General features: G+C 69.7%; 48 protein-coding genes and 1 pseudogene (1 of these 49 running past the window's edge). 17 read left to right on the top strand and 32 right to left on the bottom strand.

Annotation, left to right across the window (positions count from 1 at the left end; all coding sequences use genetic code 11):
- Positions 1–898 (top strand): annotated as a pseudogene (locus FL344_RS10350) (hypothetical protein); the annotation flags it as partial.
- Positions 899–949: 51 nt separating this feature from the next.
- Here the strand turns inward: FL344_RS10350 and FL344_RS10355 are convergent.
- From FL344_RS10355 to FL344_RS10380, 6 genes are all read right to left on the bottom strand, one after another.
- Positions 950–2,083: a hypothetical protein gene (locus FL344_RS10355; RefSeq protein WP_141618403.1), complete on the bottom strand. Its 1,134-nt coding sequence runs from the start codon at positions 2,081–2,083 to the stop codon at positions 950–952.
- Positions 2,080–2,850 (bottom strand): type III pantothenate kinase, encoded by a 771-nt coding sequence (locus FL344_RS10360; protein ID WP_140863524.1) that lies wholly within the window; start codon positions 2,848–2,850, stop codon positions 2,080–2,082. The genes FL344_RS10355 and FL344_RS10360 overlap by 4 nt, the downstream gene beginning before the upstream one ends.
- 13 nt (positions 2,851–2,863) lie before the next feature.
- A complete protein-coding gene (locus tag FL344_RS10365) occupies positions 2,864–3,868 on the bottom strand; it encodes a biotin--[acetyl-CoA-carboxylase] ligase (RefSeq protein ID WP_141618404.1) in 1,005 nt (334 codons plus the stop codon).
- 36 nt (positions 3,869–3,904) lie between these two features.
- Positions 3,905–4,540 (bottom strand): hypothetical protein, encoded by a 636-nt coding sequence (locus FL344_RS10370; RefSeq protein WP_141618405.1) that lies wholly within the window; start codon positions 4,538–4,540, stop codon positions 3,905–3,907.
- The gene (locus tag FL344_RS10375) at positions 4,518–5,435 is read right to left on the bottom strand and encodes a HEAT repeat domain-containing protein (RefSeq protein ID WP_141618406.1); all 918 of its coding nucleotides are present in this window, start codon (positions 5,433–5,435) and stop codon (positions 4,518–4,520) included. Before FL344_RS10375 ends, FL344_RS10370 begins: the two co-directional genes overlap by 23 nt.
- A gap of 66 nt (positions 5,436–5,501) precedes the next feature.
- Complete coding sequence (locus FL344_RS10380) at positions 5,502–7,961, bottom strand: HTH domain-containing protein (RefSeq protein WP_141618407.1); 2,460 nt, start codon at positions 7,959–7,961, stop codon at positions 5,502–5,504.
- A 98-nt stretch (positions 7,962–8,059) separates the two neighbouring features.
- On the opposite strand from FL344_RS10380, the gene FL344_RS10385 reads away from it, so the two are divergent.
- Complete coding sequence (locus FL344_RS10385; protein ID WP_194858365.1) at positions 8,060–10,258, top strand: PQQ-binding-like beta-propeller repeat protein; 2,199 nt, start codon at positions 8,060–8,062, stop codon at positions 10,256–10,258.
- A gap of 13 nt (positions 10,259–10,271) precedes the next feature.
- Here the strand turns inward: FL344_RS10385 and FL344_RS10390 are convergent, their stop codons facing one another.
- Positions 10,272–11,186, bottom strand: a complete 915-nt coding sequence (locus FL344_RS10390) for a hypothetical protein (RefSeq protein WP_194858364.1) — start codon at positions 11,184–11,186, stop codon at positions 10,272–10,274.
- 51 nt (positions 11,187–11,237) lie between these two features.
- Between FL344_RS10390 and FL344_RS10395 the strand changes: the two genes are divergently transcribed.
- A complete protein-coding gene (locus tag FL344_RS10395; protein ID WP_141590059.1) occupies positions 11,238–12,269 on the top strand; it encodes an alpha/beta fold hydrolase in 1,032 nt (343 codons plus the stop codon).
- Here FL344_RS10395 and udk read toward each other — a convergent pair whose 3' ends face one another.
- Together udk and FL344_RS10405 are read right to left on the bottom strand one after the other, a co-directional pair.
- Complete coding sequence (gene udk, locus FL344_RS10400; RefSeq protein ID WP_141590058.1) at positions 12,270–12,908, bottom strand: uridine kinase; 639 nt, start codon at positions 12,906–12,908, stop codon at positions 12,270–12,272.
- Positions 12,909–12,977: 69 nt separating this feature from the next.
- Positions 12,978–14,630, bottom strand: coding sequence for a DUF692 family multinuclear iron-containing protein (locus FL344_RS10405; protein ID WP_228557918.1), 1,653 nt, complete (start codon positions 14,628–14,630; stop codon positions 12,978–12,980).
- A 116-nt stretch (positions 14,631–14,746) separates the two neighbouring features.
- Here FL344_RS10405 and FL344_RS10410 point away from each other — a divergent pair, with 116 nt between their 5' ends.
- The 4 genes from FL344_RS10410 (at position 14,747) to FL344_RS10425 (ending at position 19,232) form a co-directional block, all read left to right on the top strand.
- Positions 14,747–15,562 carry a GNAT family N-acetyltransferase gene (locus FL344_RS10410; RefSeq protein ID WP_141590056.1) on the top strand — a complete coding sequence of 272 codons (816 nt, stop codon included), beginning with the start codon at positions 14,747–14,749 and terminating at the stop codon, positions 15,560–15,562.
- A gap of 231 nt (positions 15,563–15,793) precedes the next feature.
- The gene (locus FL344_RS10415; RefSeq protein WP_228557917.1) at positions 15,794–16,627 is read left to right on the top strand and encodes a hypothetical protein; all 834 of its coding nucleotides are present in this window, start codon (positions 15,794–15,796) and stop codon (positions 16,625–16,627) included.
- A gap of 297 nt (positions 16,628–16,924) precedes the next feature.
- A complete protein-coding gene (locus tag FL344_RS10420; RefSeq protein ID WP_141590054.1) occupies positions 16,925–17,623 on the top strand; it encodes a response regulator transcription factor in 699 nt (232 codons plus the stop codon).
- Positions 17,592–19,232 (top strand): HAMP domain-containing sensor histidine kinase, encoded by a 1,641-nt coding sequence (locus FL344_RS10425; RefSeq protein WP_141590053.1) that lies wholly within the window; start codon positions 17,592–17,594, stop codon positions 19,230–19,232. The genes FL344_RS10420 and FL344_RS10425 overlap by 32 nt, the downstream gene beginning before the upstream one ends.
- Here the strand turns inward: FL344_RS10425 and FL344_RS10430 are convergent.
- Together FL344_RS10430 and FL344_RS10435 are read right to left on the bottom strand one after the other, a co-directional pair.
- Positions 19,220–20,398: a hypothetical protein gene (locus FL344_RS10430; protein WP_141618408.1), complete on the bottom strand. Its 1,179-nt coding sequence runs from the start codon at positions 20,396–20,398 to the stop codon at positions 19,220–19,222. The two genes, FL344_RS10425 and FL344_RS10430, sit on opposite strands and share 13 nt — an antisense overlap.
- A gap of 7 nt (positions 20,399–20,405) precedes the next feature.
- Positions 20,406–21,731 carry a hypothetical protein gene (locus tag FL344_RS10435; protein ID WP_090490603.1) on the bottom strand — a complete coding sequence of 442 codons (1,326 nt, stop codon included), beginning with the start codon at positions 21,729–21,731 and terminating at the stop codon, positions 20,406–20,408.
- A gap of 176 nt (positions 21,732–21,907) precedes the next feature.
- On the opposite strand from FL344_RS10435, the gene FL344_RS10440 reads away from it, so the two are divergent.
- Both FL344_RS10440 and FL344_RS10445 read left to right on the top strand, forming a co-directional pair.
- Positions 21,908–22,429 carry a hypothetical protein gene (locus FL344_RS10440; RefSeq protein ID WP_141590051.1) on the top strand — a complete coding sequence of 174 codons (522 nt, stop codon included), beginning with the start codon at positions 21,908–21,910 and terminating at the stop codon, positions 22,427–22,429.
- A complete protein-coding gene (locus FL344_RS10445) occupies positions 22,426–22,995 on the top strand; it encodes a DUF4123 domain-containing protein (RefSeq protein ID WP_141618409.1) in 570 nt (189 codons plus the stop codon). The genes FL344_RS10440 and FL344_RS10445 overlap by 4 nt, the downstream gene beginning before the upstream one ends.
- Before the next feature lie 66 nt (positions 22,996–23,061).
- Here the strand turns inward: FL344_RS10445 and FL344_RS10450 are convergent, their stop codons facing one another.
- From FL344_RS10450 to FL344_RS10485, 8 genes are all read right to left on the bottom strand, one after another.
- Positions 23,062–24,837: a choice-of-anchor X domain-containing protein gene (locus FL344_RS10450; RefSeq protein WP_228564930.1), complete on the bottom strand. Its 1,776-nt coding sequence runs from the start codon at positions 24,835–24,837 to the stop codon at positions 23,062–23,064.
- 226 nt (positions 24,838–25,063) lie between these two features.
- Positions 25,064–26,056 (bottom strand): cysteine synthase A, encoded by a 993-nt coding sequence (locus FL344_RS10455; RefSeq protein ID WP_141618411.1) that lies wholly within the window; start codon positions 26,054–26,056, stop codon positions 25,064–25,066.
- 50 nt (positions 26,057–26,106) lie between these two features.
- Positions 26,107–27,339 (bottom strand): ABC transporter permease, encoded by a 1,233-nt coding sequence (locus FL344_RS10460; protein ID WP_011554175.1) that lies wholly within the window; start codon positions 27,337–27,339, stop codon positions 26,107–26,109.
- 4 nt (positions 27,340–27,343) lie between these two features.
- On the bottom strand, positions 27,344–28,582 hold the full coding sequence (locus FL344_RS10465; protein ID WP_141618412.1) for an ABC transporter permease: 1,239 nt from the start codon (positions 28,580–28,582) through the stop codon (positions 27,344–27,346).
- The gene (locus FL344_RS10470; protein WP_141590047.1) at positions 28,579–29,331 is read right to left on the bottom strand and encodes an ABC transporter ATP-binding protein; all 753 of its coding nucleotides are present in this window, start codon (positions 29,329–29,331) and stop codon (positions 28,579–28,581) included. The genes FL344_RS10465 and FL344_RS10470 overlap by 4 nt, the downstream gene beginning before the upstream one ends.
- On the bottom strand, positions 29,328–30,587 hold the full coding sequence (locus FL344_RS10475) for an efflux RND transporter periplasmic adaptor subunit (RefSeq protein ID WP_141618413.1): 1,260 nt from the start codon (positions 30,585–30,587) through the stop codon (positions 29,328–29,330). Before FL344_RS10475 ends, FL344_RS10470 begins: the two co-directional genes overlap by 4 nt.
- Positions 30,584–31,930, bottom strand: coding sequence for a TolC family protein (locus FL344_RS10480; RefSeq protein WP_141590045.1), 1,347 nt, complete (start codon positions 31,928–31,930; stop codon positions 30,584–30,586). The genes FL344_RS10475 and FL344_RS10480 overlap by 4 nt, the downstream gene beginning before the upstream one ends.
- Positions 31,927–32,631 (bottom strand): YIP1 family protein, encoded by a 705-nt coding sequence (locus FL344_RS10485; protein ID WP_194858363.1) that lies wholly within the window; start codon positions 32,629–32,631, stop codon positions 31,927–31,929. Before FL344_RS10485 ends, FL344_RS10480 begins: the two co-directional genes overlap by 4 nt.
- Before the next feature lie 220 nt (positions 32,632–32,851).
- Between FL344_RS10485 and FL344_RS10490 the strand changes: the two genes are divergently transcribed.
- Both FL344_RS10490 and FL344_RS10495 read left to right on the top strand, forming a co-directional pair.
- A complete protein-coding gene (locus FL344_RS10490) occupies positions 32,852–35,374 on the top strand; it encodes an AAA family ATPase (RefSeq protein ID WP_141618414.1) in 2,523 nt (840 codons plus the stop codon).
- Positions 35,371–36,240 (top strand): Rossmann-like and DUF2520 domain-containing protein, encoded by an 870-nt coding sequence (locus tag FL344_RS10495; protein ID WP_228564931.1) that lies wholly within the window; start codon positions 35,371–35,373, stop codon positions 36,238–36,240. The genes FL344_RS10490 and FL344_RS10495 overlap by 4 nt, the downstream gene beginning before the upstream one ends.
- Here the strand turns inward: FL344_RS10495 and FL344_RS10500 are convergent.
- Positions 36,224–37,549: a hypothetical protein gene (locus FL344_RS10500; protein ID WP_141618416.1), complete on the bottom strand. Its 1,326-nt coding sequence runs from the start codon at positions 37,547–37,549 to the stop codon at positions 36,224–36,226. The genes FL344_RS10495 and FL344_RS10500 overlap by 17 nt on opposite strands.
- 89 nt (positions 37,550–37,638) lie before the next feature.
- Here FL344_RS10500 and FL344_RS10505 point away from each other — a divergent pair, with 89 nt between their 5' ends.
- Positions 37,639–41,043: a hypothetical protein gene (locus FL344_RS10505; protein ID WP_228564932.1), complete on the top strand. Its 3,405-nt coding sequence runs from the start codon at positions 37,639–37,641 to the stop codon at positions 41,041–41,043.
- 62 nt (positions 41,044–41,105) lie between these two features.
- Here the strand turns inward: FL344_RS10505 and FL344_RS10510 are convergent, their stop codons facing one another.
- The 8 genes from FL344_RS10510 to FL344_RS10545 form a co-directional block, all read right to left on the bottom strand.
- On the bottom strand, positions 41,106–41,864 hold the full coding sequence (locus FL344_RS10510) for a hypothetical protein (protein WP_228564933.1): 759 nt from the start codon (positions 41,862–41,864) through the stop codon (positions 41,106–41,108).
- Entirely contained in the window at positions 41,864–42,631 is a 768-nt protein-coding gene (locus tag FL344_RS10515; RefSeq protein ID WP_228564934.1) for a hypothetical protein, read from the bottom strand. Before FL344_RS10515 ends, FL344_RS10510 begins: the two co-directional genes overlap by 1 nt.
- Positions 42,632–42,633: 2 nt before the next feature.
- Positions 42,634–43,110 carry a hypothetical protein gene (locus FL344_RS10520; RefSeq protein WP_141590039.1) on the bottom strand — a complete coding sequence of 159 codons (477 nt, stop codon included), beginning with the start codon at positions 43,108–43,110 and terminating at the stop codon, positions 42,634–42,636.
- 101 nt (positions 43,111–43,211) lie between these two features.
- On the bottom strand, positions 43,212–43,784 hold the full coding sequence (gene nadD / locus FL344_RS10525) for a nicotinate (nicotinamide) nucleotide adenylyltransferase (protein WP_011554188.1): 573 nt from the start codon (positions 43,782–43,784) through the stop codon (positions 43,212–43,214).
- Position 43,785: 1 nt separating this feature from the next.
- Positions 43,786–44,457, bottom strand: coding sequence for a hypothetical protein (locus tag FL344_RS10530; protein WP_141590037.1), 672 nt, complete (start codon positions 44,455–44,457; stop codon positions 43,786–43,788).
- Positions 44,458–44,460: 3 nt separating this feature from the next.
- The gene (locus FL344_RS10535; protein ID WP_141618418.1) at positions 44,461–45,681 is read right to left on the bottom strand and encodes an exo-beta-N-acetylmuramidase NamZ domain-containing protein; all 1,221 of its coding nucleotides are present in this window, start codon (positions 45,679–45,681) and stop codon (positions 44,461–44,463) included.
- Entirely contained in the window at positions 45,681–46,997 is a 1,317-nt protein-coding gene (locus FL344_RS10540; RefSeq protein WP_141618419.1) for an adenylate/guanylate cyclase domain-containing protein, read from the bottom strand. The genes FL344_RS10535 and FL344_RS10540 overlap by 1 nt, the downstream gene beginning before the upstream one ends.
- Positions 46,998–47,065: 68 nt before the next feature.
- Positions 47,066–47,794, bottom strand: a complete 729-nt coding sequence (locus FL344_RS10545) for a tetratricopeptide repeat protein (RefSeq protein WP_141618420.1) — start codon at positions 47,792–47,794, stop codon at positions 47,066–47,068.
- Positions 47,795–47,869: 75 nt separating this feature from the next.
- Between FL344_RS10545 and FL344_RS10550 the strand changes: the two genes are divergently transcribed.
- Positions 47,870–50,275: an endonuclease MutS2 gene (locus tag FL344_RS10550; protein ID WP_141618454.1), complete on the top strand. Its 2,406-nt coding sequence runs from the start codon at positions 47,870–47,872 to the stop codon at positions 50,273–50,275.
- A 19-nt stretch (positions 50,276–50,294) separates the two neighbouring features.
- On the top strand, positions 50,295–50,474 hold the full coding sequence (locus FL344_RS10555; RefSeq protein WP_141618421.1) for a hypothetical protein: 180 nt from the start codon (positions 50,295–50,297) through the stop codon (positions 50,472–50,474).
- On the opposite strand, the gene FL344_RS10560 is transcribed toward FL344_RS10555, so the two are convergent.
- Positions 50,471–51,271 (bottom strand): 4'-phosphopantetheinyl transferase superfamily protein, encoded by an 801-nt coding sequence (locus FL344_RS10560; protein ID WP_141618422.1) that lies wholly within the window; start codon positions 51,269–51,271, stop codon positions 50,471–50,473. The two genes, FL344_RS10555 and FL344_RS10560, sit on opposite strands and share 4 nt — an antisense overlap.
- A 158-nt stretch (positions 51,272–51,429) precedes the next feature.
- Between FL344_RS10560 and FL344_RS10565 the strand changes: the two genes are divergently transcribed.
- Entirely contained in the window at positions 51,430–52,197 is a 768-nt protein-coding gene (locus FL344_RS10565) for an ATP-grasp domain-containing protein (RefSeq protein ID WP_228564935.1), read from the top strand.
- A 34-nt stretch (positions 52,198–52,231) separates the two neighbouring features.
- On the opposite strand, the gene FL344_RS10570 is transcribed toward FL344_RS10565, so the two are convergent.
- The gene (locus tag FL344_RS10570) at positions 52,232–52,768 is read right to left on the bottom strand and encodes a M48 family metallopeptidase (RefSeq protein ID WP_141618424.1); all 537 of its coding nucleotides are present in this window, start codon (positions 52,766–52,768) and stop codon (positions 52,232–52,234) included.
- 32 nt (positions 52,769–52,800) lie between these two features.
- On the opposite strand from FL344_RS10570, the gene FL344_RS10575 reads away from it, so the two are divergent.
- Positions 52,801–53,394 carry a hypothetical protein gene (locus FL344_RS10575; protein WP_141618425.1) on the top strand — a complete coding sequence of 198 codons (594 nt, stop codon included), beginning with the start codon at positions 52,801–52,803 and terminating at the stop codon, positions 53,392–53,394.
- A 61-nt stretch (positions 53,395–53,455) separates the two neighbouring features.
- Here FL344_RS10575 and FL344_RS10580 read toward each other — a convergent pair whose 3' ends face one another.
- Positions 53,456–54,808, bottom strand: a complete 1,353-nt coding sequence (locus FL344_RS10580; protein WP_141618426.1) for a sigma-54 dependent transcriptional regulator — start codon at positions 54,806–54,808, stop codon at positions 53,456–53,458.
- A gap of 3 nt (positions 54,809–54,811) precedes the next feature.
- Positions 54,812–56,101 (bottom strand): sensor histidine kinase KdpD, encoded by a 1,290-nt coding sequence (locus tag FL344_RS10585; protein WP_228564936.1) that lies wholly within the window; start codon positions 56,099–56,101, stop codon positions 54,812–54,814.
- Positions 56,102–56,591: 490 nt separating this feature from the next.
- Between FL344_RS10585 and FL344_RS10590 the strand changes: the two genes are divergently transcribed.
- Positions 56,592–57,671 carry the 5' portion of a TolC family protein gene (locus FL344_RS10590; RefSeq protein ID WP_141590066.1) on the top strand. 216 nt of this gene lie beyond the right edge of the window, so 1,080 of the gene's 1,296 nt are visible here — the first part of the coding sequence; the start codon lies at positions 56,592–56,594; the stop codon falls past the right edge of the window.

Here is a 57,671-nt window from a genome sequence, read left to right on the forward strand (position 1 = left end):
GGCCCGCCCTGCCCCGCCGCCCGTCGCGGTGGCGCCCGCGGCCGACGCCGCGGAGCTGCGCAGCCTGCGCGCGAAGGTGGCCGAACTGCAGGCCGAGCTCGATGACTCGCGTGGCGCGGCGTCCCACGCCGAGGAGCGCGTGCGTGACCTGGAGGCGCAGCTGGAGAGCCAGGCCACGGAGCTGGAGGCGGCCCGGGCGTCCTCGGGGAAGAACGACAAAGACACCTTCGCCCTCCGCGACGCGGCCAACAAGAAGGACAAGGAGATCCTCCGCCTCAAGACGGAGCTGAATCAGAAGGACCAGGAGATCATCGAGCTCAAGGACCAGAGCCTGGAGCTGGAGCAGAAGGCCAGCACCGCCGAGTCCGAGCTCGCCCAGCGCGACGCCCAGCTCAAGACGCTGACCGCCCGGGCGGAGTCGCTCGCCGCGGACCGCAAGCGCGTGGACCAGCAGTTGGCCGCGGCCAAGGAAGAGGCCCGGGGCGCGTCCGCGCAGCTCACCGCGCTGCAGACGGAGCTGGACCAGCACCAGGCCCAGGCGCATGCCTACGCCGCGGAGCTGGAGGATCTGCGCGCTCGCGCGGGGCAGTTGGAGGCGGACGTCCAGGCCGCGCAGCATGAGGCCGAGGACCTGCGCGTCCAGTTGGGCCAGGCCCAGGTGGAGCTGTCCGAGCAGAGCAGCCGCGCCAGCGCGGAGGCCGACGAACTGCGCGGCCGCATCGCCGAGCTGGAGGCCGCCACGGCCCGCAACGAGGAGCGCGTGACGCGCCTCTACGCACGCATCAAGAACGAGGAGAAGCTGCGCGAAAAGACGAAGAAGGCGCTCGTCATCGCGCAGCAGCTCCTGGACGAACCCGCGTCCTCGGTGGCGGACGACGCTAGCGAAGCCGCGGCCTAGTCGCGCGGGGCGCGCTCCCCGGGCATCCCGTGCCCGGGGAACTGCCAGCCCCTACCCCTGCTTCTTCGGGGTCGTCTTCTTCTCGTGCAGCTTCTTCGCGAAGCCCTGCACGGCCGCGGGCACGTTCTTGTCGCGGCTGAGGTCCTTCAGCTCGGCGTCGCGGAACGAGTTGAGGAACTTCATGGTAACGGTGAGCGGAACCTTGGGGTTCTTCACCAGCGCCATCTTCACCTTGTGGTTCTTCGTCCACTCGCGGTTGTTGTAGATGACGCGCAGCACGTCATCCATCATCGCGCGGTTGGCGGCGCACGAAAGCACCTCACCGTCGGTGATGCGCGGGCTGCGGATGACGGCCACCGCCACCAGCTTGTTCGTCTCGCGGATGAGCGCGGTGCGGGCTTCCTTGTTTCCCAGCGTGGCCAGCTTGATCTTCTCCGCGATGGACATGCGCATGACGCGCTGGGCCAGCGTCAGGCGCTTGCCCTCCTCCATGGGCGCGGCCGATTCGTCCGCGGCCTCCTGGAACTCCTGGAGCACCTCCTCCGCGGTAGGACCCTGCGGCGGGGGCGCCTCAGCGGCCTCGGGGCCGAAGACGCGCACGCGCGCGGCCTTCATCTGCGGCACGTCCATCAACGTCAGCCCGCTGCGCACCGCGAAGTCGCAGACGTTGTCGATGAGCGACACCGGCGCGCTCGCGTTGGCGCAGAGGTTCCGGAGGATGTCCTCGTGGCGCAGCAGGCGGAGCTGGTTCTGCCCGATGATCTCCGCGAGCTTCGGGCTGCAGTCCTTCGCCACGTCCGCCACCGCGTCGTCCGGCGTGCTGGCGTTGAGGACCAGCATCTCCGCGTACGCCTCGTTGCCCTTCACGAGCCCCAGGAGGTAGCCGAGCACCGGCGGCTGCACCTCTTCGTCACGCAGCGCGGAGCCCAGGATCCGGTCCGGCAGCCCCGCGGCCGTCTTCGCGGCCGTCTCGCGCACGTTCGCGTCCGGGTCGAACGTGAGCATGTAGAGCGCGCCCACCATGTCGGACGGGCTGAGCGGAACGAGCGACTTCGCCGCCATCATCCGCAGCGGCACCGGCGCCGCGGGGTCCACGTGCTTGCGCAGGTTGGGCGGCAGGAACTCCGCATCGAAGGGACAGCCCGGCGGCGGCGCCGGGACGGCGTTGGGAGCGGCAGTGGTCATGACGCGTGATTCCTTCCGTAAATGATGCGCAGGCCCTCGAGCGTGAGAAACTCATCCACCTGGTGGATGGCCTTGGACTCGCTGGCCACCAGCGACGCGAGCCCCCCGGTGGCGACGACCTTCACCGGAAAGCCCAGTTCGGCCTGCATGCGGGCGCAGATGCCGTCCACCATGCCCACGTAGCCGTAGACGAGCCCGGCCTGCATGGAGTGCACGGTGTTGCGCCCGATGACATGCGGTGGCCGCGCGAACTCCACGCGCGGCAACTTGGAGGCATTCTGGAACAGCGCCTCCATGGAGATGTTGATGCCGGGGCAGATGCAGCCCCCCAGGTACTCCCCCTTAGGCGACACCGCGTCGAACGTCGTCGCGGTGCCGAAGTCCACGACCACCACGCCGGCGTGGTGTCGCTCGTAGGCGGACACGGCGTTCACGATGCGGTCCGCGCCCACCTCCCGGGGGTTGTCGTAGAGGATGGGCATACCCGTCTTCACGCCGGGCCCGATGAACATGGGACGGACGCGGAAGTACCGCTCGCTCATCTTCTCCAGGTTGGACTGGAGCGGCGGCACCACGCTGGAGACGACGACCGCTGTCACCTTCATCGGGTCGATGCCGCGATGGGTGAAGAGCTGCCGGACCAGGATGCCGTACTCATCCGAGGTGCGGCGCGTGCTGGTCTCCACGCGCCAGTGGTCGAGCAGGCGCCGGCCCTCGAACACTCCGAGCACGGTGTTGGTGTTGCCGACGTCGATGGCCAGGAGCATCACACCGCGCACTCTACCGCCGTGGGCGCAGCTGCTCCACGTCGCCCGCCAACACGCGTTCGAGCGAGCCCTCCGCCGTCCGGACCAGCAGCGCCCCGGATGGGTCGATGTCCTCGGCCCGTCCCCGCAGCTCCTGCCGGTCAGTGCGCACCAGCACGTCCTGCCCCAGCGTGGAGGACAGCGCCTTCCAGCGGGCACGCACCGCGTCGAAGCCCGTGTCCAGGTAGAGGTCCAACCACTCCTCCAGCCGCGTCCAGAGCGACGCGGCGAAGCGAGCCCGGTGTACCGGCTGCCCCAGGGCCAGGGACAACGATGTGGCGGTGGCCCGCAGCTCCTCCGGGAAGTGTTCGGCCTGGGAGTTGAGATTGACCCCCACGCCCACGATGACGAAGTGCACGCGCTCGGGTTCGGCGGACAGCTCGGTGAGGATTCCCGCGACCTTGAGGCCGTCGATGTGGACGTCGTTGGGCCACTTGATGGCGGCCTCCACGCCCGCGTCGCGCAGCGACTCCGCCAGCGCCACGGCCGCCACCAACGTCAGCTCCGGCGCGCGCTGGGGCGGCAGGCCCGGGCGGAGGATGGCGGAGAAGTAGAGGTTGAGGCCCGGCGGGGACACCCAGGTGCGGCCCCGGCGCCCCTTGCCCGCGGTCTGCTGCTCGGCCACCACGACCTCACCGTGCCTGGCGCCGTCCTGGGCCAGGCGGAAGGCCTTCTCGTTGGTGGAAGGCAGCGATTCGTGGTGGTGGATGGTGCGGCCCAGGTCGTGGGTGTCCAGCAGCGGGCCCACCTCGAGCGAGGTGAGCCGGTCCGGCACCTCCACCAGCCGGTAGCCTCGCGCGGACACCGCCTCGATGCGGTACCCCTTCGCGCGCAGGGCCTCCACGTGCTTCCACACCGCCGTGCGCGACAGGCCCAGCTTGCTGGAGAGCGCCTCACCGGAGGTGTAATCGCCCCCGCTTTCCGACAGGAAGCTCAGGATGAGCTCTTCCTGGGTCTGCTCGTTCGCATTGGCGGCCACAGCGGCACCTCGTGGAGAGTCTCCACCGTATCAGCATCAGCCCGAAGGCGGCGCCGCGCCGTCCCGGAGCTGCCAGGCTGTCAGCTCCAGGGAGGTCTGCGGCATCAACTGGCCGTTGGTCTCCACGGCCATTTCGATGCGCACCACGCCGACGCCAGGCGCGAACGTCATCGTGTTCACCAACGTGGCCTTGGCGTCCACCCGGTTGCGGCCCTCCACCTGGACACAGCGCGGGAAGGTGCCCGCGGGCGTCTCACAGGAGTCCCCCGCCTGGACGATGTGGTAGCGCTCCGTGGAGGACACGGACACCACGTTCGTCCACGAGTGCCCGGTCCTCACCGGACCGCGCAGCAGGTAGCGCTTGGGATCTCTCAAGCCGTAGCCGTCCAGCGAGAGCTGACCGCCCTGGCTGTCATGGAAGACGCCGGCTTCTTCCTTGAGAATCTCCACGGTCACTTGTTTGTCGTCGCGGCCGTTGATCCGGTAGGTCCAGCTGTTGCCCACCGCGAGCGGGTAGTACGCGGACACGTCGTCGGTGCCGGCGCTCGCACCCGCCGCCGCGTCGACGTTCTTGGAACAGCCCGTGCCCAGCACCAGGGCCGCCAGCACCGCGGCCCCGCCCATGCCGAATGAACGCTTCATGTCGATGTCAGTCCGCGCGGCCGGGGCCACGCGCCTCCGCAGGTGAGTGCTTACGTGATGCGTAGAGCGTGTCCAGCGCCTGCTGCGCGGCGGCCTGGACGGCGGGCGCATCGTGCCCCTGCGCCATCGTGTAGAGATAGGCCTCCGCCTCCGGGCCACCGATTTCGCCCACCGCGAAGACAATCTCCTGCACGAAGCCCAGGTCACGGCCACGCGCCAGGTCGATGAGCACGGGCACGGCGACTCGCGCCTTCATTTCCACGAGCGAGCCCATCGTCCTGCGCACCGTCTCCGCGTCGGTCGCTTCCTTGAGCCGGTCGATGAGCAGCGGCGCGGCCGCCGGGTGCTGCCGTTCCGCCAGCGTGCGCAGGCTGAACTCCCGCACCCGCGAGTCCGTGGCCTTGAGGTCCAGCACCAGCGCTTCATCGGAGCGGTCCAGCGCCGTCAACTGCATGACGGCGGACTCGGTCACCTGGCGCAGCACGTTGGTCAGCGCCGTGCGCATGGCCATCTGCCGTCCCGCGGGCGAGTCCTCCTCGACGGGCGCCTCTCCGAGCCCGACCAGTTCGTAGCGCTGAGGCAGACTCCCACCGAAGCGCTCCAGGACCAGGTTGGCGCCCACTTCGGCGAAGCTGCGCGGGTCACCGTCCTTCAGCACTTCGCGGGTGAAGGGCACGTCCAGCGTCATGCGCCAGGGCCGCTCCTCACGCGGCGCCTCCGCGCCTTTCTGCTCGAAACGACCGGAGTCCTTCAGGGCGGCGGTGAAGAGCGTGGCCACGCCCTCGGGAGCCAGGCCCAGCAGGGCGTTGTCCCGCAGGGTGGCTCCGGAGAGTTCCACCGGCGCCACCGGGTAGCGCGGCGACTGCCACCGGCAGGCACCGAGCAGCAGGACGACGCAGGAGGCGAGCAACAGGACCGGCTTCATCGCTCCCCAGGGTAACACCTGGAGAGCGACGGCGCCGACCAATCCCTCACCTCCTGGAGTGCCGCGTCAGCTATCGCGCTCCCCGGACGGCCCCTTGGGGGGCTCGGACGAGTCAGCGGACGGCTCACCGTCGGTGGGAGAGGAAGCAGGCTCGCTGACCTGCGCGCCCTCCACGACGCCAGAAGACGTCGTCGTCGCGGCACCAGGGGCCACTTCGCCCGCCGAGCCGTCCGGCACGCCCGCCTGCGTCTGCCCCGAAGTCGGAGCAGCCGATGTCGTTCCTTCGGAAGCAACAGTCCCGGGCACGTCTGCCTGCGTGGCGACGCCCACGGACGCGGATGCCGCTTCGCCGGAGGCTGCCTCGGAACCGGCACCATCACCCGCCGAGGCAATCGCTTCGCCCAACGTGACACCTGGGGCAGCAGCCGAGCCCTCGCCACTGTCAGCGCGTGCATCGACCGACTCGGAGACGGGAGGTGCCTCACCAGCACCGTTGGCAGCAGGAGACTCGACCCCCGTCACACCGGTTTCGGCAGTCGACACACCGGTGGCACCGACAGGAGTCGTCTCTCCCGCGACGCCCCCGGCAGCCGTCTCTCCGTCAGTGCCCGCAGCCGAGGCTCCGGCCTCGTCAGCGGCGACACCAACAACCCCAGCAACGGAAGCGCCCGCCTCACCCGCGACCGAAGCGCCCGCCTCACCCGCGGCGGCGGCCTCTCCAGCAGTCCCCGCCTCACCCGCGGCGGCGGCCTCTCCAGCAGCCCCCGCCTCACCAGGAGCTCCGGTGGCGCCAGCCTCACCCGCGCGGCTGCCACGGCCGCGACGGCCCCGGCGACGACGGCGGCGGCGCTTGCGGTCACCCTGTGCCCCTTCGGCACCGGCCTCCGCGGGAGTTCCATCGGGACGCACACCCCCCACGAAAGCGCTGGCGGCCTCGAGGTCGTCATCATCCCCGTCCTCGTCGTCGCCCTCCTCATCGTCCTCGCGGCCCTGCAGGACCGGCGCGGCCGGAATTGGAGCGGCTTCACGCGCCTCCCCGGCGGGAGCAGCCGAAGCCTCCTCCGTGGAAGCCCCCGCGGTAGCCTCGGCTTCACGAGCCTCACGGGCCTCGCGCGACTCACGCTCACGGCGGCGCTTCTCACGCGGACGCTCGCGCTCCGCCGGCGCCGCGGCTTCGGTGGGCTCCTCGCCCTCCCGGGCCTGCTTCTCGCGCTGACGCTCCTCGCGGCGCTTCTGGGCCTCCTCGGCATCCAGCTTCGCGGCCTCGAAGAACTTCTCGTCGACCTCGTACAGCGCGACCTGCGTGACGGAGACGGCCGTCTCCGCTTCCAGGAACTTCTCGCCCAGCGCGTCACCGCACCAGAGCATCACCAGCGAACCGTTTGCCTGCGCCTCGGTGCGCGCATCACCGCGCACGTCACCCGCGCTCACCAACAGGCCCACCTGCGCCGAATAGTGGCCCAGGTCACGCCGCAACTCCTGCACCGACTTGCGGTCGATGCCAGGGGTGCCCTTCAGCATGCGCACCGCGTAGCGCAGCTCCACGCTGCCCTCGCGCTTGCGCGCCGTGAGCAAGGGCCCTTCCTTGGACCGCTTGGCCACCTTCAGCTCGCGGAAGCCCAGGCCGTGCATCATCTTCACGACGGACTTCTCGAACGTACCGACGTCCAGCTCGCCCAGGCGCTTGCGCAGCCCGCGCGCCACGGAGCGGCGCGCGTCCTTGAGCGCGGCGCGCAGCGTGGACACCAGCGCGGCATCCGCAGGGGCCTCGCCCGCGGCAGCCGGCTTGCCCAGCACCGGACGGCCGGCCTCCAGCGGGATGCCCAGCGCCTGCGCGAACGCGGCCTGGAGCTCCAGCGGCGGGGCCTCGCTCGGGGCGCCAGCGCGCTCCAGCGACACCTCTCCAGAGTCCTTGCTGAAGGCGTACTGCGGCCGGCGGCCCGCGTCGATGCGACGCTGGTTGTCCTCCAGCAGCGCGGTGAGCACCGCCTCCACCGTGGTGTCCTCGGCGCACAGCTCCTTGACCCGGGCGCGCTCGATGATCTGCTCGGTCCGCAGCCCGATGTCCGACTCGCTGAGAATCTCGAACACCACCTCGGGCAGCGGCGGGAAGCGCTTGCGGCGACCGCCACGCTCCTCGTCCTCGTCGCGGCGGCGCTTGCGGTCGCTGCCACGGCCCGCGACCCGCACGTTGTCCGTGCGCGGCTCCGGGTGACGCTCCGGCGGACGCAGCGGCGGCAGCTCTTCTTCAGGATGCGGCTCCACCACGCCGGTTTGAGCCAGTGCCTCGACGTCCTCGGGAATCGACCAGTCAACCAGCGCGAAGGTATCCTTCGCCGTCACAAGTACCTTGCGATCCCGCGTGCGGCGCGCCATGGCTGCGAGGCGCGACAGCATCGTCACCTCAGGCGTCTTGCCCACGTGGGAGAGCAGGCTCTGCTGGATGGACTTCTCGGTAATTTCAAGGAAGTGGAGGGGACGACCTTCGCTCTCCAGGATGCGGAGCGCGGCCTCGTAGAATGTCATCGAGTATTCCCCAGGAATTCCGAACGGTTACAAAAATGTAGGTCCGTATAGGCGGCGGATGCTAGCCATCGCTAAACTGGCTTGTCAACGAACGCAAGATGACCCGCATACGCATCGGACAGCGCTGGAAACGCGAACCCGCGGCATCCCCGCTCGATTCCATCGCACTGGAATTGGACGGGGTGGACCTTCTGTCCGGGGCCGTGGAGGAGTCTCTAGCAGAAGTCGTCCCCTCCCTGGTGCGCTCAGTTGCGGCGCTCGCGGGTGGACGTCAGAAACTGGCCCAGGTCTCCCTGCCCGAGGCCCACCTGGAGCTGGTGCTCCGCCGCATGGGGCCGGAGGTGGAGCTGCTGGTGGCCAACCTCTCCCGCCCTGCCCGGCTGATGCGCCCGCCCGTCCGGGTGGAGCTGGAGGAACTGGTGGAGGCGGTCCGCGAGGCCGGCGAGCGATTCCTCGCCGACGTCACCCGGGCTGGGCCCAAGGCGCTCGCCACCACCGTGGGGCAGGCCCTCAAGGAGCCGCTGAAGGGCCTGAACCGGCCCGCCCGTCCTCCTGACGAGGCGCCGGCCCGGCCCGCCACCCGGCGCGTGGAGCCCACGGAAATCCCGGGCTTCGGCTTCGAGCTCCGGAACGCCGGGGCGCCCATGGGCCGTGGCGCCGCGCGGGGGACGGCCGGACTGCTCGCGCCCCTGCTGGCAGCGGGCGAGGTCTGGCTGTCGCTGCCCGGCAAGCCCGAGGCCTGGCGCGTCCCCGGCCCGCCGTTCCTGACGACGCTGGAGCTGTCGCGACAAGCGGTGGACCTGGCGCGCGCGGTGGAACTGGGCGAAAGCCGCTTCGAACTGGCCCCCGCGGGCGCGAAGCCTTCGCTCCTGGTCGACCTGAAGTCGGGCCAGGCGAAGGCGGGACGCACCGGGGCGCCCTTCCCGCTCACGGGCACCGTGCTCGCCGCCGCCCTCTTCCACCTGGGCGAGTCCCTGGCCGCGGCCTTCGCGGAAGCGGACCACGCGCTGGTGGCCAACCCGTACCGGATGGAGCTGGCGGAGCGCTGCCGCGAGGGCCTTTCGCACCTGCGAGGCCCCGTGCAGCCCCCCGAGGCCAAGGGCGCGGCCCGCGAGAAGAAGGCCCGCGCCACGGGCCAGGGCACGTCACGGCCGTTGAAGGTCCCCGGCCGCTTGCGCCGGCTGCGCTTCGCGAAGCTGTGGGAGAAGCGCGGCCTGCCGGACGCGGAGGAATCGCGGCTGCTGCTTGGCCGGCACGGACCGGTGTACTGCGCGCCGCACCTGGCCTCCGCATTCTCCCGCAAGGACGGAGAACTGCTGTGGAAGCGCGCCGCGGCGTTGGGCGTGGCCGCGTCGGCGGATGGCCACGCGGTGGCGGCGGACATCGCGCGCGTCTACGGCTTCACGGGCCGGGGCGGTGGCGCGCGCTGGCTGCATGACCACGACGGAATCCCGCTGGGCCCGCTGCTGCTGCGCAAGGACGGCCTGCTGCTCACCTTGTCCGAGGACCGCACCGTCGTCGCCTTTGCGGAGGCCACGGGCCGCGAGGTCTGGCGCCTGGCGCCGCCGCGCACCCAGCGCAGCTGGCTGGCCACCCAGGGACACCGCGCGCTGGTGGGCACGGACTCGGGCTACCTCTATGGGCTCGACCTGGAAGATGGACAGGTCCGCTACCGCATGCGCGCGCCCATGCCGTTCCACGGGCCCCCGGTGGCCTGGGGCCGGCGCTTCCTGGCCATGCTGGGCCGCGGCTCGCACTGGGCCGTGCTGCTCGCGGATGCGCACACCGGCGAATCCGTGTGGACGTATGAGCCGAACCTGTCCCACCTGTCCGCGCCGTTGCCCGTGGGCTCGCGGGTGTTCATCGCCGGAGAGCGCGAGCGCGAAGGCATCCTGCTCTGCCTGGACACGAAGGGCCGACGCCTCTGGGAGCGCCCGCTCAACCTGGGCCCTGGCCCCTTTGCGTTGGCGTCCCTCCCTCGCGCGGTCGTGGTGACGAGCGCCTCGGGCGCCGCCACCCGGGTGGCCGCATCCGGCACGGTGGACTGGCGCGTGGGCGCCGCGGGCGAGCCGCTCATCAACGCGCTCCCCGCCCATACCGCGCGCGACATCACGCTGGTGCCGGGGGAGCGCGTCCGTGCCGTGGACCCCCGCGGCGGGCAGGTGCTCGCGGAGGTCCAGGCCGGCGTGGGGCTCGTCGCGCTCCAGGCCGACGTGCGCCTCAACCTCTACTTCCTGGACGACGCCGGCACGCTGTCCGCGTACCGGCTCGGCTCTCACTTCACGGTGGTGGAGTAACCCCCGCGAAGGCCTAGTTCGCTGCGGCCTTCGACGGGTCGATCTCCTCCTCGGGCCGCTCTTCCTGGGTGGCACCCTCCCAGGTCTCGCCAGCGCCGAGCTTCCACTCCGACGGCACGTCCAGCTTCCACACGTAGGTGGACGTCGCCGTACCGCCCGACGCCGCGCTGGAGGAGAGGTTGATGGTCATCTCCACCTTCGCCACCTCGTTCGGGAGCAGGTCCAGGTCGTAATGGCCCAGCACCATCTGCGGGGGGAACGCGCGGACGAAGCGCTCCGGGTGGTCAATCTTCATGGACGGGTCGGCGCCGCGCATCTCGCCCAGCAGCTTCCCCTTCGCGTCCGTGAGCTTCCACACCGTGTCGAACGTGGCGCTGGTCATCATCTTCAGCACCTTGCCGTCATCCTTGAGCACGCGCTGCGCGCCCCACACCGCCAACTGCAGGCGGATCTGCGGCTTGCCCAGCACCATCACCACGTCGGAGGAGATGATGTCCAGGCGCATGCCCTTGTCCGTGGCCGACCACACCGGGCGGTAACGGCCCTCGCGCAGGCTGTCGAACGTCTTGCGCGTGTACTCGTAGAAGGCCTTGCGGTCCTTGGCGCGGTCGTCCTTCGCGCCACTCTCCTCGCGCTTCTCCAGCTCCAGGAGGTAGTCGTCGAACTTCGTGTTCCCCTTGAAACGCGCCAGATGCGCGTCCACCTGCTCGAAGTAGTTCTTGAAGAAGGGCTTCAACTCATCACGGTAGCTGGCCTCGTCCGGGTTGGCGCGCATCCAGCCCACGCGTTCGAGGTACTCCGCGTGAATCCGTTGCTGATCCGCATCCCGCTGAGCCTCCAGCGCGCGACCGCTCGCGCTGCGATAGCTCATGACGGCGGCCAGCAGCACACCCGCGACGATGACGATGACTCCGAAGTAGCGCTTCACGCGGCAGTCTCCTGTGCCTTTGTCCCGGCAGTGATATGAAAAATCCCCAACGTGATCCAGGCCACCGGGACCCACCTGTTCACCACGCCCCTTCCCTTGGAGGAAGGAGAGCTGCTGGGCAATCCCCAGGTGGCGTGGGCGGCCTACGGAGAACCATCAGACGGCAAAGCGGTGGTGTTGCTGCACGACCTCGCGCATTCGCACCTCGCGTTGGGCCCGCCGGAGGACTCGGCATACCAGCCCTCCGGCTGGGGACGCGCCCTGGTGGGGACGAATCTCGCGTTGGACCCCGCCATCACCCCCGTCTTCTCTCCCGGGTTGCTCGGCAGCCCTTTCGGCAGCACGTCGCCCGCGACGGTGAATCCCGCGTCGGGTGAACGCTGGGGGCTCGAGTTGCCGCCGCTCACGGTGCAGGACATGGCGCGCGCCGTGTCGGCCACGCTGCGCGCGCGGGGACTGACGCACGTGCGGGCGCTGGTGGGCGTGGGCCTGGGCGCCCATGTGGCGCTGCGAGTGGCGTCACTGTTCCCCGACCTGGCCGAGGGCGTGGTGGCCATCGGCGCGGCGCGCGCGCTGCCCGAAGGCGTGCGCGAAAAGCTGGGCCTGTCCTGGCAGGTGCTGCGCGCGGACCCGGACTACCGGGACGGCCTCTACGCGCTGGACGCGCCGCCGCGAAAGACGATGCGCAAGCTGCGTCTGGACTTCCTGAAGCTGCTCTGCGGGCGTGAGTTCCTGGCCTCCGCGTACCCGGCCCCCGAAGCGGCCCGCGCCGCGCTGGAGGCGGAAGCGGATGCCTTCGCGGACGCCTTCGACGCGGTGTCCTGGGCGTCGCTGTGCTCGGCGTACGCGGGCAGCGACGTGTCGGACGGCTTCTCGCGAATCCGTGCGCGAGTGCTCCTGGTGACGGGGACGTCGGATGCCATGGCCCCGGTGAACCGGGTGCGTGACACCTACCACCTGCTGAGCGCCGCGGGCGTGAGCGCCCGTTTCCTCGAGCTGCCGGGGCCCGGGGACCACGCGGCACTGCTCCAGGACGCGGAGCGGCTCCATGGCCCGCTGAGCGACTTCCTGCGGCGCTGCTGACTAGTCGTCCCGATTCACGGCGCCAGAGAGCTTGCCGCGAAGCGCGCCCACCAGCATGCCGATGGCAATCTCGTTGTTGCCGCCGTGCGGGATGATGATGTCCGCGAAGTGCTTGGACGGCTCCACGAAGCCCATGTGCATGGGCCGCACGTGGCGCAGGTACTGGCTCACCACGTGGTCGAAGTCGCGTCCGCGGTCCTTGATGTCGCGGGTGAGGCGCCGGAGGATGCGAAGGTCGTCGTCCGCGTCGACGTAGATCTTCACGTCCATCTCATCCCGGACCTCCTTCATGTGGAGCACCAGGATGCCCTCGATGAGGATGATGTCGCCGGGGTCCACCTTCTTCGTCTGCGGCGTGCGCGACGAAGTGACGAAGTCGTAGACGGGCTTCTGGATGGGCTGCCCGGACTTCAGCGCTTGCAGGTGCTGAACGAGCAGCTCCCTGTCGAAGGCATCCGGGTGGTCGAAGTTCACCTCACGCCTGTCCGCCAGCGGAAGGTCCTTCAAGTCCCGGTAGTATGAATCCTGATCGATGAAGGCCACGCGGCAATCGGCCAATGCCTCGCGTACCTTGCGGGCAACGGTGGTCTTGCCGGACGCGGTGCCGCCCGCGATTCCGACGACGAGGGGGGACGCCATGTGGGCGCGACGTATCTTACCAGGGCGACCTGCGCAAGGGTTCGGTCCAATCCCGGACAATTCTTCCCGCTATCCCTGGCGGATCAGCCCTCGCGCCCTCGCCGCCTCCAGCAGCCCAGGGGCCACCTCCGCCTCGGCCATGGGCCGCACAGCGAGCATTCCCAGGAATTCACCCAAGGCCGGGGGCACGGACATCACCTCCGGTCCTCCCGCCCTGCGCCGAGCGACGAAGGACCAGGGCCCCGGGCCGGGCCGGCGCGCCACCTGGTTCAGCGAATCCAGGCCGGACAGCTCCAACGTGCCACATGCCCACGCACGGGCCGTGAGGTGCCGGCGCACGGCTCGGGCGGAATGGACCAGCTCGGACAGGTCCACGGGAAGCGACCCGACCCGCACGTCCTCCATCAACCCCACCTGCCCCGGCGCGGGCGCGGGCACTCGCCGCGTGAACAGCGACGGCAGCAGCATCTCCAGCGTCAGCGCCGCCGACGCCCCCTCATCCGGTGACTCGCGCAGGCGGCGCATGGCCCAGGACGCGAAGGACTGACCGGGCGTCCGCGCCACGGAGTCGAAGAGCTTCCGGTACTCCTTCGAGCCGGTGAAGGCCGCCAGGCCCTCCCGCGTGCCCGCGAGCAGCAACCGGGTGAGCGGCCAATCGCGGTCCAGGACCTCCGCGACCACGGCCAAGCGGAAGTCCTGGTCCGCCAGCGTGCCCGCTTCGTCCTCCACGGAGGCCGCGGGCGCGGCGGCGTACCCCGCGTCGAACAAGGCCCAGGGCTGGCTGTCCTCCGTGAGCGGAGGCACGGCCGCGACAGCCGCCGGTACGCGCCACGTCAGCGGCGGACGCGCTCCCGCGGGCACCAACTGGCGCAGGCGGCGCAAGGACATCCGGGCGACCTCGGGCGGGTGGCCATCCCCCTCGAAGGTGACGGCGCGCAGCGATGGGCAACGCGGAATCAACGAGGCCAGCAGGTCGAACAGCTCCTCGCGCACCGGCTGCGTGTGGTCATCCACGTAGAAGCTGCGCGGCCCCCGGTGCGTCACCACGCCTCCGGCGATGTGCAGTTCGATGACCTGGTCGAGCGGAAAGCCATCCAGCCCCGTCTGCAGCGGCAGGCCAGCGGCGAGCTGATGGCTGAGCAGGTGCCCCAGGTCGAGCAGCAGCGGCGCCCCGGTGCGCGCGTGCAGCTTCGCCATGAAGTCGAGCACATGCCACTGCCCTCGCCGCGCGAGCACCGCGGGGTTCTCTAGCGCGAGCGGCACGGACAGGTGTTGCTGGACATGGAGCGCGTGGGACACGCACGCCTCCAGGCCCGCTTCGTTGAAGGGCGGCGTGAAGTAGAGGTAGCCCGGGAAGGGCTGCCCATCCACGTGCCACCAGCCCACGTCGTTGCCCACCCAGGGGCTCTCCACGGCGCGCGCGTGGGCGTCCAAATCCCTCAAGGCCTGGACGGGCTCCAGCGCGGGCCCCCAGAGGTTGAGGTGGACGGGATGGAAGAGCACCGGGACGTCCTGGCGACGGCGCCACATCTCCGGGAACAGCGAGGCGTGCGCCTTCGACTCTTCCAGGGAGAGCGGCGCGCTGTACTCCACGTAGTCGAAGAGGCCCGGTGACTCGTCCAGCAAGCGGTAGGGCTGCGGCACGTCCGCCACGCTCAGGTTGCTGCTCAACCCCAGGCCCCGCCAGGGCAGTGTCCATGTCTCGGAAACCGCATGCGTCATCCGCTCAACGTAGACGCGCCCCGCGTCCACCGCCACCCACGACTGCCGGGCAGTGGCGCGATGAACGCTCCCGAGGTCGGGTATGCTCGCCGATTCCCCTCACCCCAGGAGCCGCGATGCCCGCCCCCTCACGCGTCGAGATAGACGAGTCCAACGCGCAGTACCGTGGAGCCTGGAGGCTGTTCGCCCTGGGCAGCAAGTCGGGTGAAGTGGTGGAGCGCCCCGAGGTCTACATCACCGCCTGCCACGTCGCCTGGTCGATGATGAACTCCGCCTTCCTGCGCGCGCCCGTCGACACGGAACAAGCGCTGGCGGCCGCGGCGGCCTCGGCGGCGCGCTACTTCTCCGCCGGCAAACATGGCTGGAGCTTCGTCGTCTGCGACGACTGGCTGGCGCCATCCGTGCGCGACAACGCGCCATCCATCCTCGCCTGGTACGGGCTCAAGTCCGAGATGGACGTCACCGGCATGGTGGCGGACCGGCTGACGCCCTCCATTCACTCACGGCCTCCGTTCACCGTGCGTCCCGTCACGGATACCTGGGGCCGGCAGGCCGTGGCCGACATCAACGCCAACGTCTACGACGTCCCCCGCCACTTCGGCCGTGAAGCCTTTGACAAGGACACGCTCTACACCCCGGACTGCCAGGGCTTCGTGGCGTGCCGCGACGAAGAGGCCGCGGCCAGCACGGTGGTGCTGCGCGTGGATGCCGCCGCCTACGTCGCCCTGGTGGCGACCCAGCCCCAACACCGCCGGCAAGGTGCCGCCGAGGCCGTGATGCGACATGCGCTGGCGAAGGCCCATCAGGACTGGGGCACCGAGCGCACCGTCCTCCACGCCACGAGCGCAGGCGAGCCCGTCTACACCCGCATGGGCTACCGGCCGGTGACGCGCTTCCGCATGTACATGGCGCCTCCACCGGGCCAGGGCTGAGCCACACACACGGTGCTCGGCACGGGGGAGTAAAAACAGACTCACGCCATTTCGAGAGAGTGACTGGCTTTTTCTACCGAGCTTGAAAGCCAGCCGCTCCGTCGCATTGAAGAATGCCGCTCCCGCATGAACTGCGGCCCACATTCTTCGATGGCGTGGAGGTTGTGGCAGACTGATCCGTGAGGGGGCTTGCCGCACGTCTTGCATCGCCCAGCCACACGGAGTCCGCACATGGCCAAGTGGGATGATCTCGTCCTGGCGATTCCACCGCACGCGGGCGGCAGGTCTCAGGCTCCCGCCGCGGTCACGCTGCTGGAGACGCTCCTCGGCCTTCACGAAGCACAGCTCACCCTCCTTCGCGGGTTGCGTCGCGACGTCCGGCCGCTGCAGGAAGGTCCCTTCCTGGCCGGGCGGCTCCACCTGGAGGCCGTGCGCGCCCCTCAGGCCACCCGCGACGAACAGCTGGAGCAGCTGAAGTCCGCGCGAAGCTGCTTCACGGAAGCCATGGGCACCGAGCGCGACAAGGCGCGGCTGTCGTTCATCGCCCTGCACCTGGGCCTCTGCTGGCTGCTGCTGGGCGCGGAGCGGGATGCGCGGGAGTGGACGCAACTGGCCCACCGCACGGCCGTGGAGGCCATGAAGGACATCCTGGTGGAAGCCTCGAAGCACCAGGGCCTCACCCAGAACCGGTACCTGGATCCGGCGCTCACCTTCCTCATGTTCTTCACCAGCACGGCCACGCTGGGCGCGGGCTACCTCTTCTGGGACCGGGTGCTCAGCAAGCGCACGGGCACGGTGATGCGGCGCGCGCTGGGGCAGATGCAGGCGCTGGCGGACTACGTGGACATGCTGGGCGAGGTCCGCCTCCGACTGGGCGAGCTCCCCCATGACGTCGCCCGATACGAGCTGACCCACGGCGTGGACGAGCAGCAGTCCGTTGCCCGCATCACCATCCGGAAGCTCATCAACGACCGGGAGGCCATCTACTTCAACGGCCGGGAGACCCGGAAGGTCACCTGGAACGACCAGGAACGCTCCGAGGTCATCACCCGCGAGCTGATCTGACGCCGGGCGCTGTCACCGTCCCGTCAAAACCTGTTTTCAGGATTGCCGCGAGCGCAACGTCAGACCGGCCCGCCATAGTAGCGGCACTTCCTTGATGGGGGCGAAGGTGACGGCGCAGACGATGCTCGTGTTCATTCCAGTGGTTCTCCTAGTCGCCGCGGCGGTTGCGATTCCGCGGCCCCGCCGGCGCTCACGCCGGTAGTCGTAGTCACGGCCGGGGTTGCGCCCCGGCCGTCTCCCTGGCCCGGGCGGGTGTAGAGTGCGGCAGTCGTCGCAACCCTCCCCTCCCGAGCAGCCGTGGCCGAACGTCCCACAGTCCTGGTCGTCGACGATGATCCTCACCTGAGGGAAATCGTCCGCTTCGCGCTGGAGCAGGGAGGCTTCCGGGTGGATGAGGCCGCCGATGGCCGCGCCGCCCTGACGCAGGTCGACCGCGCCCTCCCAGCGCTCATCGTCCTGGACATCATGATGCCGGAGCTGGACGGGCTCGCCGTGTGCCGTGAGGTCCGGCGCAAGCACGAACTGCCCATCGTCTTCCTCTCCTCGCGGGATGACGAGGTCGACCGCATCCTGGGCCTGGAGCTCGGCGGCGACGACTACCTCACCAAGCCCTTCAGCCCGCGCGAGCTCGTGGCACGCGTGAAGGCGGTGCTCCGGCGCGCACGGCCCGCGCCGGCCCCGGAAGCCGAAGCGCCTGCGGCGCGGATGCAGTCCCGAGGGCCGCTGCGCATGGACGCGGAGCGCTGGCGCGCGTGGTGGCAGGACACGGAAGTCGTGCTCACGGTGACAGAGTTCCATCTGCTGGCCACGCTGCTCCGAGTCCCCGGCAAGGTCTTCACCCGGGATGAGCTGATGAACCACGTCTACGACGACGTGGTGGTCAGCGACCGGACCATCGACAGCCACGTGCGCCGGGTCCGGCAGAAGTTCGCGAGCGCGGGCGGAGACGTCATCGAGACGGTGCATGGCCTTGGCTATCGGCTCGCCCTCCCCTGAGCGCCGCGCGCGCCCGCGCTTGTGGCTGGTGTTCGCCGCCGTGGGCATCGCGGGGTTCGCCCTCACGCTGGCGGGGCTTGCCTTCGTGCGCGTCTACGACAACCAGCTCATCCGCCAGACGGAGTCGGAGCTGATTGCCCAGGGCGCGGTGGTCGCGGAGGTCTTCCGCGAGCGGCTGCGCGCCACCGTGCCAGAGGGCGCATACGGCCGCGAGCGCACCGCTCCCTGGCCCTTCCCCATTCCCGACGACACGCGCCTGCGCCCCATCCTCCCGTCGCTCAGGGCCTCGGATGCATCCCTTCCGCCGGGCGACACGCCTCGGCCTTCGCGCGTTCCCGCGGAGCCGCTGTCACACGCGGCGGGACTGCAACTGACGCCGCTGCTCGAACAGGTGCGTGCGGCGACGCTGGCCGGCATCCGCGTGGTGGACACCGAGGGCGTGGTGGTGGCCAGCAGCAGCCCCGCCCTGCTGTGGACCACGCTGGCGGACCGAACCGAGGTCCAGCGGGCCCTGCGCGGCGAGCCCGTCAGCGTGCTGCGCCGCCGCGTCGCCGACCCCGAGGACACCCCGCTGGCGTCGCTCAGCCGCGACACCGGCATCCGCGTCACGGTGGCGCTCCCCGTGCTGGAAGGCGATCGCGTCTGGGGCGCGGTGGTGCTGACGCGCACGCCCATGACCTTCGCCAAGGCGACATACGCGGACCGGTGGAACCTCACGGCCACCGGCTTCGTGTTGCTCGGCGCGGTGGCGCTGATGTCGCTGGCCGCCGCCGCGCTGGTGGGCCGGCCGGTGCGCGCGCTGGTGAAGCAGACGCGCGCCATCGCCATGAGCGACCCTTCGGGCTTCGAGCCCATGGCGCGCCCCGTGGTGGCCGAGCTGGCCGAGCTCTCCGAGTCCCTGGCCGGCATGGCCACCGCGTTGCGAGACAGGAACCAGTACATCCGTTCCTTCGCGGCCAACGTGTCGCACGAGTTCAAGACGCCGCTGGCCTCCATCCAAGGCGCGGTGGAGCTGCTGCGCGACAGCGCCGACGCGATGTCCCCCGAGCAACGCGCGCGGTTCCTCGCCAACGTGGATTCGGATGCCCGCCGGCTCACCCGACTGGTGCAGCGCCTGCTGGAGCTGGCCCGGGCGGACTCCATGACGGCCACGCCCGCGCAGGTGGAGCTGGGCCCGCTGTTGGAGGGGCTCGCCCTCCGCGCCCGCGCGGACGGTGCCACGGACATCCATGTGACGGCCCCACCCGCGGGCCTGAAGGTGAGCCTCCCGCAAGAGGTGCTCGACGACGTGCTGTGGCAGCTCGTCACCAATGCCCGCCAGCACGGTGGCGACACCGTCCGCGTGGACCTGTCGGTGGAGCAGGCCCCGGAGGCGGACCTGGTGCGCGTGGTGGTGAAGGACCGCGGCAAGGGCATCTCCGAGTCCAACCGTGCGCGCATCTTCGACGCCTTCTTCACCACCGCCCGCGAGCGCGGCGGCACGGGCCTGGGCCTGACGATTGCCCAGTCCATGCTGCGCGCCTTCCACGCGAGGTTGGAGCTGCTTCCTTCCGACACGGGCACCACCTTCGCGGTGGTGGCGCCCGTGCCCCGGCTTCAACGGAAGTAGCTGTCGGAGATGTCCACGGAGTAGCCCAGCTCCAGCGTGGGCGAGGACGCGGCCACCAGGAACTGGCGGAAGTGCAGCGCCTTTCCGGGCAGGCCCGACGCCTCCGCGGCCACGGCTTCCGTCGACTCGTACTGCTCCAGGCTGCCGCCCTCGCGCCGGTAGTTGAACACCGCGGGGAAGTGCGCGCGAGCGCGGAGCTCCGCCACCGGCCAGGAGACTCGCGGCAACGCCAGCTTCAACCGGCCGGAGAGGTGGAACACGCCCAGCTCTCGCGACAGCACCACCTCCAGCGTCCCGCCCGTCTCTCCCAGCCGCGCCGGAGCGGCCTTCAACGCCAGGGTGCCGTTCTCCGACTCCACGGGGACGGGAATGGCATTCAGGGTGACGCGCTCCAGCCGGTGTCCTTCCGGAAGCACCAGCTCCAGCGGCTGCTCGCGGTCCAGGCTCAGCGCATAGCTGACGCGCAGCGTGGCTCGGCCTTCCAGCGTGGACACCCAGGACGCGGTGGCCTCGGTGATGCGCGGCTCGAGCGGCGGGCGCACCTGCTGCTTCTGGCTTTGTGCCACCCGCGCCACCGACGCGCGCCAGCCGACGCGCAGCATCCCTTGCACGGGATAGACGGCGTGGGACTCGCCTCCCATCGAAGCCAGCGGCTCGGTGAGTGTGAAGACGGACGTGTCCGCCTCCAACGCCAGCGGCACCGGGGACGCGTGGGGCCCGAAGCGCAGCTGGGCCCGGCGCTCCGGCCCCGCTCCGGGCGAGCGGATGGAGACGCCCACGTCGAAGACGTAGCGCCCGGCCTTCCGCGTGAGCAGGCAGAGGTACCCGTCGACGACACCCACGCTCCCTTCCTCCAGCGAGGGCAACGTGGCCGGGTACGTGTCCGCGTCCAGTTGGAGCAGGCGCACCTGTGTCCAGCGTCCGTCCGCGAGCACCTCCACGTCGAAGTGCCCGTCCACGAAGAGGGCGTCCGCCGTGAGCCGGCCCTTGAGCTGGCTCTTCACCAGGGCCTCCATCGGAGGTGCTTCAGCGGGAGCCGCCTGGCGCTGCGCGTAGAGGGGAATCAGCTCCTGAAGCGGCACGGTGGCGGTGCCGGAGGGAGTCTTGGCGGCCGAGCCATCGGCCGTGGTCAGCAGGAGTCCAACGAAGAGCGGTACGGTCCACATGGCGGAATCAGCTCGCTTCCGGGGTGACAGGGGTGGAGGCAGCGGGAGCCACGGCGGCGCGCGGAGGCTCACCTGGCAGGGACAAGTCGGAGAGGAAGGCCCGCACACCAGCGCGGGTGGAGAGCACCATCAGTCCCAGCAGCGCGGCGAGGATCTCCAGCGTGTAGATTAGGCCGGTGTAGCCCTGGAGGATGACGGCGCCGGTGGGGACCACCAGCGTGGCGCCCCACAGCCCCGCGAGCACGGACGTCCGCTCCTTCGGGAAGAGCCAGCGGACGTACACCACCACCGCCGCGCCCAGGCCCACCGCGCAGAGGGCGTAGGCGGCGTAGAAGTTCATGAAGGCCGCCAGGTACGCCAGCAGCACGAAGAAGAAGCCGTACACGGACGCCAGCAGGTACGTCTCATGGAGCGCGAGCGAACGGCGGTGGCGCAACCCCAGGGCCGCGAGCAGTGCGAGCAGCCCCAGGAAGGGCACCCAGGCCCGGGTCGCCATCGTGCCCACCAGCGCGTCGAACGTCTTCTCCGACGGGAGGATGACGCCCAGGTTCACTCCCGACTCCAGCGACTGGAAGGCCCAATCCAGCGTCACCGCGTCGGCCGTCGTGTTCACCGACGACGCGGCCAGCACACCCGACGGGTAGTCGTAGTTCTCCCCTCCTTCGACGGCGACGTGGACGCGCACGTCCCGCGCGGGCAGCGCTGGATCCAGGCGGTACACGAACGAGTTCAGCCCCCGGGCGCGGTAGCGGATGGTGAAGCGGGACGTGGCGCCCTTGGCGATGCGGCCCGTCCACACCAGCCGGTTGCCGGACTCGCCCAGGTCCAGGCTGGACTCCGTGCCGTCGACCAGGAACTGGAGCTCCGACAGCAGCACCTGCGACTTGTCCATCTCCATGGGGAAGATGAACGCCACGTCGATGTCGGTGCTCTCGCGGTTGACCACCGCGTAGTCGGCGTTGAGGGTGAAGTCGAAGCCGGAGAAGTACCGCAGCCCGCGCTTGCGGTAGTTCATCTTCGCCTGCACCTCGACGTGCTGGCGGTCGAAGGGCAGCGGCTTCAGCTCGGTGAAGATGGTGCCGCTGTGCACGTAGCGCAGGGACGGCGCGGGTTGGGTGACGGGCGCGCCCCAGCGGTCCTCCACCCCGGCGGCCAGCTCCGAGTTGGCGAAGTCCGTCCGGTCCGCCACCTGCCCGGCGATGACGGCCGTGGCGAAGACGACGATGACCAGACTGCCGAAGACGTGGTGGGCCACGAGCCAGCGCAAGGCCCGGCGAAGGGCGCCTTCGGGCGCTCGCGGCGGACGGGGAGGCAGCGGAGGAGGTGCGTTCATGGGCGCAGGATCTGCGCCCCCCGTGCAACGGTGATGGCCCCCTTGTGCGGCTGCCAAGGAATGTTCGTGCAGATTTCGTGCAGGCCGGGATGCAGCTTCACCCAGCCCCGGATACACTCTGCGTCCATTCCGCGTCCTGGACGCGGCCCCTTCCCTGAAGCCCCGACAAGGTCGTCATGTCCGTCCCTGGAATCGGCTTCCCTGGCCCCTGGCGGCTCCGCTCTGGAGCCGAAGAATACGAACTGCTCGTCATGCGAGCCGTGACGGCCCTCGACGAGCGGGAGTGCGTCCCGGCCGAGCACATCACCTGGCAGCTCGACCATTGGCTGACCTCCGCCCGCAGGCCCCTGCTGGAGATGTACGAGGCCTTGGGCGGCATCCTTCCGTGGAACGCCAGCTCGCTGGACCGCGCCCGGCAGGACGCCCGCGTACGAGACCGGCTGGTGCAGGCGCTGGAGCGCCGTGAGCTGGTGGCCCTGCGCGTGCAGCGCCGCGCCGCCGCCTGGGCGTGGCCGGAACCGGCCCTGCCGCCCCCCAGGCCCGAGCCCGAGGTCCTCCCCCTGGCGCGCCCGCCCGTGGAGGTCTTCACCCTCTTCCCCGACCCGGCACGGCAGGCCGAAGCCCTGCGCCAGGCCGCGGCGGCGGGTGTGCCGTTCTGCGAGGAGTGTGAAAAGCAGAAGCAACGGGCCGCGGCGTGAGCGCACCGGTCCCCCAGCTTCCGGGCCTGCTGCAGTGGGTGCGTCAGGCCACGGAGGAAGCGCCCACCTCGGCGCTCTACGCCATCCTGGACGGGGCACGGGCCCCCAACATCCACCGGCTGGTGCTCACCTGCGGCCTGACGCAGAGCTGCCTCTATGCGGGGAAGCTGCCGCCGGAGCTGGTGGAGGTGGCGCCCTACCTGGTGCAACTGCGGCCCGGAGCGCCCGCCACGGAGCAACTGCTCGCCGCGGGCTGGGGCAAGAGCTGGGGCATCTTCGTGCAGAGCCCGGCCCACCCGGACGCGCTGCGGCGGCACCTGCGGCGCTTCCTCAAGGTCAAGGACGCCAACGGCAAGTCGCTGGTGTTCCGCTACTACGACCCGCGCGTGCTGCGCGTCTACCTGCCCACGTGCACGGACGACGAGCTGGACTTCCTCTTCGGCCCCATCGAGCAGTTCTTCGCTGAGTCAGAGGACGGCGGCAGCATGCTCGCCTACGCGCGCCGTCCCGAGAACGCGCCCCTGGACGCGCCGCCGCTGTCCATTCTCCCAACGCCGCTCATGTAGCGGCCTCGGCCCCCCCTCCCTGGGGCGCACCGTTGAATCGATGCGCCCCGGTCGGGCCTCCCCGCGTCAGTGCGCGGAGAGCAGAGGCCGGTCGAACGCTCGCGCCAGACAGGCCTGGTTCGCCACGCTGTCCAGGTTCGTGTTGCGCATCTGGATTTCGTAGAACGGGCGGCTCAGCGACGTCACGACGGGGTCCTGCACCCAGAATGCCGTGGAAGGACTGGCCATGCCCGTGGCGAGGAACGGCGAAAGCGCGCCGTACTCGTCGATGTGCGTGAACTCGGTGCGCGTTTCACGGCCGTGGCAGCCGTTGCAGGTGTTGCGCGAGAAGACGTGACGGGCGTCGTTGACGGAGATGCCCGACGCACGCCAGTACGAGTCCGTCGGCGACGAAATCCACGGGAACGCGCCGAGGAACGGCATGCTCGACGTGGGATACACCGGCGGCGCGGCGTAGCTGTTGGCCAGGATGGCGGGCGTGTTCGCGTTGATGAAGTCACGCAGCACCGTCGTGTTGTTGTGCGAATCGCCCGGCGTCAGCACCGTCGGCTGGCCCTGCAGGCGGTTCACCGAGGGACCCGAGCCCATCAGGTGAAACTCACGCAGCTCCCACGGGTAGCGCAGCCACTCCTCGTTGGTGCGGATCTGGTTGACGGCGCTGCCGTTCGGCTTGCGGGGCGCGGCGTTGCGCACCACCACCTGCTGCGTGAGGCTCGTCAGCGCCGCATTGTACGCCGAGCTGCCCAGAATCATGGACGGCGCCGACAGGTTCAACCACCCCTGCGCCCAGGTGCGGACCGCGTCACAACTGGCGTGCGGGACGCCGTACTCGAAGATGACCAGGAAGGGCCGCACGCCGCAGGCCCCGCTTGAACGATCCACCGCGGCGAAGACGAAGCGCAGCTCGCCCGCGTTACCAGAAGCGTAGGCGGACGGCCCCGCGCTGCCGCCCAGGTCCAGGCGGTTGACGATGGCCACCAGCTTGAACGGCGACCGAGCCAGCTCCAGCGCGCCGCTCGAGCGCGGCCACGGCGTGAGGATGCGCGCGGTCATCGCCGGGCGCGCCGGCACCGTCCAGCCGTTGATGTTCTGGTTCACGGTCCACTGACGCAGCCAGTGCTCCGTCAGGTTTGCTGGCGACACGTACGAGCTCGCCATCTCCCGCATCAGGTGGTTGAACGTCCACACACCATTCGGGTTGCCGGCATTCGTACACGGGTCATACGTGCGCGTCGGGTCATTGACCACGTTGGGGTGGGTGATGATGAGCGAGTTCTCCGGCTTCACCGCGTGGGAGATACCCGCGGGGAAGATGGGGATGGGGACACCCGGCCGGAAGATGTCGGGCGACAGCGGCGTGAGGACGCGCTCGGAGACGCGGACGCGGTTGTCGAAGGTCGCGACCGTCAGCGGCGTCTGGGGGTTGCGCGCCTGGAACTCGCGAATGCGGTCCTGCGTGGCGCGGTGGGTGACGAAGTCCACGTCGCCAATGGCGGAGAACACGCCGTCACCGGCCTGCTCGTCACCATTGAGGCCCTGGTCGTTCAGCACGAGCGCCTGCCCCGAGTCCGACACCACGGGAACCTGCTGATGCACCTGCCCCTGCGCGAGCTTCGCGCGGATGAGGCTGCGCGTCTTCGACGTCAGCTCGCCGTCGAGCGCGATGGCATCCATCGAATCGAGGATGGGCGCGGCGCCCGTCTGGGCCTGCTCCTGCGCCGCGGACGTCGGCTCCTCCGAAGGGAGGGATTCGGAGCCACCACACCCTGCGAGCAGGGATGCGGCGACGACGCCAGACCAGGCGCGCAACACGCCTGGAAACTTCTTGGAGGACTGCTTCATGGGGGACTCCTCGCGGGTAGACTGCAAACGCGGCCTTGTGCACCCCGCAGGCCAGAGTCCCCTTTCAACGCCTTCCAGCGCGGCGCGTGCGCCGCCGCTTGCGGCAATGACAAATCACGCCACAGCGTGACTCGCCCTGTAACGGCAGACGTCACAGACTCAAGGGAGAGTCATTGCAGTCCCAGGGTGTTGAATTGCAGCACGGCCACCCGAGTCCCCCGCACTGTCAATCCACTGGAAGCGGCCGGACCTCCAACTGCTTGGACGCGAGGAACTCCGGGTTGAACACCTTCGACGCGTAGCGGCTGCCGTGGTCGCACAGGAAGGTGACGATGCGCAGCCCCTCGCCCCGGTGACGTCGCGCCAGCTCCCACGCGGCGCGCACGTTGAGGGCCGCCGATGTGCCCACCACCAGCGCGTCCTCGCGCGCCAGGTGATAGAGCATCTCCACCATCTCCTGGTCCCCCAGGCGCATGGCCTCATCCACGCGGGCCCGGCGGAAGTTCTCCGTGAGGCGCATGATGCCAATGCCCTCGGTGATGGAAGAACCGGGCCCTTCCATGCGCCCTTCGCGCACGTAGGTGAAGAGGCCCGAGCCCGGCGGGTCCACCAACACCACGCGCACGGCGGGGTTCTTCTCCTTCAGGTAACGGCTGACGCCGCCCATCGTCCCGCCGCTGCCCACGGACGCCACCAGCACGTCCACGCGGCCCTCGCACTGCTCCCAGATTTCGGGGCCCGTCGTCTCGTAGTGGTAGTCGCCGTTGGCCGGGTTCTCGAACTGGTTCGCCCAGAAGCCGCCCTGCGCTTCCGCCAGCACGCGGGCCTGGTGGAAGAAGTGGTTCGGATTGGCGAAGGGCACTGCGGGGACCTTTCGGACCTCCACGCCCATGGCCTCCAGCAGCTCGTACTTCTCGCGGGCCTGGTTGTCCGGCATGGTGACGACCACGCGGTACCCGCGCTCGCGGCCCAAGAGCCCCAGGCCGATGCCGGTGTTGCCCGCGGTGCCCTCGAAGATGGCGCCGCCCGGCTTCAGCAGGCCCTGCGACTCGGCGCGCTGAATCATCCCCTTCGCGGCGCGGTCCTTGATGCTGCCGCCGGGGTTCATGAACTCGGCCTTCGCGAGGATTTCACACCCCGTCTGCCGGCTCAGCGAGCCGATGCGCAGCAGCGGGGTGTTTCCGACGGAGTCCCAGAGCGTTCCAATGCGAGGCGCCATGGGCTGTGCTTAACGCGAAGGGTGGCGCCCGTCACCGGGAACCACCGCCCTCAGTCCGCCCGCATGGCCTCCACCGGATCCAACTTCGCCGCGCGGGCTGCCGGGTAGATGCCGAACAGGAGCCCCACGCCGCAGCTCATGAACAGGGCCAGGCCCACCGCCCACGGGGGCACCTGCATGGGAAAGCCCATCATCCAGTTGCCCAGGAACACCAGCCCGAAGCCCAGGCCCAGGCCCAGGGCGCCGCCCATCAGCGACAGCAGCACCGCCTCCGTGGCGAACTGTCCCAGGATGCGGCGCTTGCGCGCGCCCAGCGCCTTGCGCACGCCAATCTCCCGCGTCCGCTCCATCACCGACACCAGCATGATGTTGAGGATGCCGATGCCGCCCACCACCAGGGAGAGCAGACACACGCCCACGCCCGCGATGGTGATGACCTGGGAGAGCTGATTGAACGACGCCGTCACCGACTCGTTCGTGTGCAGTTCGAAGTCGTTGGGCATGTTCGCCGGAACGTCGCGGCGCCGGCGCATCAGCGAGGCCACCTCGTCCTGCGCCTTGCTGAACAGCTCCGGGGATTTCGCCTGCACGCTGATGTCCAGCGAGCGCTTCTTCCCGTAGAGCTGGTGGAAGACGCTCAGCGGAATCATCACCTGGTTGTCCAGGCTGAACATGCCCAGCATGCTCCCCCGCTTCTGGAGCAGGCCGATGACGCGGAAGGGCCGGCCCTTGATGCGCACCTCGTGGCCCACCGGATTCATGCCCGGAAACAGCGCGTCCGACACGTCCGTCCCCAGCAGCGCCACGTAGCGGCCGTCCAGCGCCTCCACTTCGTTGAAGTAGCGCCCGGCCTGCACCGACACCCCGCTCACCAGCGGGTAGTTGGCGGGCGTGCCGAACACGCGGACCGACGGCCGCGTCTCCGAGCTCGCCGTGGCCAGCTTCTGGCCACCCTCATCGTCGGTGGGCACCACCGTCCCCACCGACGGGCAGGACTCCTCGATGGCCCGCGAGTCGGGCATCTCGAAGTCCTTGCGCTTGGCGAACTTGGCCCAGTTGATGCGCCCGAAGCCGCCCGCGGGCCACTTCGTCACCTGGAAGGTGTGGGCCCCCATCCGTCCCAGGTCGTTGTTCACCTTGACCCGCAGACCCTCGATGAGCCCCATCATGGTGATGACCGTCGCCACGCCAATGACGATGCCCAGCAGCGTCAACAGCGAGCGCAGCGGGTTGCCCAGGAAGGTGCCCAACGCCAACCGCAAATTGTCCAGGAACGCTCGCATCGCGCTACTCGTAACGAAGGGCTTCCACGGGGTCCAGGTTCGCCGCGCGCGCCGCCGGCCAGATGCCGAACAGCAGGCCCACCAGTGCGGCGAAGCCCACCCCCGCCACCACGGTCATCGGCTGCACGTCCGCCGCGAGCGGCGTGATGAGCGACACCACCTTGGCCGTGCCCAATCCCACGGTCGTCCCCAGCAGGCCTCCCACCGCGGACACGCTCGAGGCTTCCATCAGGAACTGGAAGACGATGGTCCGTTTCCGGGCGCCCAGCGCGCGTCGCACGCCAATCTCCCGCGTCCGCTCGCGCACCGACACCAGCATGATGTTCATGATGCCGATACCGCCCACCAGCAGCGTGATGAGCCCCACGCCCACGGCCACGCCGTACAGCGCGCCCGTGAGCTGCTCGTAGGTCTGCGCCATGGCCTCTGGCCGGTTGATGGAGAAGTCGTCCTCCGCCCCCGGAGGCGTGGAGCGCACGCGCCGCATGATGCCGGTGAGCTGGTCCTCCGCGGACCGCATCTGCGAGGCATCCTCCACCGCCATGGCAATCTCGAAACTGCGGCCCTTGCCGAAGCTCGAATAGAACGTCTTGAAGGGGATGAAGACGATCAGGTCCATGCTCTCCCCGACCATCTTCCCCTTGCGACTGAGCGTGCCCACCACCTGGAAGGTGCGGTTGTCGATGCGAATCGACTGCCCCACCGGACTGACGCCCGGGAAGAGCCCGTCCACCACGTCCGCGCCCACCACCGCCACCGGCCGCGTCGTCGCGTCGTCCGCCTCGGTGAGGAAGCGCCCGCTGGTGATTTCGTAGCCGGAGATGTTGAGGTACTCGTGCGTCACGCCCTGGATGCGCACGGTGGACATCTGCTCGCCGCCATGCGCCACGTCCGACAGGCGAGACACCGCCGGGGACATGGCCGTCACGAAGGGCGCCAGCGTGCGCAGCCGGTGCATCTGCTCCAGGGTGAAGTTCTTCCGGTTGCGGTACTTCCACCAGTCGCCCTTGATCATCCAGGGCCACTTGGACACGTACATCGTGTTCGCCCCGAAGGTGGCCAACTGCTTATGGAAGGACGTGTTGAGCCCCTGGATGATGCCGACGATGGCCAGCAGCGTGGCCACGCCGATGCCAATGCCCAGGGTGGTCAGCACCGTGCGCAGGCGGTTGGCCTTCAGGGAGAAGACCGCGATGCGTGCGCCCTCCAGCACATCCACGCGGAAGGCGGACCGCTGACTCATGTGCCCCCCGCGTTCAGCACGTCCGACGCCGTCCCCATGGCCACCGTGCGGCCGTCGCCGTCCGCGACAATCTCTCCGTCGCTCAGGCGGATGGCCCGGGGGCAGCGCGCCGCCAGCTTGGGCTCGTGCGTGACGAGCACCAACGTGTGGCCCCCCTTGTGGAGCTGCTCGAACAGGCGGACGATCTCCTCACCCGTCGCCGAGTCCAGGTTGCCCGTGGGCTCGTCGGCCAGCAGCATGGAGGGCTCGGACACCAGCGCGCGGGCAATGGCCACGCGCTGGCGCTGTCCACCGGACAGCTCGTTGGGCCGGTGGTGCATGCGGTGAGCGAGCTGCACCTTCTCCAGCGCCGCCGTGGCCCGCGCGCGCCGCTCCTTCGCGCTGACGCCCCGGTACACCAGCGGCAGCTCCACGTTGGCCAGGGCCGTCTCCTTGGGCAGCAGCTGGAAGGTCTGGAAGATGAAGCCAATCTCCACGTTGCGGATGACGGCGAGCTCGTCGTCGCTCATGCGCGACACGTCCTTGCCGTTCAGCATGTACCGGCCGCTGCTGGGCGTATCCAGACAGCCGAGCACGTTCATCATCGTGCTCTTGCCAGAGCCGGACTGGCCAATGATGGCCACCCATTCGCCCCGGTTGATGCCGAAGGAGACGCCGCGCAGCGCGCGCACCTCTTCTCCACCCACGTGGAAGACGCGGGTGATGTTCTCCACCTGGATGAGCGGTCCCGCGCCGCTGGCCTGACTCACGACTTCCGACCGCCCTTCATTCCCGCGCCCTGCTCCGGCTCACGCACGATGTCGCCGTCGTTCAGCTCCTTCGACAGCGTCCGGTACGGACCTTCAATCACCCGGTCGCCATCATTGAGTCCGGAGACGATCTCCAGCTCCGTGTCGGAGGCGATGCCCGTCTGCACGCGGCGCACCTGCGCCTTGTTGCTGCTGTCCACCACGAACACGACCTTGGCCAGCGACTCCGTCCGCTTCGCGGTCAGCCCGCCCCCTTCGATGGGCGCCTTGTAGTCCGGCAGCGAGCGCTCCGAGCGCACCGTCACCGCCTGGATGGGCACCAGCACCACGTCATTGTGTGTCTCCGCGGAGATGCGCACCTCGGAGCTCATGCCGGGCAGCACGTTGGGCGGACGGGTGTCCAGCGCGACGGTGATGGGGAAGCTCGTCACCTCGGCCTCGGTGCCCTCGTTCTTGATGAGCGCCTTCTGGGCAATCTCCACCACGGAGCCCGAGTACGTCTGGCCCTCCAGCGCGTCGAGCGTGATCTCCGCGGGCTGACCCGGCTTGAGGTGCACCACCTCGTGCTCGCCCACCTCGAACTTCACCTCCATGGCGCTGAGGGCGGCGATGGTCATCACCACGTCCTCGGACAGGTCCGAGCCACGAACACGCTCACCGACTTCACGCGACAGCTCGATGACGTTGCCGTCGATGGGCGACACCAGCGTCGTGCGCGTGAGGTCCGTCTGCGCCTGGTCCACGATGGCCATGTTGCGGGCCAGCATCTGCTTGGCCGACGCCAGCCGCGCATCCGCCGTGTTCTTCGTGGCCCGCGCCGTGTCCACCTCGGCGGCGGACGAAAGGCCCTTCTTCGCCAGGTCCTCCACGCGCGCCAGCTCCAACTGCGCGCGGCCCACCTCCACCTCCGCCACCTGCACGTCGGCGCGCGAGGCGTTCAGCGACGCCAGGGCCTGCTTGTGCGCGGCCTGGTAGAGGCGCGGATCAATGCGGCCCAGCACCTGCCCCTTCGTCACCGCCTCGCCGTCCTTCACCGCCAGCTCCACCAGGTCACCGGAGAGGCTGGACGAAATCTTCACCGTCGTGGCCGCCTGCACCTTGCCCGCGCCGGTGATGGTGCGGGTGATGGTGCCCTTGCGAGCCTTCGACAGCTGGACTTCGAGCGACGGCGGAGGACGGTCCTTCAACCCGCCCGCAGTGATGGCCGCAGCACCCAGGAACAACGCGCCAGCAATGGCACCCTTCCACCACTTCATTTCGACTCTCCCGGGCTCAGGGCGCCCATGGCCCGCTGCAATGAATAGCGGGCGATTTCGACATCAATCCTGTTTTCCAACAAGGCGAGCTCAGCGCGCGTCAGGCTCAGCTGCGCGTCGCGGACCTCCAGGGTGGAGCCCGCGCCAGCGCGGAAACGCGCCTCCTGCATCTCCAGGCCCTGGGCAGCGACCTCGACGTTCTGCGCAGCCAGGCGAGCGGCCTCCAGCTGGGCCTCCAGCGTGCGGTGCGCGGCGCGAACCTCGCCTTCGATTTCCCGCGCCGTCTGCTCCAGCGTCAGCTGCGCCTTGCGGATGTCCGCCTCGGCGCGACGGGAGCTCGCCCCCGTGGACAGGCCGGTGAACAGGTCCCAGCTCAACCCGACGGCCGCGGTGAAGCGGTTCTGCAGGCGCGGCTCGGTGAACACCAGCGACGCGTCCGGACCGCCGCGGTTGTAGAGGCCCTGGGCCACCAGGCGCGGCAGGTACTCCGAGCGGGCAATGGACTGCTTCAGCTCCGCGGCGCGGATGCGCAGCTCCAGCGTCCTGAGCAGCGGCCGGTACGCGCGGGCCGACGCGAGCGCCTCGTTGACCGACGGCGCTGGCGGCGGCTCGGTCGTGAGCACACCCGGGTCCTGCGCCGTCAGCGCCTCGGTGCCCGGCCGGGCCAGCCACACGGCGAGCTGGGACTGGTCGTTGACCAGCTGCCCGAGCATCGCGGTGTAGTTGATGCGGTCGGTCCCCAGGTTCACCGTGGCGGTGATCTCTTCGTTCTTGCCCGTGCGGCCCGCATGGAAGAGGGCCTGGGCTCGCTCCACCTGCTGCTCGCTGCGCTCGACGGTGGCCTTCAGCACCTGGAGCGTGGCCTGGGTGCGGTACAGGGTGAAGAAGCGGCGGATGGCCTCCAGCTCGGAGGTGTCCGCCTCTTCCCGCGCCTGCCCCTTCTGCGCGTCACGCACCACGCCGCTCTGCTCCAACTGCTTCCAGCGGGCGCGGTCGTAGATGATCTGCGTGAGCGACAAGCCCAGGTCGTAGTTCTGGGTGCTGGTGGAGGGCGTCTCCACCGCGTTGCGGATGAAGCCTCCCGGGTTGGCCGGGTCCGGAACCGTGGTGAACTCCTGCCTGCGGCCGAACCAGATCTTGCCGGCCGACGCATCGAGCGAGATCTGCGGCAGCAGCACCGAGCGGGACAGGTTCACGTCCTCGTCCGCGATGGCCACGTCCAGCATGGCCTGGATGGCCGCGACGTTCTGCCGGCCCTCGGCGCGGGCCTGGTCCAGGGTGATGGGTGTACCGGAGTCCGAGGGAGCGGCGGCCAGGGCGACCGCGATCACGAAGGCGTTCATTGCGCACCTGCCTGGGCGGGAAGGCCGATGAGGAAGATGCCCGCGTACATGGCGTACAGCGCCACCGCCAGCAGCAACGCGCGCCCACGGCTCATCCCGGTGGCGGCGGAGAAGCCCAGCCCCAGCAGGCCCGTGCTCCAGAAGTTGAAGAAGTCCACGGTGGACGCCACGCGCTGCATCTTCGGACTCAGGCCTTGCAACACGGCTCCCAGGTTCGACGGTACGAGGTTCATCACCCGCGCCATGGTAATGGAGTGCTGCGCCGCGACGCAGAGGGTCAGGATGAGGTGGTAGAGCGCGATGGGCAGCAGCGCCAGCACGGCCGCGGACAGCAACTGCTCGAAGGACGCGGGCCGGTCGAAGAGCCAGCTGACCACCCACAGGATGCAGGCCAGGAGCAGCGCCATCAGCGGCATCAGGATGACGCCCTTGGCGATGCCACCGACCAGCGCCTTTCGCGACTCCGTTTGGATCTTGTCCGTGAGGTCCGCCTCCGACAGCCCCATCAGCTGACCAGAACCCTGGAGCTGGCGGATGACGTCAGGCGCGGCGTCCCAACGGAGGGAAAAGAGCGTCCCGGAAGCGGACACGCACAGGGCCAGGATGAGGAGAGGCCACACCCAGCGGCGCGCCTCGACGGCAGCACGGGTCCCATCGAGGGGATCGACGAAGACGCGGGCCGGTTGAGCAAGAGAAGTCATATGGTGGTGGAGGTCTCGGAGCGATGTACGTCGCTCGTCCTCAGGCAATTGCCTGGCCAGCCGAAGAAAGGCGCCGAACAGGCAGGCAGCCAGCCAAATTCCGCTGGCGGACGCTTTCTACTCCAGGGCTTTACGGCACATGTAGCGGCCTGTAGCGGAAATTTTGCCGGACGCCCCAAGAGGGTGTATTGCGCTCGTCTGGTCGCTTGCCGGAGTTCGAATGGTCGATAGCACGGACCTCGCGCAGGTCCTCCACGAAGCGAATGACATCGCACAGAGCGTGGTGCAGAGGGTCACCTCCGCCCACGTGCTCCTGGCGCTCTTCACGGTGGAGAACCGTGCTCAGCTGCTGCTCAAGGAGCGAGGCGTGGACGAGGACGCCATCCTCCAGCTGCTGACGGCCGCTCCCGCGGAGCCGGACAGCCTCCTCCGGGAGCTGCGCGAGAAGACCCGGGAAATCGCCTCCAATGTGGGCTCCCAGGAGGCGGACTGCCTCCACCTGCTCATCGCCGTGGCCCGGGTGCGCTGCGCGGCCCAGGAGCTGCTGCTGCAGGCCGGGCTGGACCTGGGCGGTCTCATGCGCGTGGCGATGTCCTATTTCACCAGTGGTCACATGCCGCGCCGCCTCCAACTGGGCCGGTCACAGACCCTGGGCCCCCGGCCCGCGAGCCGCCCCCTGGGCGCGCCGCCGTCTCCCCTTCCGGCGTCCGCCATCACGCTGAGCCTGCCGCGCTCCCGGCCCGGCGCTCCGCCGTCGTCGCCCCCGCCCTTCACCGCGCCGCCATCGCCGCCGCGCTACAGCACGCCCGCGCTGTCGCCGCGCGATCTCATCGACGTGGACGAGGAGCCGGAGGCGCCGCCGCCCGCGCCCGTGGCACGCGCCGCGCCGTCCCCTGCCCCGACCTCCAAGGCCGCCCCTGCACCCGCAGGCCGGCCGGCTCAGTCCGCCGCCGCGTCGCCCGTGCTCGACGCCAAGGCCTACCCCCTGCTCACCTCGCTGGGCCGCAACCTGAGCCAGGCCGCCCACGAGGGCAGCCTGGACCCGGTGGTGGGCCGCGCGCGCGAGGTCGAGGAGGTCATCGACATCCTGGGCAAGCGGCGCACCAACAACCCCTGCCTGCTGGGCGAGCCTGGCGTGGGCAAGACGGCGGTGGTGGAGGGCGTGGCACAGCGCCTGCTCGAGCTGCGTGGGTCGCTGTCGGAGAAGGTGCTGGTGGAGCTGGACATGGCCACGCTGGTGGCCGGCACGCAGCTGCGCGGCTCGTTCTCCGAGAAGCTCAACGCGCTGAAGGAAGAGGTCCGCCGCGCCGAGGGCCGCGTGGTGGTCTTCATCGACGAAATCCACACGCTGGTGGGCGCGGGCTCCACGGGTGACGGTCCGCAGGACGCGGCCAACGAGCTGAAGACGGCCATGGCGCGCGGTGAGTTCCCCTGCATCGGCGCCACCACGCACGACGAGTACCGCAAGTTCATCAGCACCGACCCGGCCCTGGAGCGCCGCTTCACCGCCGTGGTGGTCAACGAGCCCTCCGTTCCGGAGACGGTGGAGATCCTCCGCGGCATCATCGGCCGCTACGAGGAGCACCACGGGCTGCGCTACACGCCCGAGGCGCTGGAGGCCGCGACGTCCCTGGCCAGCCGCTACGTGACGGACCGCTTCATGCCGGACAAGGCCATCTCCGTGGTGGACCTGGCGGGCAGCCGCTGCCACCGCGAGGGCCGCGACGTGGTGGAGCCCTCCGACGTAGCGCGCGTGGTGGCCAAGCTCGCGGGCGTCCCCGAGGAGCGCCTGCTGATGAACGACTCGTCGCGTCTGCTCCGGCTGGAGCAGGACCTGGCGGAGCGCGTCATCGGGCACTCGGAGGCAGTCACGCGCATCGCCCGGGTCATCCGCCGCAACTACGCGGGCTTCGCGTCGCGCCGCCCCATGGGCAGCTTCCTCTTCCTGGGCCCCACGGGCGTGGGCAAGACGGAGATGGCCCGCGCGCTGGCGGACGTCCTGTTCGGCAGCCGCGACTCGCTGGTGCGCCTGGACATGAGCGAGATGTCCGAGCAGCACGGCGTCTCGCGCCTCATCGGCTCGCCCGCCGGCTACGTGGGCTTCGGTGAGGGCGGACAGCTCACGGAGCCCGTGCGCCGCCGGCCCTCGTCGGTGGTGGTGCTGGACGAAATCGAGAAGGCGCACCGCGAGGTGCAGATGCTCCTCCTCCAGGTCCTGGAGGAAGGCCGCCTGACGGACGGCAAGGGGCGCCACATCGACTTCTCCAACACCGTCATTGTCATGACGACGAACCTGGGCGCGGAGGCCTTCTCCCGCACCGGCCGCCCGGTGGGCTTCGGCGCGGATTCCGCAGGCCCCGGGGACGCCATGGACATGGCATCTTCGGTGGCGCGCAAGGCGCTGCCGCCGGAGCTGTGGAACCGCATCGACGAACGGCTCCCCTTCCGCCCCCTGGCGGAAGTGGAGGTGGCACGCATCGCGACGCTGCTGCTGGAGGAGAGCAGCAAGCGCCTGACCACCGAGCGCGGCATCGAATACGTGGCGGGCGACGACGTGGTCGGCCACCTGCTGAAGTCCGGCGGCTTCGACCCACAACTGGGCGCGCGCCCCATGCGGCAGATGGTGCAGCGGCTGGTGGAGGGCCCCCTCGCGGAGCGCATCCTGTCGGGTGAGTTCGTCACGGGCGACCGCGTGCGCATCGCGGTGAACTCCGGACAGCTCCAGTTCCAGCGCGAGCGATGAGCCCCGGCCCCCGCCGCCGCGCAGGGCCTTCGAAACGGCGCCCACCCGTCGTGATTGTCGGGATGGGCCGCCTGGGTGGCGCCCTCGGGCTGGCGCTCCAGGCGAAGCGCTGGCCCGTGCGCATCCACTCCCGCACGGAAGAAGGCCGCGAGCGCGCGACAGCGCTCGGCTTGAAGACGGCCGCTCCCGCGGACCTGAAGCGGGCCCGCGTCATCCTCCTGTGTGTTCCGGACGCGGCGGTACCCGCCGTCGCACAGGCGCTGTCCACCACCCTCCCCCGCACGGCCGCACTGGTGCACACGGCGGGCGCGCTCTCGCTCGATGCGCTGGGCACGGCCAAGGGCCGGAGTCGCGGCTCGTTCCATCCGCTCTGCGCTGTCTCCTCGCCGCGTGACTCGCTGGCGGGCAGCACCGTGGCGGTGAGCACCCCGTCACGCACGCTGCGGGGGGTGCTGCGGCAGATGGCGGCGGATGCGGGGCTCCGCGTCATCGAGGTGCCAGAAGCCCACCGCGCAGCCTACCACGCGGGCGCGGTGCTGAGCGCTGGAGGCCTGGTGTCGCTGGCGGATGCGGCGGTGGCGGCCCTGGGCGCCGCGGGAATCCCGCCAACGGACGCACTGGCGGCCCTGTTGCCACTGATACATTCGGCGCTGAGGGGATTGGAGACCCGGGGTCTCGCGGGGGGCCTCACCGGACCCATCGTCCGCGGAGACTCTGGCGTGGTGGCGGCACACCTGGGGGCGCTCCCCGCGGACGTCGCGCCCCTCTATCGACTGCTGTCGCTGCGCGCGCTGGGGCTGGCCGGAGACCGGCTGGAGCCCACGTCGCGCGCCGCGCTGGAACGGCTGCTCAAGCCGTCAGGATGATGGAACCCTGCAGGGCCTTGCGCACCACGGCCAGGGCCTGCTCGGACGCGGCCTCGGCCTCGGTGAGCCGGCGCAGGGACAGCTCGCCGCCCTGAACCTGCGTCACGGAGCGCTTCAGGTCGGAGAGCAGCGTCAGCGCGGCCTGCAGCATCTCCTTGCCCTGCGGCGACTCGGTGGCGGGCTTGCCGGCCGCCTTCGCCACGTACTCCGTGAAGCGCTGGAGCGTCTCCGCCGTCTTCGCGGGGTCGAACTGCTCCAGCAGCGGCTGGATGCGCGAGGCGTTGATGCGGATGAGGCGAAGCGCGCCCACCCGGCCAAATCCCGGGTGCACCAGGCCGATGTCACTCATCTCGAACGCGCCCAGCAGGCCCTCGTCGGGGGCCTTGTGCGCGTGCGGCACCAGGTCCACGAAGAGCGGCAGCGGGTCCGCGCCCTGGCGGAACATCTCCAGCTCCTCCTCGTCCAGCGGCGGGAAGTTGGCCGGGGTGCCGATGAACAGCAGCGGCAGCACCAGGTCGTGCCAGAAGTCCTCGGGCGCCGAGCCCGTCCCACCGATGGTGCCGAACAGGTGCGCCATCAACTCCGCCAGACGCGGCGCGCGCTCGGCCTGGTCGATGAGCGACTTGGTGGTGTCCAGGCGCTGGAGGGACTGCACGATCTGCCCCTCGAACTGCTGGCGCGCCTCGGGCGGCAGCGGCGGCTGAGTGCGGCCCAGCGCGTTACGCACGTCCCGAGCGAGCCCGTCCGGCTTCGTCTCCAGGGCCGTGGCGGCCTTCTTCGGGTCCAGGACGACGAACTGGAGGAACCCGGGGTCGAAGAGGCGCTGGTAGTCCACCGGCGTCAGCTTGGGCGCCTGGCCTCCCAGGGCCTGCGCCGGGTTGCCGCCAAAGCGGGCCTGTCCCAGCGAACGGCGGATGTCCGCGGCCAGGTCTTCCAGGCGGGCCAGCTTGCCCTGCCCCAGCGAATCCATCACCGCGCCGAACGGCGACAGCATGATGATGGCCTCCGGGAAGCCCAGCGTGGCGCCCTCCGGCGAATCACGGTTGGGGAACCAGAAGGCTTGGTGCTCCTGGATGAGCCGCAGGGCGAACGCCCCCGCCAGGCCCAGCGCGATGGTCTGGTGCTCCGGCTTGTTCACCTGGAACTGGCCGCCCGTCAGCTGCGCGATGGCGGGTTCAATATCCATCCAGGACGCCTGGAGCAGGTCGACCGGCTTGCCGGTGGCCTGCTCCAGGGCAGCGGCGACCTGCATCTGGGCATTGTGAACGTGCTGCGGAACGGGATGCGCCTGGGTGGCGGGTTCGGACATGGCGGAATCCAGACTCGGAAATAGGAAGGCGACGGGGCCATCCCTTACCGTGAAATTCGCGGTCGTGGCTACGATTTGTGGCCTGTAGGATGGCCCGCATGCCCGCTTCCCGCTGGTGGCTTCGCTGGGCTGTCCTCGCCACCTGTTTCCTGCTGACAAACGGCGGGTGTGCCTTCGTCACACCCCGTTTCCCCCAGAACATCCAGGCCTCGTTCGCTCGGGACGAGATGCGCAAGCTCACCACGGAGTCCCTGGAGCTCTACTACCCCGCCCAGCTCCGGGGCGCGGCCCTGCGCATGGCGTCGCGGCTGGAGGGCTGCGTGGCCCGCCTCCAGGAGCAGACGTGGCGGAAGAAGAAGCGGGACCGGGTGCTCGTCTACCTGACGAGCTCCAACTTCAACAACGCCTACGTGGTCCCGGACTACGCCAGCACGCCGCAGCAGATGGTGATGCCTTCCCACCTGACGCTGGAGCTGTTCCACCTGTTCAACCTGGGCGAGGTGGACGTCGGCGACGTGGCCTGCCACGAGGCCGTCCACTACGTGCAACTCCAGCAGACGGACGGGGTCTGGGGTTTCCTCAACCTCGTCACCGGGGGCCTGTTCCAGCCCAACTCCTATACGGAGTCGTGGTTCCTGGAAGGACTGGCCACCTACTACGAAGGGCAGTTCGAAAAGGACGCGGGACGCCCCCACAGCCCCATCTGGCGCGGCTGGTACGACTCCGTGGTGCAGGCCACCGGAGGGTGGCTGAACCCCGGCTACCTGTCCCCCGAGCAGCGCGCGCTGGACCCGTTCGGCGGCAACTACATCACCGGCATGCACTTCGTGGAGTACCTCGCGAAGCGCTACGGGGAGGCGAAGCTGTGGAAGCTGGTGGATGAACAGGGCGGCTCCTTCGTGCCTCCGCTGGCGGTGACACTGCGCTTCAAGCGCGTGTACGGGCGGGACATTGGCTCGCTGTTCGCGGAGTACACGCAGTCTCTGCGGGAGAGCCTGCAGGTGCGCGAGCGGCCCTCGACACAGCGAACGTGGGTGTCCGACGCGGGCTACTTCTCCCGGCTGGCCTCGCACGCGGCCAGTGGAGTCACCGCGACGGTGGGCGTGGGCCGGGAGCGTTACACGCGGCTGACGGTGCTGGAGCCGGATGGCCGCGTGCGCTTCGAACGGCCGCTGGTGGAGCTGCTGCCCGGGCGCCGCTGGGTGCTGGGCTCCCCGACGCTGGTCAGCGGCATATCGTTCAGCCGCGATGGCGCATGGCTGTACCTGGTGATGGCCGACCTGAACACGGAAGGGGGCTACACGGCGAAGCTGTGGAAGGTGGATGCGCGCACGGGTGACGTCGTTCGGCTCTGGGATGACGTGATGGGGATGGGTGGCAGCATCACGCCGGATGGGACGGCCTACGTCTACGTCCGCGTCGATGGGGATTCGGCCAACGTGGTGCGGCTGGATCTGGAGACGGACACCCGGAAGGCCCTCACCGACTTCGGCGCCAGCACCTCCGTGGGGCCGCCCGCGGTCGCACCGGATGGCGAGCGGGTCGTCTTCCCACTCTCAGGGGACGCGGGTTGGGACCTGGTCCTGCGGGAAGCGGATGGACGCCTTCGGTGGCTGACGCGCGATGGCCGATTCAACTACTCGCCCCGGTGGCTGGATGATGAACGCCTCGTGTTCCTCCGGGAACATGAGGGGCGACTGCAGGCCCACGTCCTCACGGTGGCGACGCGAGAAGTGGTTCGCATCACGGACGCGCCGCACCTGGTGATGGACGTTCATCCCGTGGGAACCGAGGAAGTGGTGTTCCTCAACCGGGACGGTCTGAACTTCACCATCGACCGCGCCCCACTGGTGCCCATTGCGCCGGTGGAGACCGACACTGGCACCGCGCAAGTGGAGGTGGCAGGGCACGCAGTGCTGGCGCAGGCACCCCACCCTTCAGCTCCGTCTCTCGAGACCGAACCCGGAGCACCCCGGCTCCCTGATGTGCCCACGGAGACTCCGGCATCGGAGTCGGAACAGGCCCCTACGGCCGCACCTTCCGAGTCCGAGTTCGCCGCGTTCCCCATGCCCGGCGCTCCGGTCCAGCCCGATGCGGCGCAACCGTCCTCACCGGCAGGGACCGCGCAGGGCCATGGAGCCCCGCTATCCGGACAGCCTTCCACCAGCGATGAGGCGTCACCACCGCCAGAGGCCGCGGCGGACCACGGAGCATCCCCCTCCGAGGAGCCGCCCACCCGTACCGCCGAGGGCGCTGTACCTCCACCGCCTGCCCCTCAGTCGGAGCAGCCTGCCACCGAGGACACCGCACCGCCGTCCCCATCTCCCGCGGCCGAAGACGCGCCCACGGCGCTCACGGGTCTCGACGGTCCTGTCGAAGCCCCGCCTGACCCAGGCACGGAGCTCCAGATTCTCTCGGACGAGCCCTACTCACCGTTGGAGCGCTTCTTCATCCCCGAGCTCCGCGTGCCCTACCTGCTCGCGGGAGCCGACCCCGACAACACGGATGACACGTACACGATGGGCGGGTTGGCCCTGGCGGGACAGGACCGGCTCGGCTTCCATGCGTACTCGCTGCTGCTCTCCTTCGACACGCGAGAAGACGCCCCCAGCCTCTCGCTGGCCTACGGCAACGCACAACTCGCGCCCTGGTACATCCAGGTTTCAGGCGCGTACATCCGCCAGAATCAGCGCACGGATCTCCAGGCCACGACCTTCGCCTCGCGCTCGTTCTGGACGACGCCGGTGACCTTCGGCGTGCTGGCGCTGCGCCGCGAGTACGACGCCACGGACCGCTTCCCGCGCATGGTGACGCGCATCGTCGGCCCGGAGGTCTCCATGTCGTACTTCGCGGGTGACGCCACGTCCTACGGCAGCACCCAGCGCGGCCTGGGCATGACGGCCGCCGCGGGTGTGTACCCCGGCGCATTCCTCAGGGACTCCACCATGGGCGATGTGCGCCTGGGACTCGACGCCTTCACGGGGGGCCTCCCCTTCACGGGGCGCGACAACCTCCGCCTTACCGCGGTGGGGCGCTTCCTCCCCGGCGCGCCGTCCGGGCTGCTCCAGGTCGGCGGCCTGAGAGCGGGGCAAATCTGGTACACCAACCGCGAGAGCCAGCAGACCGGCCCGCTGCCCCTTCAGTTGCAGCCGGGCATCGCCTTCAGCGAGTACCTGCGCGGCTACGAGGACCTGGAGATTCGCGCGCGCGACGCGCTCATCGGCTCCGCGACGTACCAGTACCGGGTCCCCATCGACTACGGATGGGCCTCCACGCTGTGGCTCTTCCCGTCCCTCTTCGTGCGCGACGTCGGCGTCGAGGCCTTCGGCTCCCTGGCCCGCACCGACAACCGCGCCAACCACGCGGCCGTGGGGGCCTCGGCGTCACTGCACCTCACCTTCGGGCAGGCGGTTCCGGTGTCCCTCTACTACCAATATGCCTACCGCTTCGAGCAGGGCCTGGACCACCTGCACCTCATCGGCTTCGGCCTCTGACTCGGGCTTGCCCCTCAACCTGCTCGCGAATCACGAACTTCGGTTGAGCGCTCGCATGTCGCTTACAGCTCCTCGTCCTTGCAGAGGTCGTCCTGCAACTCCGTCAGCGCCTTCCGCGCTCGCATGGGCTGACAGGTGTTGGCCAGGAAGTAGGACGAGGCGCCCACCGTCGCGCGCTTGAGCTTCGCGCCGAGCGCCGACCAGCACCATTCGAACGCCACCTTCCTCGCATCACCCGCGCGGGCATCCGTCGCGGGCAGGTCCAGTGCGGCCAGCACCGCCTCGGCGAGCGCCTCGTCCTTGCAGGCGCCAGCCTCCTTCCCACCTCGCACCGCCGAGGCGAAGAGCGGCATCGCGACGTAGGCGAAGTGGCCCCGCTTCACGAGCCGCGCGGCCTGGAGCATCGTCTCAGCGCTCGCGTCACCCGTCAGCTCCCGGTACGTGTCGATGCAGCCACTCCGCTCGAGCTCGAGGCAACGCTCCAGGTCCTTCAATCCTCGCGCATCGCGCGCCGAGGCGAAGCCGGGCGCCTTGGCGAGGAAGGCATACCGCTGCCCCAGCGCGCGCGCCTTCCGGGCGGTGGCGAACGGGTCCTTGTCGTCCGAAGCCACGGCCGATTCGACTTCGGCCGTCGCCGCTTCCGTCACGAGCGCGCGCCATGCGTCGGAGCGCGTGGCGGGAGGAACCTCCTCCGCGCGCTCCAGCAGCTCCGCCCAGGACTTCTGCACGGCCAGCGCTCGGAGGTCTTCGAGCGTCGCGGCCGGGCGAGCCAGCACCGGCGCAGCCAGGAGGTACACCAGCACCATGGGCAGTCGACGCATCACTTGAGCCTCCCGTTCAGGAACGCGGGCCCCTCGGCCGCGCCCCCTCGAGTGGTGGTGAAGATGAGCGCGTCGGCCCCCCGCTCGAACGCGAGCGCAGGCCCGAAGCGACAGGTGAGGACCGTGACATCCTTCAAGGCGGCACAGCGAGCCCGGGCCCGCATCGCGAGCGGCGCACACGCCGCCCAGACGTCCAGCTCCGCCATCACCGCATCGTCGAAGGTCTTCCAGTCGAACGTGAAGGTCGGTGACGTGCCACACGCCTTGCGCAGCGCCGCCATGGCCTCGGCGGCGCGCGCGGTGTACTTCTTCTCCAGGTGGGGCCAGGCCTTCTTCTCGAAGGCCGCGATCCGCCCGGACTCCCGTTGCAGCAGATGCGCGGAAAGCACTTCGGAGGCAGACGCCTTGTCCGTCGCCTCCTGGCTGAACTTGACGCGGAAGGATGGCTTCCCGGGAACGAAGGCCTCGTAATCGCCAGCACGCTGGGACAGCAGCACCCAGTCCGCGCCGCGATGACGAACGACGTAATCAATACCCCGCCCCGTGTCCCGGGCCTTGCCGCGCACCGAGAGGCCATCCTGCTCGGAGTCGGTGCCCTGAAGCCGCAGCACCACCTCCGACGCCTCCCGGGGCGCCAGCGTCACGACCTCGATGGACTGCCCGTCGGTGCCCCGATAGACCTTGAGGGCCAACGACTCCAGTGACTCCGCCGCCACGGCCCCGTGGGCCCACAGCAGCAGGAGCATCATCGCCATCCCCCGCGCCATGCTCAGTTCAGCGCCTTCTCGAGGGTCGCCTTGGTGTTGTCCTCGATGTTCGTGTGGTCCACGCTCATGCGGTACGTCAGCGTGCCCTTGTCGAGCGAGAGGTTCCGCAGCGTCGCGTCGTTGGTGCCGTCCTTCTTCTCAGGCGGCTTGACGCCACCGAACAGGCACGACACGCCGGTCACCTTCTTCGCAATCGCCTTCTTGTAGGCCGGGCGCTCGCACATGCTGGTGACCCCATTGATGGCCGCCTCACAGTAGGAGCCATAGCTCGAGTTCGCCCAGGCCTCCGGCTTGAAGTTCTGGAAGTCGGTCTTGACGGTGAGCTTGGTGCCACACTTCTCGTTCGCGGCGGCCAAAGCCTCGGAGATCTTCTCCTCGAACGACGCCTTCGCCTCCTCCTGCGCAGGCTTGAGATCCTCCTCGGCGAAGGCAGACGTCGACAGCAGGGCCACGGCAGCGAACACGAGCTTTGAATTCATGCGATGTTTCTCCAGGAAAGAACGGCCATCGCGAGTTTCAAGCTGCCCTGGTTTTTACGCAAGGTATCAACGGAATAGAAACCCCGTAGGGGGCGGCGGCGCTATGGCGTCCGCTTCAGGCCATAGAGGCCGTGCTCGCGCGCATAGGCAATGGCGCGCGCGGGCACTAGGTCCGACGGAGCCTCGCCGCGCGCGAGCAGGTCGCGAATCAGCGTCGACGACACCTCCGCCAGCGGCGGCCCCAATGTGTTCGGCGCCGGGTACCCCGCGCGGTTGAGCACCATCACCCGCGACAGTTCCTCGATGCGGTGGAAGTCCTTCCAATGCGGAAGGTCGCGCAGGATGTCGCTGCCGATGATGATCGACCAGCGGATGTCCGGATGCCGCGCCACCAGCAGGGTCAGCGTGTCCACCGTGCGGCCGGAGAGCCCCGGCTCCTGCTCGATCCGGCTCGTCTTCAGCCAGCCCGATGTCTCCGCGCACAGCGCATCGCACATGGCGACGCGATGCTCGAAGGGCTCCATCTGCTTGCCGAATGGGTGCTGCCAGGACGGCATCAGCCACACCTCGTCCACGTCCTGGGTGGCATGGACGTACGTGGCGGCCATGAGGTGCCCCACATGGGGCGGGTTGAACGAGCCTCCGAGGAGCGCGACCTGCACGGCGGGCCTCACGTCACTTGAGGGACAACTTCGGGGACTTCTTTTCCAGAACGATGACCTGGGGCTCCACTATCGCGTGCCCATCCAGGCGGAACGCGGAGAAGCGCAGGTTCCGGTCTACCTTCTCCAGGAGCGCGCACGTCTGCTCGGCGGCGCCCACCAGTCGCCCCGGCGTCAGGAAGTAGCGCGGGCCAATCTGCACCACCTTGGGCTCCGGCTCCTTGCCGTGAACGAAGAGCAGCGCGTTGAGCAGGTCATCCCGCGTCAAATCGTTCTTGTCGTGCACCACGCAGCACAGCGTGTCCCCCATCAGGTCCATGACCTTGTTGTTGATGGAGGGGTCTCTGTACTGGAGCGATTCGCGCTCGGGCACGCGGATGAAGCGCTCCATGACGAGCCGGCGGTCGTCCTCCGACGCCACGTCCGCCGGGGCCTCCGCGCGCGACGGCGTGCGGGGCAGCGCGTCCTGACTGCCCAGCCAGTTCGTCACGTCCGCCAGGAAGTCCGCGTCCGAGTACTCACGCCCGCCCCGGCTCTTCTGCCGCCGCCACAGCACCCATTCATCCAGGTCCGTGTAGCGCGCGCCCGCGAAGAGAAAACGCCGCGCCCCCTTGGAGCGCAGCAGTTCGTAGGCCGCATCGAAGGCTTCGAGGTCCCCATGGCTGTCGGAGAAGACGCCGATCACGCCTCAAGCGTATAGCAGGTAGGACGTCCTGTGACGTGCGAACGTTTCCGTCTGAGCGGAGAACCCCTCCAGCAACCGCTCCAGCGGCCACCCCGCCTCGATGCCTCGGCGCACCTGGTCCGTCCCGCAGAGCAGGTCGAAGGCCGGCACGTCCTCGACGAACTCGTAGGCATCCGCGCGCCAATCGAACGAGCCCGGGCCAATGTCATGCAGCGCCTGGAAGATGGCGACGCCGGTGCGCAGGGGCTGGAAGGCCTCCCGGTCCGTCACGTGGATGAAGGCGCCGTTGCAGGACTGCCCCGTGTACTTGTCGAACGTCGGCGTGAAGCCCACGGCCCGGAAGGCGACCCCGGGCAGATCCTCCTTCGCCAGCCGCGCCAGCAACTGGTCCGTGTCCACCCACGGTGCCCCGAACTGCTCGAAGGGGCGGCAGGTGCCACGGCCCTCCGAGACGTTGGTGCCCTCGCCCAGACACATGCCCGGGTACACCAGCGCGGTGTCGGCGGTGGGCATGTTGGGCGACGGCGAGATGAAGGGCAGCCCCGTCTCCGACCAGAACTGGCCGCGGCGCCAGCCTTCGCACGGCACCACCGTCAGCTCGCAGCCGAAGCCCTCCTGGACGTTGAAGAGGCGGGCCAGCTCCCCCGCCGTCATGCCGTGGCGGTTGGGCAGTGCGTACAGGCCCACGAAGGAGCGGAAGCCCTCCCCCACCAGGTTGCCTTCCATCGCCACGCCGTTGAGTGGGTTCGGCCGGTCCAGCACGTAGAAGGGCACGCGGGCCTTCGCCGCGGCCTTCATGGCCAGCGCCATGGTGTAGACGTAGGTGTAGTAGCGGCTGCCCACGTCCTGGATGTCGAAGACGAGCGCGTCCAACCCCTGGAGTGACTCCTGCCGGGGCGACAGCGATTCGAAGGTGGAGCCGTAGAGGCTGTACACCGGCACGCCGGTGCGGCGGTCCTTCGCCTCGTCCACGGCGACCATGTACTGCGCCTCACCCCGGATGCCGTGCTCCGGGCCGAAGAGCGCAGCCAGCGTGACGCCGTTCGCGCCCGACAGCAGGTCCGCCAGGTGGCGGAAGCGAGCATCCACGCTGGTGGGATTCACGATGGCGCCCACGCGCTTGCCCTTCAACGCGGAGAAGCCCTGCTCCACCCACACGTCCAGTCCCGTCTTCACCTTCGTCACGGCGTTCCCTTCCTCAGCCAGCCCCGAGGGCCGGCACATCAACGCTCCTTGAAGCCCTTGAGCGCGTTGTCCGCGGCCACCTTCGAGTCGCACTTGGAAATGCCGAACAGGCCCGTCCGCACCCCGTCATCGGGCCCGCCGTCGGACTTCAGGTCCTCCAGCGCGCTCACCGCCCGCTTCAACTGGAGCCGGCCTACCGTGGACGCGGCATCCGAGCGCACGTCGCATCGCGCGTGCGACAGCATCTCGATGAGGCGGTCCTCCGCGGCGCGGCTGCCGGCCTTCACGGCCGTGGCGTAGACCTTCAGCGCGTCATCGGGCTTGCCCGTCGCTTCCGTCAGACGGCCCAGCAGGAAGTTGCGCCGCCCGGAGTCCTCCTCCTTCATGATGAGGGTCCGAACGTCCTTGGCCAGCGCGGTCCGCTCCTCCTCGGGCGCCCGCTCCACCGCCTTGATGGCGCGCACCGTCTCGTCGCCACTGAACGCCAGCATCGCGACGCCCGCGAGCACGATGGCCGCGCCCACGCCCACCAGCACGCGGTGCTTCTGGACCTGCGGCGGAAGCGTCGCCATGCCGCGCGAGAAGAGCGAACCGCCCACCGTGCGCGCCTGCCGCCCGAGCTCCGCGGCCTGCTGGCCCAGCACCGTGGCACCCGCGGCCGCGCGTTGGCTGATGACCGCGGCGCCCGCCGCGGCCCGCTGCCCCAGCACGGACAGGTCCACCTGCGCCCCCGGTGACGACGGCTCCGCCACGCGGGACAGGGCCAGGTTCCCGAAGGGCGGCATCGATTCGGAGCCCGGCGCCTCGGCGATGGCGCTCGCCGCGGGGGCCTCCACGCGGTACGGCGCCCGGGGCACGTGGAAGACGCGAATCTTCCCCGGGATGCCCTTCAGCTCGTAGGCGCCCACTTCCTTGGAAGGCACCTCGGCCTTGTTCATCGCCAGGTAGACGGCCTCGGTGAAGTACACCTCGCCCGCCTCGGCGATGCCCTCCACCCGGGCGGCGATGTTGACGGGCTCGCCGAAGATGTCGTTCCCGTCCAGCCGCACCTCGCCCACGTTGATGGCCACGCGGACGTGAATCTGCTCCGACACCTCCACCGTCCGGTTGTGGTGCCACAACCGATCCTGGATGGCGATGCCGCTGAGCACCGCCTGGGTGGGCGATTCGAAGGTGACGAGGTACGCGTCACCGATGGACTTGACGATGCGCCCGCCAAACGCCTTGAACAGCGGCGCCAGCAGGGCCTCATGGACCTGGAGCAGGCGCTGGTTCTCCTCCAGCGTCTGCCGGCTGGTCCGCTCGGTGAAGCCCTTGATGTCGGTGAAGACGATGGCGAGGTTGGCGGTCTTCAAAGCCCGCGCAGTCTATGCGCCACCGTCGATGGTGCAATCGTAACTGCGTACCGAATGACTGCTCGCTGTCAGCGACGTGATGGTTTGAGGTCTCGCATTCGCCGCTTCGGAGGGGCTTCCAGCGCTGCGCGGACCCGCTCCGCGAGCTGGGGCCGCCCCGTGCGCGTGTAGAAGTCGGCGAGCCGCCGGAGGACCAGCGGACTGGCTGGCTGGAAGCCTCGCGCCGCCAGCAGCTCCTTCTCCGCGTCCAGCAGGCGCTCCTGCTTCTCCAGCACCTCCGCCAGCTGGAGGCGCACCTGCACCCACTCCGGCTTCAGCCGCGCCAGGTAACGCAGGTGCAACTCCGACTTGAGCAGGTCCCCCATGTCCAGCCAGAGCGTCCCCAGCCGGAAGCGGGCCTCCTCGTAGGAGGCGCGCAGCTGGACGGCCTGCTCGTACGCCTGGACGGCCTGCCGGCGGTCATCCCGCTCCTCCCACAACAATCCCCGCAGGTACCAGGCGCGGGGATTATTGGGAGCCTGCTGGAGCGCGGCGTTCAGGTGGGACTCCGCCTGATCCAGCGCGCCTCCCGTCTTCAGCAGGAGCCGAGCCATCTCCAACCGAGGCAGCTCCCACGCGGGTTGAGCCCGGACCAGGGCCTCCAGCGCGGCCAGGGCGCCCACATCATTCCCATCCGCTTCCAGGGCCAGGGCCTCCGGGAGCGACACCACCGTCCGTGACGAGGCCGGTGTCAGAGCAGAAGGCTCCGCTGCGTCCGTCGCGCCCGCCAGCAAAGCCACCAGGATGACCCACCTCATGTGCGGCTGATAGCAGAGCCGACCCGGGCGCCTCAATAGATCCTCTTGACGGCCGAACGGCCGCGCATGAAACCCATGACCGTGCAGATATCGCAAAGAACGCTGGAAGACCTGGGCTTCGCGGATGTGCTCCGCGCGTTGGCGCAACGCTGCAGGACGGAGCCCGGCAGAGAGCGAGTGCTCGCCCGGCCCTTCCTGGACACCCCCGAGGCCGTGGCGGAGGCCCTCGCGCTCGTCGCCGAGACCCGGTCGTTGTCCCAGGAGCAGTTCTCCCTCCCCTTGGGTGGCGTGACGGACCTGCGGACGCCCATCGGCCATGCGGCCAAGGGCGGCATGCTGGAGCCCCGCCAGCTCATCGACTCGGCGCAGCTCCTGTTCGCCTTCGTCCGCACCCGCGAGGCACTGGACGAACGCCGGGCCCGCGTCCCCCGGCTGGTGGAGATTGCCCGCCGGCTGCCCTCGCTGGAGCCGCTGGCCCGCCGCATCGACCAGTGTTTCGAACCGGACGGTGAGATCTCCGACCGCGCCAGCCCGGAGCTGCGCGAAGCCCGGGACCGCGCACGTGGGCTCCATCGCCGCATCAAGTCGCGGCTCGACGAGATGCTCCACGACGAGGCCTTCCTCCCCAAGCTGCGCGAGAACTACTACACGATCCGCAACGGGCGTTACGTGGTGCCGGTGGTGGCCAACTACCGCTCGGAAGTGGACGGCATCGTCCACAACGCCAGCCAGACGGGCCAGACGCTCTTCATGGAGCCCCAGGCCATGGTGGGCCTGGGCAACGACCTCGCCATCGCCCAATCGGAGGTGGCCGAGGAGGAGCGCAAGGTGCTCCAGGCCCTGAGCGACCAGCTCGGCCGGGAGTCGGAGCGCATCCTGGAAGGCCTGGACGCCGTGGCGGAGCTGGACGAGGCCGAATCCGTGGCCATCCTCTCCGCGGACCTGGGCGCCAGCATGCCGGCCTTCGAGAACGTCACGGACATGCAGCTGCGGCAGCTGCGCCACCCGCGCCTGGTGCTCAAGGGCGCCGAGGTGGTGGCCAACGACGTGACGCTCACGGGCGATGCGAAGGCCCTGGTCGTCTCCGGCCCCAACGCGGGCGGCAAGACGGTGACGCTGACGGGCGTGGGCCTCTGCGCGCTGATGCTCCGCGCCGGCCTGCCGATTCCGGTGGCCGAAGGCTCCCGGATGCCGCTGTACCGCTCCGTCCATTCCACCGTGGGTGACGCGCAGGACCTGGAGCAGGGCCTGTCCACGTTCAGCGCGCACGTGGTGATGCTGCGCGACATCATCGGCGCCGTGGGCGAGGGCTCACTGGTCCTCATCGACGAAATCGCCGCGGACACCGACCCGCGCGAGGGCGCGGCCATCGCCATCGCCGTGCTGGAGGAGCTGATGTCCAAGGGCGTGGTGGTGCTCGTCACCACACACTTGGAGGAGCTGAAGGCGCTGGCGCACATGGACCCGCGCTTCCTCAACGCGCGCGTGGGCTTCGACTCGAAGCGCATGGCCCCCACCTACCGGCTCCAGATTGGCGCCGCGGGCCAGTCGTCGGCCATCGAGATGGCGGCGCGCGTGGGCCTGCCCCAGAACGTGTGCGAGCGCGCCCGGGAGCTGTCCGTCAATGCCGGCGGTCCGCTCACCAAGGCGCTGACGGCGGCCGAGGAGGAACGGCGCAAGCTCTCCGAGGAGCTGGAACGCGCCCGCGTGGCGGCCCAGGAGGCCGAGGCGCTCCGGGCCGACCTGGAGAAGCAGAAGCAGTCCTTCGAGCGCGAGCGCCGCGCCCGGATGATGCAGTTCAACGACGACGTACATGCGGCCAGCGAGCACGCGGCGGCGGAAGTGCAGAAGCTGCTGACGAAGCTTCGAGCCGAGCAGAACGAGAAGGCCCTCGCCGAGGCCCGGCAGCAACTCCAGCAGCGCGCGGACGAGGCGCTGAAGCGCGCCCAGGCCGCCAAGGCGGAGCTGTTCCAGGTAGAAGCACCTGGCCCGGCCAACCTGAAGGTGGGCGCCTGGGTGCACCACTCGGGGCTGAACCGCGATGTGGAAATCCTGGAGCTGGCGGACAACCACGCGGTGGTGTCCGCGGGGGGCGCGCTGAAGATGCGCGTGCCCATCACGGAGCTGTCGGGCGCGCGCACGCGCAAGCCGCAGCAGGCGAAGTTCCCGGAGCGGCAGAAGCAGGATGCGGCGCTCAAGCGCGCGGCCTCCGCGGCTCCCTCCGAGGTGGAGGCCACCCATTTCCGCTGCGACGTGCGCGGCATGCGCGCGGACGACGCACTGGCGGAGCTGGAGTCGTTCCTGGACCGCGGCATGCGCAGCGGAGAAGACGCCGCGCTCGTCATCCACGGCCATGGCACGGGGGCGCTCAAGCAGGCCATCCGTGACTACCTGGCCGCGTCTCCGTACATCCGCATGTACCGGCCGGGTGAAGGCCACGAAGGCGGCGACGGGGTGACCGTGGTCGCCCTGCGCGCCTGACCGCACCCGTGATACGGCCTTGAAGCATCCAGGGCCGGAGGTGGCTGGAAACGGCTGCCTCCGGCCCTTCGTCTGTCAGGCCAGCCCGCGCGACCGCCAGCGGAGCCGCGGTGTCCACGCCCACGCGCTGGAGCGTGAAGCACTGGAGCTGCGCTGGCGCCAGCGCAAGTCAGGCGCGGCGACGGAGCTGGTGGCCTAGCTTCGAGACACGTCGCGACCAAACACTTGGCGGATGCGCTCCAGGTCCGCCGGTGCGACATGGAGCAGCGAGTGCTTGGGGGACACCACCGCGAGAACGTACCCGCCGAGCACCCAGGCACGGGCTCGGTACTGGGCGAAGTTGCGGAAGAGGCAGCCGTAGCCTCCCGCGACATGCCCCTCGAAGGCGTCGACCTCCAGGACCTCGAACGGAGCGGTGAGCCCGCAGCGCAGGGCCTTGGAGAGCGCTTCCTTCATGGTCCAGATGACGTTCGCCGCCAGCTCGCCGCCGCCGGGCGAGTGACGGACCATGGCCAGCTCGCGCTGCGGCATCACGGATTCGAAGACGTCCGTCCGTTCGGGAGAGAGCTGCTCGACGTCGACGCCAACGATGTGCTCCGGCCCACACGCGACCGCTGCCGCCACCGAGCGCGCGTGGCTGAGGGAGACCACGGGCGAATCCCCTCCCGCGCCCTTGACCACCGGGTGTTCAAAGACGCCGGGCGCGATTTCGACCGCGTGCATCGGCACCTGGACGCCGAGCCCGCTGAGGGCGCGTTTGGCTGCGTAGCGCCCCAAGAAGAACCCGAGCCGTCGCGAGTCCGCGCGAAAGCCCTCCAGTCGAGCCCGCTCGTTCGGATGGAGCAGTGCCAACTGCGCATCGTTGATGGCCGCAGCGGACTCCTGATGGACACAGGCGAGCACCGCCGGCACCGGCACACCGTGGCGCACCATGCCGAGCGACACCGTCGCGGAGGACTCCAGTCCGAGCGGGTCGTGATGGTCAGAGCCGGTCATGGTGCTGGATTCTGTGTCAACCCGCCCGGGACCTCAATCACAGCCGATCCCCTGGCCCAGGGTGAAATCACGGCAGTGTCGTCAGATACCCGGCTCACGTGGAAAGCCGTCAGTTGGCATGCACCGCGAACGTCCCGACGCCTTTCTCCGAGGCCACCATGCATTGGGTCGTCCAGCACAACCTGTTCAACGAGCCTGGCTTCCACACGCTGATGGGCGTGCTGCGGCGCGGCGAGATTCCGCACACCGTCGTGAAGGTCGTCCCGTTCGATGGCGGTGTCGAGCCGACCGTCGACGTCGACGGGCCCGTCATCGTGATGGGCTCCCTCAGCCTGACGCGTTACGCGAAGCGGAGAGGCTGGACGCCGGGCGCGTTCCTCAACGACAACTTCGACTTCCGGATCTGGCGCGAGAAATTGGGCCACCACCTGCTCAACGCCGATGCCCAGGTCCACCGCTTCGGGGACGTTCCACCGAGGGAGGGGCCCTTCTTCATCCGCCCCTGCCTGGACGACAAGTCCTTCTCCGGCATGGTGACCACGTGGGACGACTTCAACGCGTGGCGGGCGAGCGCCCTCGCATTGGGCGAAGGCGCCACGGTCGATGCCGACACCTGGGTGGCCGTCAGCCCGCTGAAACACATCCAGCGTGAGTACCGCATGGTCGTCGTCGACGGGCGTGTCGTCACTGGCAGCCGGTACAAGCTCGGGGACCGAGTTGCGTCGTCTCCCGAGGTCGAGCCCAACGTTCATGCCTTCGCCCAGGCCATGGCCGACACCTGGACGCCAGACCGGGCCTACGTCCTGGACGTCTTCATGCACGACGGCGGCCTGTACGTCGGGGAGCTCAACAATCTCAACGCAGCGGGCTTCTACGCCTACGACGTCGCGAAGATGGTGGACGCCATCGAAGCGATGCCCTGGTAGCGCGGTCCGGGCATCGACCCGCGCGTGTCCCGGCTCAGGACACGCGCTGGTGCTCCGCGAGCACGTCGTCCAGGGCCTGGGCCTGCAGCTTCACGTCGGGATCCGAGTCCGCCAGGGCCTTCGCGGTATGAATGCGAGCACGCGCGGCGTCCGACTTCGCCAGGGCCATGGCCATGAAGAGGTGCGCCCGCGTGTCCTCGGGGTGGGCCTCCAACACAGGCGTGAGAACCTGTACCGCCCGTACGTCCTCTTCCCGCTCCAGCAGCGCCATGGCCAGGTCGTGCGCCGGGCCCGGCTCCGACGGCGCTCGGGCGTGGGCGTGCTCCAGCAGTTCCACGGAGCGTGCGCGCTCACCCGCCAGATCCAACACGCGAGACAATCCGTGCATCACCGCCACGTCGCCGGGGGACTTGCGCAGCGCCTCTTCCAGCAGACGGCGGGCTTCGGCCACATCCCCTGCGTCCAACCGGGCCATTCCGTCGCGATAAAGGTCCGTTCCCACTGAGTTCTCCTGGCACCACGCGGTGCGTCGGTCATTTCCACGCAACTTCAAGTCTACAAACTGCGACAAACTGAGAGGAAGCTTTCCCCCCGGACTTCATCATGCTCGTTCGAAACGCCCCCGTCTCGGCCCGCCGCCCGGCGAACTCCCCATCGGAGTCGCCTGCCGCGGAGAAGCCCAACGCCGCCGCGGTCCCCGCGGCCATCCACCAGAAGGACTCGTTCAGCAACACGACGACGGCGCTCCAGCGCACGGCGAAGGTGGGTGCGGCGCCCGCGGGCGACCATGGCAAGCTGATGATGGAGTACCTGACCGGCGCCCGCCCTCCCCCGGCGGACTTCGAGCAGGTCATCGGCTACAAGCCCTACGCCATCCAGACGCCGCACGGTCAGCGGATGCAGGACCCGCTGGGCTACGCCTCCGTCCCGCTGAAGATCGGCCCGGACAAGGAGTTCGACCCCGCGGCCAAGACGCACGACTACGGCTACGACCTGCTGCGCTACTTCGAGAAGAAGGGCACGCCGCTCGGCCCCGATGCGCGCAAGGCCGCCGACGCCCTCTTCCGCAAGGACATGTTCGACTACGCGAACGACCAGAAGGGCGCGCTGAGCCGCTTCAAGTACCGCTCCTGGGCTCAGATCTACGCCACCGCAGTGGAGCTGAACTCGGTGCGGCAGGGCCACGGCCCTCCGTGACCCCCGCGTAGGTTGCCGGGGCGCGCGGCGCGGAGTCGCTTCTCCGCGCCGCTCGATGCGCTCAGGGCGACTCGTAGCGCCGCAGCTTGTCGTACAGCGTCCGCAAGCCAATCCCCAGCCGCTGCGCGGCACGCTTGCGGTTCCCCGCCTCGTCCGCGATGGCCTGCTCAATGGCCCGTCGCTCCAGCTCCTCCAGCGTCAGGCTGGGAAGCCGGCCCCCCTCCGAGACGGGCGCATCCACCACGGGCCCCGCCGCGCCCGTCGGATCCAGCCACAGGTGCCGAGGCTCCACCACCGGCCCATCCGCGAGGATGGCGGCCCGCTCGAGCGCATTGCGCAGCTCGCGGACGTTACCCGGCCAGGTGAACGCTTCCAGCCGCGCCACGCCCTCCGGTGACAGGCGCAAGCCCGGACGACCCAGCTCATCGCCAATGCGGCGCAGCAGCAGCTCCGACAACGGCCGCAGATCCTCGCGCCGCTCACGCAGGGACGGCAGCCGGATGGGGAACACGGCCAGCCGGTGGTAGAGGTCCTCGCGGAACTCACCGCGCGCCATCATCGCCTTGAGGTCGCGGTTGGTGGCCGCCACCCAGCGCACGTCGGCTTCCAGGGTCCGCGTACCGCCCACGCGTTCGAAGCGGCGCTCCTGGAGGACGCGCAGCAACTTGGCCTGGAGCTCGGCCTTCAGCTCGCCGACCTCGTCCAGGAAGAAGGTGCCTCCCTGCGCCAGCTCGATGCGGCCGCGCCGCTGGGCCACCGCGCCGGTGAACGCGCCCTTCTCGTGGCCGAAGAGCTCGCTCTCCAGGAGCGTCTCCGTCAGCGCCGCGCAGTTGACGGCCACGAAAGGCCCGTCCGCGCGCTCACTCCACTGGTGCAGGGCCCGCGCCGTCACCTCCTTGCCGGTCCCGCTCTCCCCCACCAACAGCACCGTGGCTTGCGTGGGCGACACCTTCCGGAGCGCTTCCACCACCGGATGCATGGCGGGAGCACCCCAGCTCAGCTCCACCTCGCCCGCCGACTGCCGCGCCTCCGTCTTCCAGTTGAGCAGCGCGCGCCGCTCCAGGGCCCGCGCCACCGTCAGGCGCAGCTCGGCGGGGCTGCCCACCGGTTTGAGCAGGAAGTCGAAGGCGCCCGCCTTCATCGCCGCCACGGCGCTCTCCACCGTCCCCACGGCGGTGAGCACCACCACCTCCACGTCAGGCTGCTCCTCGCGCACCTTGCGCAGCAAGGTCAGCCCGTCCATCCCAGGCATCCGCAGATCCGTGAGCAACAGGTCCACGCCCTGCCTCGCCATCAGCCGCGCGGCCTCTTCGCCGTCGGCGGCCACCGTCACCGAGTGCCCTTCGTACTCCAGCGCCTCGGCGAGGAACGAGCGCACACCCTCTTCATCATCCGCTACCAGGATTCGCGCCATCGCTCAGGCTCCTCTCGCGGGAACGGTGAGACGGAACTCCGCGCCGCCGCCCGCATGGCTCCGCGCGCTCACCGTGCCACCGTGCAGTTCGACGATGCGGCGGGTGATGGCCAGCCCCAGGCCCACGCCGCGCACGCGGCCCGTGATGAAGGGCTCGAAGATGCGCTCCTCCTCCCCCGCCGCGATGCCGGGCCCGTGGTCCTTGACCGTGAACACCAGGGACGTGTCCTCCCGCTCCACGGTCGCCTCCACGCGCTTGCCTTCGGGGCTGGCCTGGACAGCGTTGCGCAGCACGTTCTCCAGCGCCTGCTGCAACCGGCCCGCGTCCAAAGGCAAGGGCGTGCGGTCCGGCAGATAGCGAGCCTCCACACGCGCCGCGCCCGTGCTCTCCACCGCCGCGCGGAGCACGTCGTTGGGGTCCGCCTCCACGCGGCGAAGCTCTCCGCTGGCCACGAAGCCCAGCAGGTCGTTCATCAACTGTTCCAGCCGGACGGCCTCCGACACCACCCGGTCCGCCTTGGGCGCCAGGACGGCGTCACGCTCCACGCGCTCGGCGAGCAACTGCGCATGCCCCTTGAGCGAGGCCAGCGGGTTTCGAAGCTCATGCGCCAGCACCGCGGACATGGTGCCCAGGGCCGCCAGCCGCCGGCCGCGCTCCAGTTCCTCCGACAGCGCCTCCCGCTGCGCCAACGAGCGCGAGAAGGCGAAGGCCAACGCCAGGATGCCCACGCACGAGGCCACCGCCACGCCCAGCAGACGCTGCGAGCGCGACTCCAACGCCAGGGCGGTGAGCGGCTCGAACTCGTAGACCATGCGCAGGTGCTTGCGCGGCTCCTGGGAATCGCCCTGCGCCGCCATGGCGCGGACCTCCTCCTGTGTCAGGGGACCGAAGGCGGGACGGGGCCGGCGGAGGCGGCTGACCAGGCGCGCGCGCCCCCCTTCGACCACCAGCGGCGAGCCCTCATGAAAGAGAAGCCGCCCCAGCTTCACCTCCCCGGCTGACGCCAGCACCTGGTCGTCATCCATGACGGCCACGTAGCGCAGGCCGCCCTCCCGGTGGGATTCCAGGAAGGCGTCCAGCGCGGACGAGTCCGGGAGCCCCTCCGTGTCGCGGAAGGCCTCGAAGCCGGCGACCATGATGACGTTGGCCATGCCCCGGGTGACCAGGGCGGACGACTCCAGCGCGGTGTTCCGGATGAACAGCGCCGCGGACATCAGCACCACGCACATGAGCACCGCCGCCACCCAGGGCGCTCGAGGCCCAAGCGGCCGCCACCAGGGAGCGCCGCTCATCGCCGACCTCCGCTGTGGGGACTCCAACTCCATCGCACACCTCCACAGGCTGCGAACTCTGCATGCGGAGTGCGGAATCCGCACTCTCTTCTGTCGGTGCCGCGCGCCTCGGGAGCCGTCGGTCGTCCGAGCGTGAGAGGGTGCATGGGGCGTTCTCCTGGGGATGGAGGGCGGCCACGTGGCCGCTGGCAGGACGAAGGAGCAGGCGCGAAACCTCGGCGCGCCCACAGGTCGCCCTGCCCAGTGCAATCACGGGGCCCAGGCCCGCTGTTCAGGCTCGAAGCGCGCGGGCCCTGGGGAGGCCCCGAGGCGGGCATGCGAAGATGGCCGGTATCGCGTGCGGAATCCGCACTCGCACTGCGGTTCCCGCAGGCCCGGCGCCACTTTCCCTCCACATTTCCATGGGTTGGACCGTGGCAAGGCAAATGCAGTGGCCCGGCTTGCGATGAAAAACGCACAGACACCGTGGTGGAAGCGGCAACCCTACCGGATGACGGCCCTGGCCCTGGGCTTCCTCGGGCTGGTGACGGCGCCCGGCGTGGGTCTGGCCCAGGCAACGACGACGATGACGACAGTCTCCCTGGAGGAGGCCATCGCCCGGGCGCTGAAGACGAGCCCCCAGGTGGCGCAAGCCGCCGGCACCGTCACCACGACAGGGGCCGCTGAGCGCAGCGCGTTTGGAGCCTACCTCCCCAACCTGTCCGCGAGCGCGAACACCTCGCTGGCCAGCAGCCAGCGCCTGGACCCCACCACGGGCGCGGTGTTCAACGCCCCCAGCGACACGTACAGCGCCGGCTTGTCGGCCTCGTGGAACGTCTTCACCGGTGGCCAGCGCGGCGCCACCAGCAAGCAGGCCCAGGCACGCTCCAGCGCCGCCCGGGCCGGACTGATTGCGCAGCGCGCGTCCGCGGTGCTCGACGTGGAGCGTTCCTATTACGAAGTCCTCCGCGCTGGGGGCCTGGAAGAGGTCGCAAGGTCCCGCATCGAGCGCGCGAAGCAGAACGCGGAGGCCGCGGATCGGCGACTGGCGGTGGGCTCGGCGACGCGCTCCGACGTGCTGCGGGCGAAGTACGACCTCACCGCCGCGCAGGAGGCCCTGCTCTCCGCGCAGACCCAGCACGCCGCCGCGGCCCTGTCGCTGGGCCGGCTCATCGGCGAGGACGGACCGGTGGACGCGCAGCCCTTGGAGCTCCAGGACGTGTCCACCTTCGCGCTCACCGACGAGGCGCTGACGGACGAAATCACCGCCCAGGCGCCGTCCATCCAGGCCGCGGAGGCGGACCTTCGGGCGGCGGAAGCCAGCGTGAAGGTGGCCAGGTCGTCCTACCTGCCCACGGTGCGTCTCTCCGGCGGTTATGACTGGTTCAATGACGAGCCCGCCTTCAACGGAGGCCGCACGAGCTGGTCGGTCCGGATGGGCCTGTCCTACCCCATCTTCGACGGCTTCGTTCGCGAGGAGCGCGTGGTGAGTGCGCGGACGCAGGCGTCGGTGGCCCAGGCCACGCTGTCGGATACCCGGCGCGCGCTGCGCTCGAGCGTGGGAACGTCCCTGAACCAGCTCAAGCTGGCG

The sequence above is a fragment of the Myxococcus sp. AB036A genome, from assembly GCF_006547355.1.
GTDB lineage: Bacteria > Myxococcota > Myxococcia > Myxococcales > Myxococcaceae > Myxococcus > Myxococcus virescens.

Coding starts and splice junctions, on each gene's coding strand:
- FL344_RS10355 (WP_141618403.1), bottom strand. CDS start 2,083: ATGACCACTGCCGCTCCCAACGCCGTCCCGGCGCCGCCGCCGGGCTGT.
- FL344_RS10360 (WP_140863524.1), bottom strand. CDS start 2,850: ATGCTCCTGGCCATCGACGTCGGCAACACCAACACCGTGCTCGGAGTG.
- FL344_RS10375 (WP_141618406.1), bottom strand. CDS start 5,435: ATGAAGCCGGTCCTGTTGCTCGCCTCCTGCGTCGTCCTGCTGCTCGGT.
- FL344_RS10380 (WP_141618407.1), bottom strand. CDS start 7,961: ATGACATTCTACGAGGCCGCGCTCCGCATCCTGGAGAGCGAAGGTCGT.
- FL344_RS10385 (WP_194858365.1), top strand. CDS start 8,060: ATGACCCGCATACGCATCGGACAGCGCTGGAAACGCGAACCCGCGGCA.
- udk (WP_141590058.1), bottom strand. CDS start 12,908: ATGGCGTCCCCCCTCGTCGTCGGAATCGCGGGCGGCACCGCGTCCGGC.
- FL344_RS10405 (WP_228557918.1), bottom strand. CDS start 14,630: ATGACGCATGCGGTTTCCGAGACATGGACACTGCCCTGGCGGGGCCTG.
- FL344_RS10410 (WP_141590056.1), top strand. CDS start 14,747: ATGCCCGCCCCCTCACGCGTCGAGATAGACGAGTCCAACGCGCAGTAC.
- FL344_RS10415 (WP_228557917.1), top strand. CDS start 15,794: ATGGCCAAGTGGGATGATCTCGTCCTGGCGATTCCACCGCACGCGGGC.
- FL344_RS10425 (WP_141590053.1), top strand. CDS start 17,592: ATGGCCTTGGCTATCGGCTCGCCCTCCCCTGAGCGCCGCGCGCGCCCG.
- FL344_RS10430 (WP_141618408.1), bottom strand. CDS start 20,398: ATGTGGACCGTACCGCTCTTCGTTGGACTCCTGCTGACCACGGCCGAT.
- FL344_RS10435 (WP_090490603.1), bottom strand. CDS start 21,731: ATGAACGCACCTCCTCCGCTGCCTCCCCGTCCGCCGCGAGCGCCCGAA.
- FL344_RS10440 (WP_141590051.1), top strand. CDS start 21,908: ATGTCCGTCCCTGGAATCGGCTTCCCTGGCCCCTGGCGGCTCCGCTCT.
- FL344_RS10450 (WP_228564930.1), bottom strand. CDS start 24,837: ATGAAGCAGTCCTCCAAGAAGTTTCCAGGCGTGTTGCGCGCCTGGTCT.
- FL344_RS10455 (WP_141618411.1), bottom strand. CDS start 26,056: ATGGCGCCTCGCATTGGAACGCTCTGGGACTCCGTCGGAAACACCCCG.
- FL344_RS10460 (WP_011554175.1), bottom strand. CDS start 27,339: ATGCGAGCGTTCCTGGACAATTTGCGGTTGGCGTTGGGCACCTTCCTG.
- FL344_RS10465 (WP_141618412.1), bottom strand. CDS start 28,582: ATGAGTCAGCGGTCCGCCTTCCGCGTGGATGTGCTGGAGGGCGCACGC.
- FL344_RS10475 (WP_141618413.1), bottom strand. CDS start 30,587: ATGAAGTGGTGGAAGGGTGCCATTGCTGGCGCGTTGTTCCTGGGTGCT.
- FL344_RS10480 (WP_141590045.1), bottom strand. CDS start 31,930: ATGAACGCCTTCGTGATCGCGGTCGCCCTGGCCGCCGCTCCCTCGGAC.
- FL344_RS10485 (WP_194858363.1), bottom strand. CDS start 32,631: ATGACTTCTCTTGCTCAACCGGCCCGCGTCTTCGTCGATCCCCTCGAT.
- FL344_RS10490 (WP_141618414.1), top strand. CDS start 32,852: ATGGTCGATAGCACGGACCTCGCGCAGGTCCTCCACGAAGCGAATGAC.
- FL344_RS10495 (WP_228564931.1), top strand. CDS start 35,371: ATGAGCCCCGGCCCCCGCCGCCGCGCAGGGCCTTCGAAACGGCGCCCA.
- FL344_RS10500 (WP_141618416.1), bottom strand. CDS start 37,549: ATGTCCGAACCCGCCACCCAGGCGCATCCCGTTCCGCAGCACGTTCAC.
- FL344_RS10505 (WP_228564932.1), top strand. CDS start 37,639: ATGGCCCGCATGCCCGCTTCCCGCTGGTGGCTTCGCTGGGCTGTCCTC.
- FL344_RS10510 (WP_228564933.1), bottom strand. CDS start 41,864: ATGCGTCGACTGCCCATGGTGCTGGTGTACCTCCTGGCTGCGCCGGTG.
- FL344_RS10515 (WP_228564934.1), bottom strand. CDS start 42,631: ATGGCGCGGGGGATGGCGATGATGCTCCTGCTGCTGTGGGCCCACGGG.
- FL344_RS10520 (WP_141590039.1), bottom strand. CDS start 43,110: ATGAATTCAAAGCTCGTGTTCGCTGCCGTGGCCCTGCTGTCGACGTCT.
- FL344_RS10535 (WP_141618418.1), bottom strand. CDS start 45,681: ATGTGCCGGCCCTCGGGGCTGGCTGAGGAAGGGAACGCCGTGACGAAG.
- FL344_RS10545 (WP_141618420.1), bottom strand. CDS start 47,794: ATGAGGTGGGTCATCCTGGTGGCTTTGCTGGCGGGCGCGACGGACGCA.
- FL344_RS10550 (WP_141618454.1), top strand. CDS start 47,870: ATGACCGTGCAGATATCGCAAAGAACGCTGGAAGACCTGGGCTTCGCG.
- FL344_RS10560 (WP_141618422.1), bottom strand. CDS start 51,271: ATGACCGGCTCTGACCATCACGACCCGCTCGGACTGGAGTCCTCCGCG.
- FL344_RS10565 (WP_228564935.1), top strand. CDS start 51,430: ATGCATTGGGTCGTCCAGCACAACCTGTTCAACGAGCCTGGCTTCCAC.
- FL344_RS10575 (WP_141618425.1), top strand. CDS start 52,801: ATGCTCGTTCGAAACGCCCCCGTCTCGGCCCGCCGCCCGGCGAACTCC.
- FL344_RS10580 (WP_141618426.1), bottom strand. CDS start 54,808: ATGGCGCGAATCCTGGTAGCGGATGATGAAGAGGGTGTGCGCTCGTTC.
- FL344_RS10585 (WP_228564936.1), bottom strand. CDS start 56,101: ATGAGCGGCGCTCCCTGGTGGCGGCCGCTTGGGCCTCGAGCGCCCTGG.